General features: G+C 65.0%; 43 protein-coding genes (2 of these 43 running past the window's edge). 24 read left to right on the plus strand and 19 right to left on the minus strand.

The window, feature by feature from the left end; genetic code table 11:
- A protein-coding gene (locus CH292_RS15280; RefSeq protein WP_094655151.1) for a 1-acyl-sn-glycerol-3-phosphate acyltransferase crosses the window boundary here: on the plus strand, positions 1-515 show its 3' portion. It extends 223 nt beyond the left edge of the window; only the last 515 of its 738 coding nucleotides appear in the window; the start codon falls outside the window, past its left edge; it ends in the stop codon at positions 513-515.
- 19 nt (positions 516-534) lie between these two features.
- Here CH292_RS15280 and CH292_RS15285 read toward each other — a convergent pair whose 3' ends face one another.
- Entirely contained in the window at positions 535-1,278 is a 744-nt protein-coding gene (locus CH292_RS15285; protein WP_019667113.1) for a CPBP family intramembrane glutamic endopeptidase, read from the minus strand.
- A 32-nt stretch (positions 1,279-1,310) separates the two neighbouring features.
- Positions 1,311-2,411, minus strand: coding sequence for an RNA polymerase sigma factor (locus tag CH292_RS15290; protein WP_019667114.1), 1,101 nt, complete (start codon positions 2,409-2,411; stop codon positions 1,311-1,313).
- Between the two features lie 76 nt (positions 2,412-2,487).
- Between CH292_RS15290 and CH292_RS15295 the strand changes: the two genes are divergently transcribed.
- Complete coding sequence (locus CH292_RS15295) at positions 2,488-3,321, plus strand: Cof-type HAD-IIB family hydrolase (RefSeq protein WP_019667115.1); 834 nt, start codon at positions 2,488-2,490, stop codon at positions 3,319-3,321.
- 328 nt (positions 3,322-3,649) lie between these two features.
- On the opposite strand, the gene CH292_RS15305 is transcribed toward CH292_RS15295, so the two are convergent.
- Complete coding sequence (locus tag CH292_RS15305; protein WP_033189346.1) at positions 3,650-4,138, minus strand: nuclear transport factor 2 family protein; 489 nt, start codon at positions 4,136-4,138, stop codon at positions 3,650-3,652.
- 141 nt (positions 4,139-4,279) lie between these two features.
- On the opposite strand from CH292_RS15305, the gene CH292_RS15310 reads away from it, so the two are divergent.
- Positions 4,280-4,873, plus strand: coding sequence for a TetR/AcrR family transcriptional regulator (locus tag CH292_RS15310; RefSeq protein ID WP_020111796.1), 594 nt, complete (start codon positions 4,280-4,282; stop codon positions 4,871-4,873).
- 275 nt (positions 4,874-5,148) lie between these two features.
- On the opposite strand, the gene CH292_RS15315 is transcribed toward CH292_RS15310, so the two are convergent.
- Positions 5,149-7,215 carry an N-acetylmuramoyl-L-alanine amidase gene (locus tag CH292_RS15315; protein ID WP_094655153.1) on the minus strand — a complete coding sequence of 689 codons (2,067 nt, stop codon included), beginning with the start codon at positions 7,213-7,215 and terminating at the stop codon, positions 5,149-5,151.
- Between the two features lie 193 nt (positions 7,216-7,408).
- Here CH292_RS15315 and CH292_RS15320 point away from each other — a divergent pair, with 193 nt between their 5' ends.
- The 17 genes from CH292_RS15320 (at position 7,409) to CH292_RS15400 (ending at position 32,386) form a co-directional block, all read left to right on the plus strand.
- Entirely contained in the window at positions 7,409-8,176 is a 768-nt protein-coding gene (locus tag CH292_RS15320) for a cobalt-precorrin-4/precorrin-4 C(11)-methyltransferase (protein ID WP_094655154.1), read from the plus strand.
- The gene (gene cobF / locus CH292_RS15325) at positions 8,173-8,907 is read left to right on the plus strand and encodes a precorrin-6A synthase (deacetylating) (RefSeq protein WP_094655155.1); all 735 of its coding nucleotides are present in this window, start codon (positions 8,173-8,175) and stop codon (positions 8,905-8,907) included. The genes CH292_RS15320 and cobF overlap by 4 nt, the downstream gene beginning before the upstream one ends.
- A gap of 111 nt (positions 8,908-9,018) precedes the next feature.
- Positions 9,019-10,278, plus strand: coding sequence for a UDP-galactopyranose mutase (gene glf / locus CH292_RS15330; RefSeq protein WP_373454687.1), 1,260 nt, complete (start codon positions 9,019-9,021; stop codon positions 10,276-10,278).
- Positions 10,275-12,182, plus strand: coding sequence for a glycosyltransferase (locus CH292_RS15335; protein ID WP_037140687.1), 1,908 nt, complete (start codon positions 10,275-10,277; stop codon positions 12,180-12,182). The genes glf and CH292_RS15335 overlap by 4 nt, the downstream gene beginning before the upstream one ends.
- Positions 12,160-12,696: a phosphatase PAP2 family protein gene (locus CH292_RS15340; protein ID WP_170949282.1), complete on the plus strand. Its 537-nt coding sequence runs from the start codon at positions 12,160-12,162 to the stop codon at positions 12,694-12,696. Before CH292_RS15335 ends, CH292_RS15340 begins: the two co-directional genes overlap by 23 nt.
- A complete protein-coding gene (locus CH292_RS15345) occupies positions 12,693-13,601 on the plus strand; it encodes a decaprenyl-phosphate phosphoribosyltransferase (RefSeq protein WP_094655156.1) in 909 nt (302 codons plus the stop codon). The genes CH292_RS15340 and CH292_RS15345 overlap by 4 nt, the downstream gene beginning before the upstream one ends.
- Positions 13,576-15,438 (plus strand): flagellar motor control protein ZomB, encoded by a 1,863-nt coding sequence (zomB, locus tag CH292_RS15350; protein ID WP_094655157.1) that lies wholly within the window; start codon positions 13,576-13,578, stop codon positions 15,436-15,438. Before CH292_RS15345 ends, zomB begins: the two co-directional genes overlap by 26 nt.
- A gap of 225 nt (positions 15,439-15,663) precedes the next feature.
- Complete coding sequence (locus CH292_RS15355) at positions 15,664-16,656, plus strand: alpha/beta hydrolase family protein (RefSeq protein WP_026348133.1); 993 nt, start codon at positions 15,664-15,666, stop codon at positions 16,654-16,656.
- A gap of 315 nt (positions 16,657-16,971) precedes the next feature.
- A complete protein-coding gene (locus CH292_RS15360; RefSeq protein WP_026348134.1) occupies positions 16,972-17,985 on the plus strand; it encodes an alpha/beta hydrolase family protein in 1,014 nt (337 codons plus the stop codon).
- A gap of 328 nt (positions 17,986-18,313) precedes the next feature.
- Positions 18,314-20,140 (plus strand): alpha/beta hydrolase-fold protein, encoded by a 1,827-nt coding sequence (locus CH292_RS15365; RefSeq protein ID WP_019667129.1) that lies wholly within the window; start codon positions 18,314-18,316, stop codon positions 20,138-20,140.
- Positions 20,141-20,293: 153 nt separating this feature from the next.
- The gene (locus tag CH292_RS15370) at positions 20,294-20,839 is read left to right on the plus strand and encodes a DUF732 domain-containing protein (protein ID WP_094655158.1); all 546 of its coding nucleotides are present in this window, start codon (positions 20,294-20,296) and stop codon (positions 20,837-20,839) included.
- A gap of 11 nt (positions 20,840-20,850) precedes the next feature.
- Complete coding sequence (locus CH292_RS15375) at positions 20,851-21,819, plus strand: cutinase family protein (protein WP_037160472.1); 969 nt, start codon at positions 20,851-20,853, stop codon at positions 21,817-21,819.
- A gap of 176 nt (positions 21,820-21,995) precedes the next feature.
- Positions 21,996-23,015: an LLM class F420-dependent oxidoreductase gene (locus CH292_RS15380; protein ID WP_019667132.1), complete on the plus strand. Its 1,020-nt coding sequence runs from the start codon at positions 21,996-21,998 to the stop codon at positions 23,013-23,015.
- Positions 23,016-23,235: 220 nt separating this feature from the next.
- Positions 23,236-25,134, plus strand: coding sequence for a long-chain-fatty-acid--AMP ligase FadD32 (gene fadD32, locus CH292_RS15385; RefSeq protein WP_019667133.1), 1,899 nt, complete (start codon positions 23,236-23,238; stop codon positions 25,132-25,134).
- Between the two features lie 48 nt (positions 25,135-25,182).
- A complete protein-coding gene (gene pks13 / locus CH292_RS15390; RefSeq protein ID WP_094655159.1) occupies positions 25,183-30,243 on the plus strand; it encodes a polyketide synthase Pks13 in 5,061 nt (1,686 codons plus the stop codon).
- Between the two features lie 3 nt (positions 30,244-30,246).
- Positions 30,247-31,791 carry an acyl-CoA carboxylase subunit beta gene (locus tag CH292_RS15395; RefSeq protein WP_027498815.1) on the plus strand — a complete coding sequence of 515 codons (1,545 nt, stop codon included), beginning with the start codon at positions 30,247-30,249 and terminating at the stop codon, positions 31,789-31,791.
- Between the two features lie 115 nt (positions 31,792-31,906).
- Complete coding sequence (locus CH292_RS15400) at positions 31,907-32,386, plus strand: DUF4265 domain-containing protein (protein WP_033189336.1); 480 nt, start codon at positions 31,907-31,909, stop codon at positions 32,384-32,386.
- A gap of 25 nt (positions 32,387-32,411) precedes the next feature.
- On the opposite strand, the gene CH292_RS15405 is transcribed toward CH292_RS15400, so the two are convergent.
- The 9 genes from CH292_RS15405 to CH292_RS15445 all read right to left on the minus strand — a co-directional run bounded on the left by CH292_RS15405 (position 32,412) and on the right by CH292_RS15445 (position 47,498).
- On the minus strand, positions 32,412-33,164 hold the full coding sequence (locus CH292_RS15405) for an ABC transporter permease (protein ID WP_037183361.1): 753 nt from the start codon (positions 33,162-33,164) through the stop codon (positions 32,412-32,414).
- Positions 33,161-33,877: an ABC transporter permease gene (locus tag CH292_RS15410; RefSeq protein WP_037183359.1), complete on the minus strand. Its 717-nt coding sequence runs from the start codon at positions 33,875-33,877 to the stop codon at positions 33,161-33,163. The genes CH292_RS15405 and CH292_RS15410 overlap by 4 nt, the downstream gene beginning before the upstream one ends.
- Complete coding sequence (locus tag CH292_RS15415; RefSeq protein WP_094655160.1) at positions 33,874-34,767, minus strand: ABC transporter ATP-binding protein; 894 nt, start codon at positions 34,765-34,767, stop codon at positions 33,874-33,876. Before CH292_RS15415 ends, CH292_RS15410 begins: the two co-directional genes overlap by 4 nt.
- Before the next feature lie 95 nt (positions 34,768-34,862).
- Positions 34,863-38,189, minus strand: coding sequence for an arabinosyltransferase domain-containing protein (locus tag CH292_RS15420; protein WP_094655161.1), 3,327 nt, complete (start codon positions 38,187-38,189; stop codon positions 34,863-34,865).
- Between the two features lie 72 nt (positions 38,190-38,261).
- Positions 38,262-41,462, minus strand: a complete 3,201-nt coding sequence (locus CH292_RS15425) for an arabinosyltransferase domain-containing protein (protein ID WP_179277982.1) — start codon at positions 41,460-41,462, stop codon at positions 38,262-38,264.
- Positions 41,463-41,567: 105 nt separating this feature from the next.
- Entirely contained in the window at positions 41,568-43,358 is a 1,791-nt protein-coding gene (locus CH292_RS15430) for a hypothetical protein (protein ID WP_019667142.1), read from the minus strand.
- Positions 43,359-43,392: 34 nt separating this feature from the next.
- A complete protein-coding gene (locus tag CH292_RS15435; protein WP_094655163.1) occupies positions 43,393-45,285 on the minus strand; it encodes a galactan 5-O-arabinofuranosyltransferase in 1,893 nt (630 codons plus the stop codon).
- Positions 45,286-46,050, minus strand: coding sequence for a decaprenylphospho-beta-D-erythro-pentofuranosid-2-ulose 2-reductase (locus tag CH292_RS15440; protein ID WP_019667144.1), 765 nt, complete (start codon positions 46,048-46,050; stop codon positions 45,286-45,288).
- Positions 46,047-47,498 carry an FAD-binding oxidoreductase gene (locus CH292_RS15445; protein WP_094655164.1) on the minus strand — a complete coding sequence of 484 codons (1,452 nt, stop codon included), beginning with the start codon at positions 47,496-47,498 and terminating at the stop codon, positions 46,047-46,049. The genes CH292_RS15440 and CH292_RS15445 overlap by 4 nt, the downstream gene beginning before the upstream one ends.
- Before the next feature lie 74 nt (positions 47,499-47,572).
- Here CH292_RS15445 and CH292_RS15450 point away from each other — a divergent pair, with 74 nt between their 5' ends.
- Positions 47,573-48,073, plus strand: coding sequence for a GtrA family protein (locus tag CH292_RS15450; protein WP_094626821.1), 501 nt, complete (start codon positions 47,573-47,575; stop codon positions 48,071-48,073).
- Between the two features lie 122 nt (positions 48,074-48,195).
- Here CH292_RS15450 and CH292_RS15455 read toward each other — a convergent pair whose 3' ends face one another.
- The 5 genes from CH292_RS15455 to CH292_RS15475 form a co-directional block, all read right to left on the minus strand.
- On the minus strand, positions 48,196-48,783 hold the full coding sequence (locus tag CH292_RS15455; RefSeq protein WP_094626822.1) for a dTDP-4-dehydrorhamnose 3,5-epimerase family protein: 588 nt from the start codon (positions 48,781-48,783) through the stop codon (positions 48,196-48,198).
- A complete protein-coding gene (gene rfbA / locus CH292_RS15460) occupies positions 48,783-49,652 on the minus strand; it encodes a glucose-1-phosphate thymidylyltransferase RfbA (RefSeq protein WP_094655165.1) in 870 nt (289 codons plus the stop codon). Before rfbA ends, CH292_RS15455 begins: the two co-directional genes overlap by 1 nt.
- Before the next feature lie 38 nt (positions 49,653-49,690).
- Complete coding sequence (locus CH292_RS15465; RefSeq protein ID WP_094655166.1) at positions 49,691-50,041, minus strand: hypothetical protein; 351 nt, start codon at positions 50,039-50,041, stop codon at positions 49,691-49,693.
- Positions 50,038-50,892: a hypothetical protein gene (locus CH292_RS15470; RefSeq protein ID WP_256978152.1), complete on the minus strand. Its 855-nt coding sequence runs from the start codon at positions 50,890-50,892 to the stop codon at positions 50,038-50,040. The genes CH292_RS15465 and CH292_RS15470 overlap by 4 nt, the downstream gene beginning before the upstream one ends.
- Before the next feature lie 228 nt (positions 50,893-51,120).
- On the minus strand, positions 51,121-51,906 hold the full coding sequence (locus tag CH292_RS15475) for a hypothetical protein (RefSeq protein ID WP_143545765.1): 786 nt from the start codon (positions 51,904-51,906) through the stop codon (positions 51,121-51,123).
- Positions 51,907-51,993: 87 nt separating this feature from the next.
- Here CH292_RS15475 and rfbB point away from each other — a divergent pair, with 87 nt between their 5' ends.
- Both rfbB and CH292_RS15485 read left to right on the plus strand, forming a co-directional pair.
- Complete coding sequence (gene rfbB, locus CH292_RS15480) at positions 51,994-53,031, plus strand: dTDP-glucose 4,6-dehydratase (protein WP_094655168.1); 1,038 nt, start codon at positions 51,994-51,996, stop codon at positions 53,029-53,031.
- Positions 53,015-54,490, plus strand: a complete 1,476-nt coding sequence (locus CH292_RS15485) for a hypothetical protein (protein ID WP_094655169.1) — start codon at positions 53,015-53,017, stop codon at positions 54,488-54,490. Before rfbB ends, CH292_RS15485 begins: the two co-directional genes overlap by 17 nt.
- Here the strand turns inward: CH292_RS15485 and CH292_RS15490 are convergent.
- Positions 54,476-55,996: a hypothetical protein gene (locus CH292_RS15490; protein ID WP_037143709.1), complete on the minus strand. Its 1,521-nt coding sequence runs from the start codon at positions 55,994-55,996 to the stop codon at positions 54,476-54,478. The two genes, CH292_RS15485 and CH292_RS15490, sit on opposite strands and share 15 nt — an antisense overlap.
- A 113-nt stretch (positions 55,997-56,109) precedes the next feature.
- On the opposite strand from CH292_RS15490, the gene CH292_RS15495 reads away from it, so the two are divergent.
- Positions 56,110-57,671, plus strand: the 5' portion of a protein-coding gene (locus CH292_RS15495) for a glycosyltransferase (RefSeq protein WP_094655170.1). Its footprint extends 310 nt past the window's final position; only the first 1,562 of its 1,872 coding nucleotides appear in the window; its start codon is at positions 56,110-56,112; its stop codon lies off the right edge, out of view.

Raw genomic sequence — 57,671 nt, forward strand, 5'->3', positions numbered from 1 at the left:
GCAATCCCGTCGTCGGGTTCCTGATGCGACACTGCAAGGCCATCGGCGTGGACCGCGCAGCCGGAGCCGAGTCGTATGCCGCTGCTGTGCAAGCGCTTCGGGACGGTGAACTGGTCTGTGTGTATCCGGAGGCCACCATCAGCAGAAGCTTCGAGCTGAAGGCGTTCAAATCCGGTGCCGCACGGATGGCACTGGAAGCGGGCGTTCCGATCGTTCCGGTCGCCATCTGGGGGTCGCAGCGAATCATGACCAAGGACATGCCGAAAGCATTGGGTAGACACAACTTTCCCGTGCACATCGCCGTCGGACAAACAGTTCCGCCGCACGGAACCCCCGACGAACTCACCACAGCCCTACGTAGTGGATTGGAAAGCGCCCTCGGCGTGGCGCAGCAAGGTTACGAACACCCGGCAGGCGCCCGGTGGGTACCGGCACGACTGGGCGGCAGCGCACCCACCCTCGACGAAGCAGCAGTCATCGAAGCGGACGAGAAAGCGCGGAGGGCAAAGGGATAGTCGGCTGTCCCTCGACTGCTCAGCTGGTCGAGGCGTGCCAGACCAACGCGGCGGCGAGAGCGCCTAAGCCGTTGAGGGACCAGTGCAAAGCGATGGGGGCGATGAGGCTGCCGCTTCGGTTGCGAAGCCAGGTGAACACGAATCCCGCCGCGGCCGTCGCGATGACTGCGCCGACGATGCCCACGACCTGGCCGAACAGTCCGCCGCCCAGGAAGTTGCTGAATCCGGTGTTGTTGGCGGTGAGGCCGAGCGACGAAGCGATGTGCCAGAGGCCGAACAGCAGGGAGCCGGCCGCGAACACTCCGCGCGCCCCGTAGATCCGACCCAGGGTGCCGTGCAGGACGCCGCGGAACGCGAGTTCCTCCGGGATGACGGTCTGCAGCGGAATGACGATCATCGACGCGACCAGGGCCGCCGAGATGGTTGCGTATCGATCGGCCATGAAGAACGGCCGAGTGATCGGCAGCAGTGCGCCGATCGCGATGACCGCGAGGACCAGCCCCACGGCTGCGAGAGCATAGATCGAACCGGTCTTCCACTGCTTGGGTGACAAACCGAGCTCGGACCAGCCCAGACCCCGGCGTCGGGTCAAGGCGACGAGAACGACGGCAGCGATGGGGACCGTCGCGATGCTGGCCCACACCGTCGTGAAATGCGCGATGAGGTTCGTTGCGATCAACACGAGCACGACGACGGCCACGTCGAGGTAGGCGTGGAAGCCGCGCCAGCGAGCGGCCCGCGCAGCATCTTGCGTCATGAGCATCCCGCCGAGTGTACGGATCGATGCTGAGAAACTCAGCCGTTCTCGGGCTGGGACTGGGTCGTCGTGGTCGCGGGAGCGTTCGGCGTGGTCGTGGTGGGTTCGGTCGTCGTGACGGGTGGATCGGTGGTCGTCACCGGTGGGGCAGTCGTCGTCGGCACGACGGCGGCGGTGGTGGTGACGGGTGCCGGTGCGGGAGGTACGACGGCGGGAGCAGGCGATTCCGGGACCACCGTGGCGACCTCGGCGGTGGAGGTCGTCGGGGCCGCGGGCGACGGGGACGGCGGTTCGGTCGTCGTGGTGGGCATGGTCCTCGGGACGGGGCCGGGTGCGACGTCGACCTGCGCCGGCGCCGTCGGGCGGCTCGCGGGCTCTGCCACCAGGAATCCGATACCCGCGGCGATCAGCAGAGCAACGCCGGCGACTGCCGCCCACACGACCTTCCCGGAGGCCGGACCGTGCGTCGGGAAGCCGAGTCGGTCGGTCCGATCGAGAGTGGTGGTGTTCACGACGACCCCCATCTCGGAGTCGGTCAGAATTTTCTCCCGCAGCCCGAACGGCGCGGTTGCCAGCGGAAACAGCCGGAGAATCGCGGCAGCTCCGACGACACGCTCCTGCCCGGCTCCGGCCGAACGCTCGAGCTCCTCTCGCGCCCGGGAGATCAGCGTCGACGCCCGACGTGTTCCGATCCCCAGCACCGCGGCGACGTCGGCGTCGGCGAGTCCGTGACGAATACGCAGGTCGAGGACCTCACGGTGCTCGGCGCTCGAGGCAGTTGCCGCCGTCGCGACGAACTCCTGAACGGACCGTTCCTCGTCGCTGGCATCGGGAGCGATCGTCGATGTGAAGTCGCACCGGTCGCGGCGTGGGCGGGGCAGGCACTCGGCCCGAGCGATCGCGTACAGCCAGGCCCGGAATCGTTCCGGATCGCGAAGCACAGCACTCCGCCGTGCGGCGATGAGCATCGTGTCGTGGACGACGTCGGCAGCGGCGTCCTCGTCGGCCAGCATTGCCTTCGCGTAGCTGAACAGGTGGCCGGAATGCCTGTCGTACGCGTCGCCGAGGCCCGAAAGTTGGCCTGCGACCAGCGCGGCAACGATCCGGGCGTCGGGCGAATCCTCGGACACCCCGGGCATCGTCGGCTCCCTCCCTCGTCGGTTCGCAAGTCTAAGGGACCCAGCGGCGGGCACTGCCGGAGCCACCTCAGGCACAATGACCTCGATGCCTACCACCAGCCGCGCACCCCGCCTCGTCGCCAGTGATGTCGACGGAACGCTCCTCGACCACCGCGAGAAGGTCACCGAGCGCACCCGACGCGCTGTACTGGCGATGGTCGGCGCCGGCACACCGTTCGTCCTGTCGACGGGTCGTCCGCCACGCTGGATTTCCCCTGTCGTCGACCAGCTGGGCTTCGCGCCCATGTGCGTCTGCGCCAACGGCGCCGTCATCTACGACGCCGGCACCGACCGGATCCTCGACGCCGAGGTTCTGACCGGGGAGACGCTGCACTGGCTCGCAGACCTCGCATACCAAGCCCTGCCGGGCTGCGGGCTGGCCGCGGAACGCGTCGGCGAAACAGCGCACGACGCCGCCACACCGCAGTTCGTCAGCTCGCCCGGCTACGAACACGCATGGCTCAACCCCGACAACACCGAAGTGTCGTTGGCCGAGGTCATCGACGTCCCCGCCGTAAAACTGTTGATCCGGCTCTCCAGCGCGTCCAGCGGAGACATGGTGGCCGCCCTGGCACCCCTCGTCGACGGCCGAGCCGACATCACCTTCTCCACCGACAACGGACTGATCGAACTCTCCGCACCCGGCGTGACCAAAGCATCGGGCCTCGCCCTCGTCGCCGAACGCCTCAACGTCCAGGCCGCCGACATCGCAGCATTCGGCGACATGCCCAACGACGTCCCCATGCTGCACATGGCCGGCCTCGGCGTCGCAATGGGCAACGCACACCCCGCAGCAGTCGCCGCAGCCGACGAAATCACCACAACCAACGCCGACGACGGCGTGGCCAGAGTCCTCGAACGCTGGTGGTGAGCTCCGTCTCCGGACCGAACGTGACGTTCAGTCACTTGAAGTGACCGAACGGCACTTTCGCTCACTCACCCGGGCCGCGTTGGCGGCGCCGGCCGGTGCGAGTGGGTGGGACGGAGTGCCCGATACTTTCGAAATCAGCGGACTTCCGCGGTTCGTCGAAGTATCGGGCAATCCATTGCATCGGGCGTGCACGAATGCGGGTTTCGCCCCCCTGACGGGAGCGAACGTGACGTTCGGTCACTCCAAGTGACCGAACGGTTCATTCGGTCGCCCTCGCCTCGACGGTTGGCTGGTGCGCGGACGGAGCGGAACGCGGCGCATCAGGTGGTCACAAGCCGAGGTCGGACAGGCTCGGATGCTCCGCCGGTCGCGGTGCATTCCGGTCCCAGAAGAACTTGCGCTCGCTTTCGTCGATCGGCACGTCGTTGATGCTTGCGTGGCGGTGCGTCATCAGGCCGTCCTTGTCGAAGAGCCAATTCTCGTTGCCGTAGGCTCGAAACCATTGACGCGAATCATCCTGATACTCATAGGCGAAGCGGACGGCAATACGGTCGTCACTGTGCGCCCACAGTTCCTTGATGAGGCGGTACTCGTGCTCGTGGTTCCATTTACCGCTAAGGAATTCGACGATCTGCGCACGGCCGGTCACGAAAACGGACCGATTCCGCCAGACGCTGTCGATCGAGTAGGCCAGCGCAACCACCTCGGGATCACGGCTGTTCCAGGCATTTTCGGCCAGCCTGACTTTCTGTACCGCTGATTCGTCGGTGAACGGCGGAACCGGTGGCTTCGTGGTGGTTTCCACATTTGCAGTCATTGATCGTCCTTCGCTTCGAGGGTTGGTCGAGGCGCTCTGCCATGTAGACAATGCTGTCTACATGGCAAGAACGTACGCCATGTAGACAGGCTTGTCCACATGCATGTGGCGCCGGTGGACAGATTTGTCTACTCTTGCGACGTGAGCATCTCCCAGACTCTTGATCCGCAGGTCGACGTGTCGGCCCTCCCCGCTCGGGAGCGGATACTGGCCACCGCGTATCGGCTGTTCTACCGCGAAGGAATTCGAGCAACCGGTGTGGACAAAGTGATCGCGGAGGCAGGCGTCACAAAGGTGACCTTCTATCGCCACTTCCCAAGCAAAGACACGCTGATCCTGGCGTTCCTGGACCTACGGCATCGGCGTTGGATGGAGTGGTTCGTCGACGCGTTGGACCGCTACGCTGCAGGCAACCGTCGCAGGCCCGTGGTGGTCTCGGCAGTCGAGGAGTGGCTGACCTCGGATACCTTCCGAGGATGCGCCTTCATCAACAGTGTCAACGAGATCGGGGCTGAACTGCCGGAGGTGTACGAGATCGCCACTCGCCACAAGGCCGATATGGTCGGGGCTATCAAAGCGACACTTCCGCCGGGCCCCAACCGAACCCGCGCGGCACAAGCGCTCGCAGTGGCGATCGATGGCGCTGTTGTACAAGCTCAGTGCCAGCTCGACGCCACATCGGCAGTCAAGGCTCTGACGACGATCGCGTCGACGCTGCTGCCGGAAGGCAGGTAGCTGAGCGGCGCCGGTACATGCGCAGTGAGATGAATTGCCCGATACTTTCGAAATCGGCGGACTTCCGCTGATCGTCGAAGTATCGGGCAATCCATTGCATCGGGCGCGTACGCATGCGGGTTTCGCCCCCCCGACGGGAGCGAACGTGGCGTTCGGTCACTCCAAGTGACCGAACGGTTCATTCGGTCATCGGTGCGGTCGGTGGGGGAGGGGGCGGAGATGGGTCGAGCGGCGATTCGGTGGATTCGAATCGCCGCTCGACTGAGGGTGGTGATTTACGGTGCCGGTGCGGGCTCCGGGGCCGGGGCCGGCTCGATCGGGGCTGCGACGGGGTTCTGCATCTGCTGCTCGTAGGTGTCGTTGTAGGTTTTGATGACCGTGGTGACGATGCCGGTGAGCTCGTTGAAGATCAGTGAACCGTTTTCGAAGTCGGTGCGCAGACCCTCGGGGACGCGGTATTCGTCGGTGGTCGGCAAGCCGAGTTCGCCGTTCTCTCCGCCGAGTGCCATGAACTGTTCGAAGATTTTTCCTATCACGGCAACGGCTTGGCCGGCAAGGGAAGTGAAGATGGAGCCGTTGGCGAACTGTGCGGCTTCGCCTCCGCCCTTGACCTGGACGAGGCCGCTGACGGGGGTGCCGAGGGTACCGGTTTCGCCGCCGGATGCCAGCCACTTCTGGGCGATGGGGTTGGAACTGGCGAGGCGAACCAACTCGTCGACAAGTCCTGGAATGTTTTCTCCCAGAGTGCTGCTCGCGTCGGAGGTCGGCAGGGACGAATCCGTGGTGGTGTCGGATTCCGTGTCGGACGGTGCCGGAGCGGTGTCGACGCTTCCTCCGCCGCCGAGGTTCGCGGCGGCGATGTCGCGGATTTCGTCCATCTTGGCGTAGGCGCCGTCACCGGGGCATGCGGTGTTGCCGACGTCGCGGTGCGCGAAGATGACCGGCAGGTCGACGCTCTGGCCCTTGCCGACGAAGGTGAAGTTGGTGCCTTCGCTCGTCATCGTCGTCTCACCGTGTGGGTCGAGACCTGCTTTGCCCAAACGCCATCCGAGGAACTTGCCCACCGAGTCGAGGGTTTCGGTCGACGGTGCTTCGCTGGAGTAGTCGCCCATCATTGCGATGCCCATGGTGTTCTCGTTGAAGCCACCGGCGTGTGCGCCCTGGACGGGACGGTCGAGTCCGCCTGCGCGGCCTTCGAAGATCTGACCGTACTTGTCGACGAGCACGTTGTAGCCGATGTCGCACCAGCCGAGCGTCTGTGCGTGGTAGGCGTAGATCGCCCGCACGATCTCGGCCGATTCGTTCTTGGAGTACTCGTTGCTGCCGGCGGTGTGGTGCACCGTCGCACCGCCGAGGAAGTCGTCGTACGTCGGTGTGGCGCAACGGATCGACTCGTCGGCGCCCCACTGTGATCGCGAGATGACCTTCGGTCCTGCGTTGCCCGCGACCGGAGTCGCGATGTCGGCGAGCGCTGAATCGGCGGGGGAGCTGCCTGGCTGGATCAACACTGCGCTGATGTCGGCCAGCGCATCCGCTACGGGAGTGTCCTGCTGACGCAGCGGCTTCGAAACCGATGCCGGGGTGTATCCCAGCTCCTGTTCCGGTGCGGGTGCCGCCGCGGGGGCGGGGGCGGGTTCGGGTGCCGGCGCAGCGGGAGTGGCAGGCGGTGTCAGAAGAAGCTGAACGGCTTTCGTGGCTCCGACGAAGATGGGCTCGGTGCCCTTCTTGTCCGGCTCGGCCGCGACGTCGCTGGCTGCGGTGTCGATCGGCTCGGTTGCGATCCACGGACCCCAGGACCCGTCGTCGAGCTGGCGACGAACCTGCGCGACGGCACCGTCCACGGCGGTCGACGTCAACGCGACCATGCTGAACGGATCGTCCTGACGCAGTTCCTTCACGACCGCTCCGAGCGGGGCGCCCGGGTCGTCGCCGGCCGGGAGTTCAGCAGGCGGGGCGATCGGGGCCGCGACGTCGTTACGGCCCGGCACCGGCGCCTGGGCCGACGGGCTCGTCGGGGACGGCACGGTGATGCCGGGGATTTCGGGAATCTGGATCGGCGGGATGGTGATGTTGTCCGGAAGCGGCAGGTACTTCAGATCGGACAGGCGCAGGTCGGGCAACGGCAGACCCGTCAGTTCCTGCAGAGGAACGACGATGTCCGGTGCCGCAGTCAGTGCTGTTTCGACGATCTTGGTCGGCACGGTCACAGGGGTGGTCTCGTTTGCCGATCGAACATCGGTGGACGCGGAGTCGCCGGAAATGCTGTAGACCGCCACGGGACTCGCGACGGCCAGCAAGGCGACAGCGCCGAGAACGATCGACGGCTTCGTTCGACGGTGCAAGGCGGTACTCCCTGGTTGTTGGTGCCTGCCTGTCCGACACGATTCGAACAGGCTTGCGAATTGCTTCGAGGTTGACTACTCTTCTGTCACAGGAGTCACATCAACCTCATCCGACACAAGGCTAAACCTTAGCTTGAGAGTTAGCCACCTCATGGATTGACCGGCCCACGGCGCGTCGGCATAGGTTTGTTCCGTGACTGTTCACTTCATCGGCGCGGGACCGGGCGCAGCAGATCTGCTGACGCTGCGAGCCGTCGAGCATCTACGCACCAGCCCGGTATGCGTTTATGCAGGTACCTACATAGACGACGCGATTCTGGACCACTGCCCTCCGGGCGCGCGGAAAGTCGATACCGCGAAGCTCGACCTAAATCGGATCACCGCGGAACTCGTCGGCGCGCACGAGCGCGGGGAAGACGTCGCACGGCTGTGCTCGGGTGATCCATCTCTCTACTCGGCGCTCGCCGAGCAGTCCGCGCGTCTCGACGAAGCGGGTGTTCCGTGGGACGTCACGCCTGGCGTGCCCGCGTACGCGGCTGCTGCGGCCGAGTTGCGCGTCGAGCTCACGGTCCCGGAAGTAGCCCAGTCGGTGGTGTTGACGCGAGCTCATGCCCGTTCGACGGCGATGCCCGACGGCGAGAAGCTGGCCGCGTTCGCCGCGACCGGGTCGACGCTCGTGCTGCATCTGGGGATCACTCGCACGAGACAGCTCGCCGACGAGTTGACGGGGTACTACGGTGCCGACTGCCCGGCCGCCGTCGTCTTCCACGCCAGCAAGCCGGACCAGCTGACATTGACGGGCACCCTCGCGGACATCGCGGATCAGGTCGACGCCGCCGGATTGAGACAAGCAGCGGTGATTCTGGTCGGCCCGGCCCTCGGCCGCGCGCCCGGACGGGAACGACCCGAAAGGCTTGCTGTGGAGTCTCATTTGTACGACGTGAACCGAGCCAGGACATGAAGGTCCATCTCGTCGGTGTCGGTGGAGGGCATCCGGATCAGGTGACGGTGCAGGCGATCGAGAAGCTCCAGCAGGTGGATGTCTTTCTCGTTGCCGACAAGGGCGACGGCGTCGGCGATCTGGCCGAGGCGCGGACGGAGATTCTTCGGCGCCATGTGACGGGGGACTACCGCGTCGTTCAGGTGCCGGACCCGGCGCGGGATCGGAAGCCGAGTGACTACGGCACGGCGGTGACCGACTGGCACGAGGCCCGGGCGCGCGCGTACCGGGAGGTCCTGGACGGCCTGCCGTCGGACACTGTCGTGGGTTTTCTGGTGTGGGGTGACCCGTCGCTCTACGACAGCACCATTCGTGTCGCCGAGCAGTTGGGCGTGGAGTTCGACGTCACGCCGGGTGTGAGCAGTGTGTCGATGCTGGCGGCGTCGCATCGGATCGTGCTGAACCGCATCGGTGGACCGATCGTGATCACCACGGGCCGGGCTTTGCAGAAGGACGTCGCGGCGGGTGCGGACAATCTCGTCGTGATGCTCGACGGCGGCTTGGCCTGCCGGGAGTTGGTCGGATCGCGGCCATGGGACATCTACTGGGGTGCCAACCTGGGAACGGAAGATGAAAAGTTGGTGGCGGGCGATCTCGACGACGTCATCGACGAGATCGCGTCGATCCGGGCCGAGCTGAAGGCTAGACACGGCTGGGTGATGGATATCTACGTACTGCGTGCTCGGCGCTGACGAGTACCTGCGGAGCCTGCAGGAGTGACCATGGGAGGCCGGGAGCGGAGCCTGCAGGAGTGACCATGGGAGGCCGGGAGCGGAGCCTGCAGGAGTGACCATGGGAAGTGAATGCTCCGCTGTCGGATACCCTGGTTGCCCGTGACTGCTGTAAGCCCTGAGCCCACCTCATCCGATGCATCCGTGACCGGCCGATTCGACCTGATCGTCGTCGGATCGGGGTTCTTCGGCCTGACCGTGGCGGAGCGTGCAGCGTCCCAGTTGGGCAAGCGCGTGCTCGTGTTGGATCGTCGCCACCACCTGGGCGGTAATGCCTATTCGGAGGCGGAGCCGGAGACGGGTATCGAGATCCACAAGTACGGTGCCCACTTGTTCCACACGTCGAACAAGCGTGTGTGGGAGTACGTGAACGAATTCACGGAGTTCACGAGCTATCAGCACCGTGTGTTCGCGATGCACAAGGGCCAGTCGTACCAGTTCCCGATGGGGCTGGGCCTTATTTCTCAGTTCTTCGGCAAGTACTACTCGCCGGCGGAGGCTCGCGCTCTCATCGAGGAGCAGTCCAGCGAGTTCGACGCGAAGGATGCGCAGAACCTCGAGGAGAAGGCGATCTCGCTGATCGGTCGCCCCCTGTACGAGGCGTTCATCCGCGATTACACGGCCAAGCAGTGGCAGACCGACCCGAAGAATCTGCCCGCAGGCAACATCACGCGTTTGCCGGTGCGCTACAACTTCGACAATCGCTACTTCAACGACACCTACGAGGGTCTTCCCGTCGACGGTTACACCGCGTGGCTCGAGAACATGGCGGCCAGTGACCTCATCGAGGTTCGCTTGAACACCGATTGGTTCGATGTCCGCGAGGAACTGACGAAGGAAAGCCCGGACGCGCCGATCGTCTACACCGGCCCGCTGGATGCGTACTTCGACTACTCCGAAGGTGAACTCGGCTGGCGCACACTCGATTTCGAGACCGAGGTGCTGCCGACGGGTGACTTCCAGGGAACGCCGGTGATGAACTACAACGACGGCGACGTCGGCTACACCCGTATCCACGAGTTCCGTCACTTCCACCCCGAGCGGGAGTACCCGGCCGACAAGACGGTCATCATGCGCGAGTTCTCTCGGTTCGCCGAGAGCGGCGACGAGCCGTACTACCCCATCAACACCCCCGACGACCGGCAGAAGCTCGAGGCGTACCGGAACCGCGCCAAGGCGGAAACCGCGTCGAACAAGGTGCTGTTCGGTGGCCGGCTCGGCACCTACCAGTACCTGGACATGCACATGGCCATCGCCAGCGCGCTGAACCTGTACGACAACACGCTCGCACCGCATTTCGAGACCGGTGCGTCGCTGGCGGGGGACAAATGACTGCCAAACATCTGCTCGACGACGGAATCGCCGACGTAGCACCTGTTCTCGGCAAATCACTGCTGCAGCGGATTCTGCTGCCGCGGTCCGGGGAGCCGCTCGACGTACGCACCCTGTACCTCGAAGAAGCCAAAACCAATGCCCGACGGGCACACTCGGTCTCGCGTACGTCCGTCGCCATCGGTGCGGAGTCCGAGGTGTCCTTCGCGACGTACTTCAACGCGTTCCCGGCGAGCTACTGGCGTCGCTACAGCATTCTGAAGTCCGTCGTGCTGCGTGTCGAGGTTTCCGGGCACTGCCGAGTCGACGTCTACCGGTCCAAGGCCGATGCGTCGCGCATTCACGTCGAAGGTCGCGAAGTGACCCCGAGTGATGCGGCGCAGGAATTCGAGATCGACCTCGGTCCGTTCGAGGACGGTGGCTGGATCTGGTTCGACATCACCTCCGACTCCGAGGTCGTTCTCGAGAGCGCCGGCTGGTACGCGCCGATCGACGCACCGGGTGAGGCGAGCGTCGCCGTCGGCATCCCGACGTTCAACCGTCCCACCGACGCCGTGAAAGCCCTTGTCGCGCTTGGCTCGGACCCGCTGGTTCTCGACGTCGTCGAGGCCGTCATCATGCCGGATCAGGGCACCCGCAAGGCCAAGGACGAGCCCGGGTTCGACGAGGCCGCAGCCGGTCTCGGCGGCAAGTTGGCGGTCCACGATCAAGCGAACCTCGGTGGCTCCGGCGGATACAGCCGCATCATGTACGAGGCGTTGAAGAACACGTCGGCGCAGCACATCCTGTTCATGGACGACGACATCGAGATCGAGCCGGACTCGATTCTGCGTGCGCTCGCGATGTCGCGGTTCGCCAAGGTCCCCACCCTGGTCGGCGGTCAGATGCTGAACCTGCAGGCGCGCAGTCACCTGCACGTCATGGGTGAAGTGATCAACCGCGGCAACTTCATGTGGACCGGCGCTCAGAACGTGGAGTACGACCACGATTTCTCCGAGGACCCGCTGCGCTCGTCGAAGCTGCTGCATCGCCGCATCGACGTCGACTACAACGGCTGGTGGATGTGCATGATCCCCCGCGTCGTCGCCGAGGAGATCGGCCAGCCGCTGCCGCTGTTCATCAAGTGGGACGACGCCGAATACGGTTTGCGCGCACGGGAAGCCGGATATCCGACGGTCACCTTGCCGGGTGCCGCGATCTGGCACATGGCGTGGAGCGACAAGGACGACGCCATCGACTGGCAGGCGTACTTCCACCTCCGCAACCGCCTGGTGGTCGCCGCGCTGCACGCTCCGGGCAACGGACGCGGCATCGTGGTCGACACCGTCAAGGCGACCGTCAAGCACCTGCTGTGCCTGGAGTACTCCACCGTCGCGATCCAGAACAAGGCGATCCGCGACTTCCTCGCCGGACCCGAGCACATCCTCGACATCCTCCCCACGTCGCTCGGCGAGGTGCACGCACTGCGCAAGACCTATCCCGACGCCGTCGTCGTCGGATCCTCGACGGAACTGCCGCACGCATCCGGTGAGGAAGTCGGAGCCGTCGGCGAGCCGAAGAACCCGCTCGCGAAGGTCAAGCGCCTCGCGTCGGGACTGCTGCACAATGTCCGGCCCGCACACGAGCGGCACCACGAGCGCCCGCAGCTCAATGTCCCGACACTCGACGCTCGCTGGTTCCTGCTGTCGCAGGTGGACGGCGTCACCGTCACCACCGCCGACGGGCGAGGGGTCGTCTACCGCCAGCGCGACCGAGACAAGGCAGCAGCGCTGCTGAAGGAAGCGATGTCGCTGCGAGCCGAACTGTCGCGCCGGTTCCCCGAACTGAAGGGTCGCTACCGCGACGCCGTCCCTCACCTCACCAGTAAGGAAACCTGGGAACGTGTCTTTCGTTACGAGGCGTAAGAACCAGACCGAATCCGCCGCCGAGGTGCGCGTCCTGTCGGCGATCCAGTCGACGATCGGTGCACAGCCCGGCGTGGTGTCGGTCGCGAGGGGCATGTCCCACTTCGGCGAGCACGCACTCGGTTGGGTGGCTGTGGCAGGCATCGGCGCCGTCGCCGATCCCGGGCGGCGCAGGCAGTGGGCGGGAGTGGCCGTCGGAGCAGTCGGCGCGCACGCCGCGTCGATAGTCGTCAAGCGCATCATCAGGCGCCCTCGTCCCAACGATCCGTCGGTGAAGATCAACGTGTCGACACCGAGCAAGCTCAGCTTCCCGTCCTCGCACGCCACGTCGACCACAGCAGCCGCCGTGTTGCTCGGTCGGTTGACGGGGCTACCCTTGCCTGCGGTCCTGGTACCGCCGATGTTGCTGTCGCGGCTGGTGCTCGGCGTGCATTACCCCACAGATGTTCTTGCAGGATCTGCGCTCGGCGCTTTGTCTGCAGCCGCAGTGTGCAAGTTCGAAGGAGACAAATGAGCGAGGAAGCCACCGCCGTCGGAGCGCCACCGAAGAATCTGATCGACGGTGTGATCAAGGCGCTTCGTCCACGTCAGTGGGTCAAGAACGTTCTCGTTCTCGCGGCGCCGCTCGCCGCTGGTTCGGTGACGCAGGCCGATGTGCTGGCGCCGGTCGCGCTGGCGTTCGTCGTGTTCTGCCTCGCGGCGTCGGGTGTCTACCTCGTCAACGACGCGATGGACGTCGAAGCCGACCGAGCCCACCCCACCAAGCGTTTCCGTCCGATCGCCGCGGGTGTCCTTCCGGTCAACCTCGCGTACGCGATGGCTGTGGTGTGTCTGGGTGGTGCGATCGGCCTGTCGTTCATCGCCAACTGGAAGCTTGCCCTGGTCATCGGCGTCTACATCGCGATCCAGCTGGCGTACTGCTTCGGCCTCAAGCATCAGGCCGTGCTGGACATCTGCATCGTGTCGTCCGGCTTCCTGCTGCGCGCAATCGCCGGTGGCGTCGCCGCGTCGATTCCGCTGTCGCAGTGGTTCCTGTTGATCATGGCGTTCGGTTCGCTGTTCATGGCCGCAGGTAAGCGCTACGCCGAGCTTCAGCTCGCGGAGAGCACCGGCGCGAAGATCCGCAAGTCTCTCGAGAACTACACCACCACCTACCTTCGCTTCGTCTGGACGCTCTCCGCCACGGCAGTCGTGATTTGCTATGGACTGTGGGCCTTCGAACAAGACGCCGAGACGAACACGAACTGGTTCGCCATCTCGATGATTCCGTTCACGATCGCGATCCTGCGCTACGCGGTGGATGTCGACGGTGGGCAGGCCGGTGAGCCCGAAGAGATCGCGCTCGGCGACAGGGTGCTGCAGGTGCTGGCTCTTGCGTGGATCGGAGTAGTCGGTGTCGCTGTATACGTCGCCGGCTGAGGTAGATCAGCAGGCTTCGCGCGGGGGCCTGACGAGCAAGGCGATCTTCGCCGTCGGCGTCATCGTGACGTCGGTGCTCTTTTTCATCGGGGCCTGGGAACGGCGCTGGATCGCCGACGACGGGCTGATCGTCCTCCGCACGGTGCGCAACCTGTTGGCGGGCAACGGGCCGGTGTTCAACGCAGGCGAACGCGTCGAGACGAACACGAGCACCATCTGGACCTACCTGGTGTACGCGGGCAGTTGGCTCAGCGAGGTGCGCCTCGAGTACGTGGTGCTCACGATCGCGCTCGTCCTGTCGACTGCAGCCGTCGCAGTGGCCATGATCGGAACGTTCACGCTGCATCGCGCCGGTCGCTGGACCGGCGGCATCACCGCGTTCCTTCCGGCCGGGGTGCTCGTCTACATCGCGGTTCCTCCGGCACGTGATTTCGCGACGTCCGGGCTCGAGACCTGCCTGGTGATCTTCTGGATCGCCGTGCTGTGGCTGCTGATGGTGCGCTGGGCGACTCGGGACACCAGCACCGTGGGCGTGCTGTTCCTGGCGTTCTGGGCCGGCCTCGGCCCGCTGGTGCGTCCGGAGCTGGTGATCCTGTCCGGTCTGTCGCTCGTCATGATCTTCGTGGCCCGGCAGAGCTGGCCGAGTCGCGTCCTCGTCTTCGCTGTCGCGGGTGCGACGCCGGTGCTGTACCAGATCTGGCGGATGGGCTACTACGGTCTGCCGTATCCCAACACCGCGGTGTCCAAGGATGCAGGCGGAGCCAAGTGGGCGCAGGGGTTCGACTACCTGTGGAACCTGCTCGGCCCGTACATGCTGTGGCTCCCACTGATCCTTCTCCTGCTCGCGGGTGTGGTGTCCTCGTCGCGCCCGACGGTTCCGCGCACCATCCGTGACGCGCAGGGTTGGCTCCGCAGCCCGACGGCCGTCGTCGTGTTCGTTCTGGTGGGTGGCGTGCTGTCGCTGGTCTACGCGGTGCGCGTCGGCGGCGACTTCATGCACGGACGGACCCTGTTGCCCGCCCTCTTCACCCTTCTGCTGCCGGTGGCGGTCGTACCGCTCCGAGTCCCGACGAGCATGTCCGACGTCCGTCAGGTGGTCGTCTTCGCCGTCGGAGGTCTCGTGTGGGTCACGACGGTCGTGTGGGCGTTCTTCGCGGCGAACACGACGGGTATGCCCGAGGGCTCGATCGTCGGAAGATCCGGCATCGTCGACGAGCGTGCGTTCTACGCGCTCAACACCGGTCATGCGCATCCGATCCTGGCGTCGGACTACCTGGACTACCCACGCATGCGCGCCATGGTCGAAGCCATCGACAACACCCCGGACGGCGGTCTGCTGCTGCCGAGCGCACAGTTCACCTACTGGGATGTCGTACCGCCACCGTTGCCGATTCCTCCCGGCGGCGCCGGCCACACGGTGTTCTTTCTCAACTTGGGCATGACCAGCATGAACGTCGGCCTCGACGTTCGGGTGATCGACCAGATGGGTCTGGCGTACCCGCTGGCGTCGCACACCGAGAGGTTGGAGAACGGCCGCATCGGTCACGACAAGAACCTGTACCCGGACTGGGTCGTCGCGGATCTCGGAATGGTCGGAGAGCACCCGTATCTGCCGTGGTACATGGACGAGGACTGGGTGACGCAGGCTCGCGTCGCGTTGTCCTGCGCGGACACGCAGGAGCTCATCGCGTCGTACCGGGCGCCGTTGACGAAGGAATTGTTCGTTCGCAACATCAAGCGGTCGCTGTTCTACGCCGGATATCGATTCGATCGCGTTCCGGAATACGAAATACAACGATGTGGTTTGGAGCCTCCGATTCTGGAAGGTCACAATTAGTCGATCGGGTCGCGTCGCAATCCGTTCGTCGCCAAGATGGGATATCTCATTTCGGTAACGGACAGCGCCTCACGGACGATGTATGCGAAAGATATGTGTGACTGCCCCTGGTCTGTCGGCCGGGTCAGCGCTCTCGATGAGCGTCGATGGAGGGGCATGACCGCCGAAACGGGTGTTACGTGCAGTGACTGCGCGGTTCACCGACACTGCTGAGAGGTCGAATGCATGCTGGGTAGAACGAAGAAGGGTGCCGGGGGGCGCCTCCGCCGGATAGCTACATCTCTGGTGATGGCTGTTGCACTGCCGCTCGGTCTGGCCGTGGTCGGAACAGGTGCGACCGCCAGCGCCGCGTTCGATCCCGGTGCCCAGGATTTCTGGACCGATTCGAGCATGGGCCCGATCAAGAGCAGGATCTGGCGTGCGGCCGACGGCAACACCGACCGCGTCGTCTACTTGCTGGACGGACTCCGCGCCACCAACGACATCTCCGGTTGGGAGCACGAGACCGACGCAGGTGCCTACCTTGCGTCGTGGAACATCAACGTCGTTCAGCCTGTCGGTGGACAGTCCAGCTTCTACTCGGACTGGTACGCGCCGTCGAACTTCAACGGTCAGAAGTCCACGTACAAGTGGGAGACCTTCCTGACGCAGAACCTGCGCAACAACCTGCGGGACCGTCTCGGGTTCAATCCCAACCGCAACGGCGTCGTCGGCATCTCCATGGGCGGAAGCGCGGCGTTGACGCTGGCGGCGTACCACCCGGATCAGTTCTCCTACGCGGGTTCGCTGTCCGGTTACCTGAACATCTCGGCACCCGGAATGCGCGAGGCCATGCGAGTGGCGCTGCTGGATTCCGGTCGCTACAACATCGACGCCATGTGGGGACCTCCGTGGGATCCGGCGTGGCTGCGCAACGACCCGTTCGTCTTCGCTCCGCGTCTGCGTGACAACGGCACCCGAGTGTGGGTCTTCGCAGGTAGTGGTCTGCCCGGTGGTCTCGACCGCCCGCGCAGCTTCATCGACTACTACAACACCGGCAATGCAATGGGCCTCGAGGCGATCGCACTGGCGAACAGCCGCGCGTTCCAGATTCGCATGGCGAGCATCGGTGCGAACAATGTCACATATGCGTTCCCTGCCGTCGGCACCCACCAGTGGGGCTACTGGCAGGAGCAGGCGCACATCATGGCACCGGATCTCAGCGCGAACATCGGCTGATTCAGCCCGCTCGACACCCGCAGGCCACCTTGTTTTGTGAGAAATCACTGGTTTGACAGGGTGGCCTGCGGCGGTCGCGCGGGATAGTGTCACAGTCTGATATCGCCCTCGAAGCAAGCACGAGATGCAGATCACAGTTTTGCTTCGGGGCGAAGGAGTGGAATAACCTCCCTTCGGTGCGTATGTCCACTGGACGTGTGCGCTTCACAACTTCATACCCAGTACTACGGCCCGACGGGGCCGAAGACAGCCCTGTTGGAATGCCGGGGGCCGCAGATCGCGGAGACCGCAGCAGAACGAGAGAGAGCACGATCCATGCGATTTTCCGGCCCCTCGAACAAACCGAGTGTGACCAAACGATGGCGGCAGCGACTGCTCGGACTCGGCGCAGCAGCGCTGGTCCTTCCCCTCGCAGCCGGTGTCGTCGGTGGAGCAGCAGCAGTTGCAGCGCCCACCGCGGTCGTGCACAAGGCTCCTGCCGGTGGACGTGAAGATCTCTGGGTACCGTCCGAAATGGGCCCGATCAAGGTCCAGGTCCAGTGGGCCGCTCGCGGTGGCAACGCCGCCCTCTACTTGCTCGACGGCCTCCGCGCCCGCGACGATCGCAACGCGTGGACCTTCGAGACCAACGCCCAGGATCAGTTCGCAGGCGACGACGTCACCCTCGTCATGCCGGTCGGTGGCCAGGCCAGCTTCTACAGCGACTGGTACGCGGCGTCGAACCTCAACGGCCAGGAAGTCACCTACAAGTGGGAGACGTTCCTGACGCAGGATCTGCCTGCCTTCCTCGAGGGCTACGGAGTTTCGCGCTCCAACAACGCCGTTCTGGGAATCTCCATGGGCGGCTCGGCTGCATTGACGCTGGCCGCGTACCACCGCGATCAGTTCAAGTTCGCCGGCTCGTTCTCCGGTTACCTCAACATCTCCGCTCCCGGCATGCGTGAAGCCATTCGTGTCGCGATGCTGAGCCAGTCCTGGTTCAACGTCGACTCCATGTGGGGACCGCCGTGGAGCCCGGCATGGCTACGCAACGATCCGTTCGTGTTCGCTCCCGAGCTTCGTGGACTGTCGCTGTACGTCTCCGCCGCATCGGGTCTGCCCGGTGAGTTCGACAAGCCGCGCGCCCCGATCGACTTCTACAACACCGCGAACGGCATGGCACTGGAAGCTCTCGCACTGGCCAACAGCCGCGCATTCCAGGTCCGCCTGGCAACGCTCGGAATCCCGGCTACCTTCAGCTTCCCGAGCAACGGCATTCACAGCTGGCCCTACTGGTCCGCCGAGCTGTTCAAGGCTCGTGGCCAGATCCTCGAGGCTCTGAACGCCTGACCTGTGCTTCTCTCGCCGATGCCGTCCTGCCGTGCGCAGGGCGGCATCGGTGCGTTTCTGGCCTCGATCAGCAGTGTCGCGGGATCTCGACGATTCCTGATTCACAATTGCACCATCAGTCACAGCGAGCCTCGGCCTGACCGACGCACTTCGCGTGTAGAAAGACTTGAGAACTACAAGTCTGCGACTCATGCGTTCGGTGCGGACTTGATCAGGTAAGAGAAAGAGAGTCACCACCATGCGTACTGGGTCCAACAGGTTCGGCCGGGGTCGAACGGCCGGAACGGCGGCCTGGCAAGCAAAATCCACGAAAGCAGGAGCTCGCCGGATGGCGACGGCTGCAGTCGTCGCTGCTGCGCTGATCTCCCCGTTCGGAGCCGCAGGCATCGCTCAGGCCGCGCCGACGGCCCTGACCGCGCCGTCGCAGACTCAGGCCCCGTCCGGTGCGAGCGTCACGGCCGTCGACTGGCTGTCCGACCGCCGCGTGGCCCTCTGGATCGACTCCCCGTCGATGGGAACGCCCATCCAGGTTCAGCTCCTGCTCGCTCGTGACTGGAACATCAACCCCCAGGCGACGTTCCCGTCGGTGTGGATGCTCGACGGTCTGCGTGCCACCGACATGGAGAACGGCTGGACCGCCGAGACCGACGCGGAGTCCTACTTCGCGGACAAGAACGTCAACGTCGTCCTGCCGGTCGGTGGGCAGTCGAGTTTCTACTCGGACTGGGTGGACCAGGACAACGGCAAGAACTACCAGTGGGAGACGTTCCTGACCAAGGAACTCCCGCCGATTCTCGAAAGCAGCTGGCGCACCAACCAGACCCGCGGCGTCGTGGGCCTGTCGATGGGCGGCACCGCTGCGATGTTCCTCGCTGCTCGTAACGAAGGCTTCTTCAAGTTCGCCGGGTCGCTCTCCGGAATGCTGACGACCACGACCCTCGGAATGCCGCAGGCAATCCAGTACGCGATGGCGGACGCCGGTGGTTTCGACTCCAAGGCGATGTGGGGCGCACCGTCGAACGACTTGTGGGCACAACATGATCCGTACCTTCTCGCGGAGAAGCTGAAGGGCGTGAGCCTGTACGTCTCGAGCGGCAACGGCGTTGCCGGACCGTACGATCCGCCGTCGGGCATCCCCGGCGTCAGCTCCAACTACGCCGGCATGGGCCTCGAGATCCTGTCCCGCCTGACGTCGCAGACGTTCGCGACCAAGCTCAACAAACTCGGCATCCCCGCTCAGGTGGTCTACCGCCCGTCGGGACTGCACACCTGGGAGTACTGGGAGTTCGAGCTCAAGCAACTGTGGCCGCAGCTCGCGAGCGCGCTCGACGTCGAGGCGGACAAGCCGTCGTGCAGCGTCGCCGGAGCAATCGGAAACGCCGCGGGAGCGAACTCCTGGCTGGGCGACTGCCTGACGGCGGAGTACAACGTCGCGGGTGGCCGTGCACAGGACTTCCGGTTCGGTCGCGTGTTCTTCAGCCAGGACACCGGCGCTCAGGTCGTTGCCGGAGCCATCGGCGGTAACTACCAGGGTTCGGGTGGGCCTGCGGGTCCCCTCGGCTTCCCGAAGACCGGTGAGTTCGGAACCCCTGACGGCCGCGGACGAGCCAATGCTTTCCAGAACGGCATGGTCTACTTCACGCCGCAGACCGGCGCGCACGCCGTACGAGGAGCCATCCTCGACGAATGGGCACGCCAGGGCTACGAGGCCGGGCCGCTCGGCTACCCGGTGCTCGACGAGGTCGCCACACCGTCGAAGCCCGGCGCGGTCCAGGGATTCGAGATCGGTGCGATGTACTGGAACCCTGATCTCGGTACGCATTCCGTGCAGGGCATGATCCTCGGAAAGTACGGCCAGATCGGGTGGGAGAACGGGCCACTCGGCTTCCCGAAGACCAGCGAGCTCGGCCCGATCAGGGACGGCGGCAGGTTCAACGAGTTCGAGGGCGGCAACATCTACTGGAGCCCCCTGACCGGTGCCTGGGCGATCCGCAACGGCGAGATCTTCGACGCGTGGAAGAGCGTCGGCTACGAAGCCGGCCGGCTGGGCTACGTCACGAGCGATCAGTTCGAGATGGACGGCGGCGGAATCCAGCAGAACTTCCAGTTCGGCATCATCACCGTCAAGGACGGCAAGGTGACCATCGCGCCGTGACGTCGCGGCACGTCGGCTCCTGCAGGGTCCCTCAGAGTTCTCTCAGTGGCCGTCGGTAGCGTCTCGGTTTGTCGTCGTCCGTCCGGCCGCCCGGTCGTGAACCCATCGACCTCCGGGTCATGGTCCCAACGAAACGTCGAAGGACTCTCCATCATGCGCACTTCTCTTTCCCGGACACTGTCCCTGGCGGTACTGAGCGTCGCCGCGGGCGGCCTGCTCGTCGCCTGCGGTAGCGACGACTCCACCGCGACCGGGTCACCGTCCACGTCGTCGTCGACCACCACGGCGGCGGAGACGACCAGCGCGGAGGCAACCTCGTCGCAGGAGACGTCGAGTGCGGCTCCGACGACCAGCCCCGGCGATGCGGCGACCGCACCGCCGGAGCAGCCGCAGCCGGTGCCCGAGGGATTTCCCGGGCCGACGGAGGCACCCGTCGACGCGCGGGGCCAGGCGTTCCTCGACGAGCTCGAGAAGCAGGGCGTCACAGTTGCGGGCAACGGTGAGATCGCGATCTCGACGGCGTCGTACATCTGCTCCGCCCAGTCCCAGGGCGTGCCCGCCGACGAGATCGCGACGTTCGTGACCGCCAACGTCGGTGTGGAGGCGAGTGCCGCCGGCACCCAGGTGTCCGCGGAGCAGGCAGGTGAGACCGCGCAGGTCTACATCGCGTCCGCTCAGAACACCATCTGCAAGGCCTGACGGACACGTCGATGGCCAATCGAACGAAGCGCAAGAGAAGGCTGCTGCCGAAGCTGCTCGCAGGGGTGGTCGTTCTCGGGCTGATCGTCGTAGCCCTGTGGTACCTGCTGGCCGGACGTCTCCCGAAGGAGATCCCGTCGCCTCTGCCGGGGCCAGGGCCCGATCAGCCGCAGTCGCAGCCCGCCGATTGCGCCGACGTCGCGGTCATCGCGATTCCGGGAACGTGGGAGTCGGCCGTCGGCGACGATCCGTACAACCCGACGGCCAACCCGGCGTCGCTGATGCTGAACGTGACCCGCCCGCTGCAGGAACAGTTCGATCCGTCGCGGGCGAGCGTGTACACGGTTCCGTACGTCGCTCAGTTCTCCAACCCGATCGCGTTCCCACCGGACGGGCAACAGTCCTACAACAACAGCAGGACCGAAGGCACCGCCGCGGCCAGAGCCGAACTGGCTCGCGTCAGCGATCGCTGCCCGTTGACGAGCTACGTTCTCGCCGGCTTCTCCCAGGGTGCGGTCATCGCCGGGGACATCGCCGCCGACATCGGTGCGGGCAACGGCCCCGTCGCCGCGGACAAGGTCCTCGGTGTCACGTTGATCGCCGACGGTAGGCGCGACGGCACGTCGGGAACAGATATCGGACCGCCCGTCGACGGCGTCGGTGCCGAGGTCGCGCTCGGTGGTCTCGACCTTCCGGGAATCACGATGACGGGTGCGCGTCCGGACGGTTTCGGAGCGTTGAACGACCGCGTGAATCAGATCTGCGCGGCGGGCGACCTCATCTGTGCGGCACCCTCGGAAGGGTTGTCGCTGCGCAACATTCCGCAGAGCATCGGCATCCTCGCGGGTGCGGCAGGCAACCCGGTCCACGCGTCGTACAACTCGTTCGTCGTCGACGATGCAGGCACGACGTCGACGCAGTGGACGGCGGGCTGGGCGGCCGGGTTGATCTCGTCGGCGCCGGAGATTCCGCACTCCTGATGCACCCCGTGTAGTTCTCACAAGGTCGCCTCGGGGCACCTGAGGAATACGCACAAAGGTGGTCCCGGCGTACCCCGCGAAGTGTATTCCCATGTCGTGAGCAGATAGAGTGGCGCCTTGGACCAGCTGGCGATTGGCGCTGGGCACCGAAGATGACCGCACGAGGAGACCTATACATGTGTTCTGCCCAGGCCCCCGATCTGCCCGCAGAAGGGCACGTCACGGCACTGCGCAAGTTCCGATTCGCGGCAGGCGGAGAAGGCAACGCGGAGGAGGGCGGGGCGCGTAAGTTCGTCAAGCTGGCTCAGCAGGCGGAGGAGCTCGGGTACGACAGCTTCATGATCCCCGATCACCTGGGCAACCAGGTCGGGCCGATCGCTGCGCTGGGCGCCCTGGCCGTCGCGACCGACAAGATCAGGCTCGGTACGGCTGTCCTCGCCAACGGCTTCCGGCATCCGGCGATTCTCGCCAAGGACGCCGCCACCATCGACGTGCTGTCCGGCGGTCGCCTCGAGCTCGGTCTCGGCGCGGGCTGGATGCGCGACGAGTACGACAAGGCGGGCATCCAGTACGACAAGCCCGGTATCCGCATCGAGAAGCTGGAGGAGAGCCTCGAGATCCTCGACACCTTGCTGCGCGGCAAGGAGTGCAACTTCGAGGGCAAGCACTTCCAGATCTCCGGACTCAAGGGCAGCCCTCGTCCGCGGCAGGGACCTCGTCCTCCCATCTGTGTCGGTGGCGGCGGCCCTCGCATGCTCGCGCTCGCGGCCAAGTACGCGGACATCATCTCGGTGGTTCCGGCCAGCACGAAGGAAGGCAAGCTCAAGCTCTCCGGTATGACGCTCGAGCAGACCCTCGAACGCGTCGAGCTCATTCGCGCAGCAGCCGGGGATCGCTTCGACGAGATCGAACTGAACTGGGCCATCACGACCATCGTCGTCACCGACGATCGCGAGCAGATGGCGGAGATGGCGCTCGCCGCATTGGACAACGGATATCCGCCCAACGTCGACGTGGACGTGAAGCTGAGCGTCGAGGACATCCTGACGTCGCCGTACCTCGCATTCGGGACATACGAGGAGATCGCAGATCAAATCCGTAACGTTCGCGCGAAAACGACGATGTCCTATGTCGGGGTTTTCCCCACTCAGATGGAAGCGTTCGCTCCGGTCATCGACCTGTTGAAAGGCGAGTGACCGAAGGACGTGTCTTCCGGGCATGCGCCGCCGTTTCGGAGGAGCATGACGAAGACAGCAAGTATTTGCCGTGAGGCAAGCTACCAGCTAGTAATATTCACGCAGTTCGGGTGCGAGTCGTGAGTGAAAAGGAAGTCGGGGCGCGGGCCGAAAGAGCTCCGGGGCGCCAGCTTCGGGAAGCGCAATCGCAGCGGACACCGTCGGAGGAGAAACGAACACCATGAGCCACACATTCGATGACTACATCGATGAGAACGGCCACATCACCATCGCCGAAGGCAAGACGCTCGTCCGCCACGTCGAGGTGAACGTCGCCGAGAACGCCGACACTCTTGCCTATCGGTTCATGGATTACTCCCGCGAACGTGACGGTGAAGCACACGAGCTCACCTGGGTCGAGTTCGGCAAGCGTCTTCGCGCGGTGGCAGCACGGCTGCAGCAGGTCACCCAGCCCGGTGATCGCGTCGCAATTCTTGCTCCGCAGGGCCTCGACTACGTCGTCGCGTTCTTCGGCGCCATCTACGCAGGCACCATCGCCGTGCCGCTGTTCGACCCCGACGAGCCCGGTCACACCGACCGTCTGCACGCGGTCCTCGGCGACTGCAGCCCTACCGCGATCCTGACGGCCACCAACTCCGCGGCCGGTGTCCGCGCCTTCTTCCGTGCACTCCCCGCCAAGGAGCGCCCCCGCGTCATCGCTGTCGACGCCATCCCGGACAGCGTCGGCGAGACCTGGGTCGAGCCCGCCGCCAAGCTCGACGACATCGCGTACCTGCAGTACACCTCCGGCTCCACCCGCGTCCCCGCAGGCGTGGAGATCACGCACCGCGCGGTCGGCGTCAATGCGCTGCAGATGGTCGACAGCATGGAGATCAACGAGGACTCGCGCGGCGTCACGTGGCTGCCGATGTTCCACGACATGGGCCTGCTGACGGTCATCCTGCCCGCGCTGGGCGGCAAGTACATCACCATCATGAGCCCCCGCGCGTTCGTGCAGCGGCCGTGGCGCTGGATCAAGGAACTCGCCGCGGTCTCCGACGGTGCAGGCACCTTCGCTGCCGCCCCGAACTTCGCGTTCGAGCACGCTGCGCAGCGCGGACTGCCGAAGAACGGCGAGAAGCTCGACCTCTCCAACGTCATCGGCCTCATCAACGGCAGCGAGCCGGTCACCACCACGTCGATGAAGAAGTTCAACGACGCGTTCGGCCCGTACGGCCTGCCGAAGTCGGCCATCAAGCCGTCCTACGGCATGGCCGAGGCGACGTTGTTCGTCTCCACCAGCAAGCATGCCGACGAGGCCAAGGTCGTCTACGTCGACCGCACCGAGCTCAACGCAGGCAACTTCGTCGTCGTCGACGCCGACGCCCCGGGCGCGATCCCGCAGGTCTCGACCGGCACCGTCGCTCGTAGTCAGTGGGCAGCGATCGTCGACTCGGACTCCGCGACCGAACAGGCCGACGACCACGTCGGCGAGATCTGGCTTCACGGCGAGAACATCGGTCAGGGCTACTGGGGTCGCGACACCGAGACCACGGAGACGTTCCACAACAAGCTCGTCAGCCGCATCGCGACCGGCTCGCACGCCGACGGTGCCCCGGACGGCGCCAACTGGATGCGCACCGGAGACTTCGGCGTCTACCACGACGGCGAGCTGTACATCACCGGCCGCGTCAAGGACCTCGTCATCGTCGACGGCCGCAATCACTACCCGCAGGACCTCGAGTTCTCGGCGCAGGAATCCAGCAAGGCACTGCGCCCCGGTTTCGTCGCCGCCTTCTCGGTCCCGCTCAACCAGCTCCCGGACATCGTCTTCGACTTCAGCGGCTCTGCGCTGACGAAGGATCCCGAGGACGGCGCCGAGCAACTCGTCATCGTCGCCGAGCGCGCCCCGGGCGCGGGCAAGGCAGATCCGCAGCCCATCGCCGACGAGGTCCGCGCCGCCATCTCGGCACGGCACGGCGTCACCGTCCGCGACGTCCTGCTCGTCCCGGCCGGATCCATCCCCCGCACCTCCAGCGGCAAGATCGCCCGCCGCGCCTGCAAGGCCGCCTACATCGAGGGCACCCTGCGCGGCGGCTACCAGCAGCAGGCCTTCCCCGACGCGGAACTGCCGGACTGACGTCTTCGGATCGGGTCCCGTTTCCTTCTACACGTAACTTGGTGAGTGATGGCTGAACAAGAAACCGACAAGATCCAGCGTGCGGAGGGCGACGGCGACTTGACTGTCGCTCAGCTTCGCGAGTGGCTACGGAACTGGGTCGCCGAGGCAACCAACCAGTCACCGGACCAGATCTCCGACGACCGGCCGATGGAAGAGTTCGGCCTGTCCTCGCGTGACGCGGTCGCACTGAGCGGTGAGATCGAGGAGCTCGTCGGAGTCACGCTGACCGCGACGGTGGTCTACCAGCACCCGACGATCGCGTCGCTCGCGAAGATCATCATCGAGGGCGAACCCGAGGTACCCGCGGGCGATGTCGACGACTCCTTCTACACCCGTGGCATCGTCGCCGGAAACTCGCACGACATCGCCATCGTCGGCGTCTCCACCCGTTTCCCCGGAGCAGGCACCACCCCCGAGGAGATGTGGGCCCTGCTCAGCGAGGGCCGCGACGGCATCACCGATCTGCCCGACGGCCGCTGGGAGGAGTTCACCTCCGACCCGGCCATCAAGGCAGCCGTCGACGCCACCGTCACCAAGGGCGGCTACCTGGACGACGTCAAGACGTTCGACGCCGAGTTCTTCGCGATGTCGCCCAACGAAGTCGTCAACGTCGACCCGCAGCAGCGGCTGGCTCTGGAGCTCACCTGGGAGGCGCTCGAGCACGCGCGCATCCCCGCCAGCTCGGTCAAGGGCTCGCAGGTCGGTGTCTTCATCGGCAGCTCGTCCAACGACTATCAGCTCCTCGCCGTCAGCGACCCGAAGGCGCACCCGTACGCCCTGACCGGAACGTCGACGGCCATCGTCGCCAACCGCGTCTCGTACTTCTACGACTTCCGTGGCCCGTCCATCGCAGTCGACACCGCGTGCTCGTCCTCGCTCGTCGCCGTCCACCAGGCCGTGCGCAGCCTGCGTACCGGTGAGTCGGACCTCGCCGTCGCCGGTGGCGTCAACATGTTGCTCGCACCGCCCATCACCGTCGGCTTCGGTCAGACCGGTGTGCTCGCGCCCGACGGCAAGATCAAGGCGTTCTCCTCCGACGCCAACGGTATGATTCGCTCCGAGGGTGGTGGCCTCGTCGTACTCAAGCGGCTCGAGGACGCCAAGCGCGACGGCGACAACATTCTCGCAGTGGTCGCAGGCTCGGCCGTCAATCAGGACGGACGCTCCAACGGGCTGCTCGCACCGAGCCCGGATGCTCAGGCCGACGCGCTGCGCTTCGCCTATCGCGATGCAGGTATCGCACCGTCCGGCGTCGACTACATCGAGGCGCACGGCACGGGAACCATCCTCGGTGACCCCATCGAGGCCGACGCTCTCGGACGTGTCGTCGGACGTGGCCGCGACGCAGACAAGCCGGCACTGCTCGGATCGGCCAAGACCAACTTCGGTCACCTCGAATCTGCCGCCGGTGCAGCAGGTTTGATCAAGGTCGTGCTGGCCATGCAGCAGAATCGTCTGCCTGCCTCGCTCAACTACGCGGGACCGAACCCGTACATCGACTTCGACAAGGCACACCTGAAGGTCATTCCCGAGGGTTCCGAATGGCCGCGCTACACCGGCAAGGCCGTCGCGGGTATCTCCGGCTTCGGCTTCGGCGGCACCAACGCCCACGTCGTGGTGAAGGAGTATGTCGCCGACGAAGTTTTTGAGGGTTTCGATCCGGAGGCGGTTGATCCGGAAGCTGTCTTGGTAGAGGGTGTTTCGCCGGTCTCGGAGATCGAGACCACCGATCCCGTCGCCGAGGCCGAAGAAATTCTGGAGCAGTCCGTTTCGGTCGACGAGACGGTCGTCCTCGCGGTGTCCGCTGCTCTGCCATCGCGCCGTAAGCGCGCCGCATCGGATCTCGCCGACTGGCTCGAGACCGAAGAAGGCAGCACGACGCCTCTTGCGGACGTCGGCCGTGCGTTGGCCAAGCGTAACCACGGGCGTTCGCGTGCAGTGGTTCTCGCGAAGACCCGAGCGGAAGCGATCACGGGGCTTCGTGCCATCGCGGCCGGTAAGCCCGGGCAGGGTGTTTTTTCCGCTGATTCGCCGGCCTCCAACGGTGCTGTGTGGGTGTTCTCCGGCTTCGGCTCGCAGCATCGCAAGATGGCATCGACGCTGTACCGCACCAACCCGATCTTCGCGGCGGCACTCGACGAGGTCGACGAACTGCTGATCGACGAGGCCGGCTACTCCATCAAGGAGATCATCCTCGACGACTCGCAGACGTACGAGTTCGAGAACTCGCAGGTCGGTATCTTCGTCATCCAGATCGCTTTGGCTGCAACGCTTCGTGCGCACGGCGCCGAGCCCGCCGCCGTCATCGGCCACTCGATGGGTGAGGTCGCCGCCGCATACGTCGCAGGCGGGCTCAACCTGGAAGACGCCGTGCGGATCATCTACGCCCGCTCGCGACTGCTCGCCGAGGGCCAGGACGGTCTGGGAGCCGCGTCGCAGGGCGCAATGGCATTGGTGGAGTACACCGCCGACGAGGTCACTGCCCTGACCGATCAGTTCCCGGACGTGGAGCCCTGCGTGTACGCAGCGCCGACGCATACCACCGTCGGTGGGCCTCGTGCGCAGGTGGAAGAACTTGTCACCGTCGCCGAAGCAGCCGGAAAGATGGCTCGCCTTCTCGACGTCAAGGGCGCGGGCCACACGTCCGCCGTCGATCCGCTGCTCGGCGAACTCGCCGCCGAACTTGCAGGCATCGAGCCCAGCACGCTGACGGCCGGGGTCTACTCGTCCGTCGATCTCGAGGCGCACTGCCGCGTCGGACACGAGGCCATCCACGGCGTCGACTACTGGGTCAAGGGCATGCGGCACCCGGTGAACTTCACCCAGGCCGTCAATGTTGCTGTCGGAGACGGCCACACGACGTTCGTCGAACTGGCTCCCAATCCTGTCGCGCTGATGTCCGTGGCGGCGACGGCATGGGCTGCCGGTGTTGCGGACTCGACGCTGGTTCCCACCTTGAAGCGCAAGGAAGACGAGTCCGAGACGTTCCTCGCTGCCCTGGCGCAGCTGTACGTCCACGGCCATGCCCTGGATCTGCCGACTCTCTTCGCCGAAGGTGGCTACGCTCCCATCCCGCGTACGGCCTACCTCCGCAAGGAGTTCTGGCTGAACACTCGCGTCAATTCCAGTGGTAGCGGCCGTATTCCGGGATCGCACGTCGCCCTCCCGGACGGCAGGCACGTGTGGGAGGTCGAGGCGCCGAGCGTCGAGTCTCTGGGAACTCTGGTCGAAGCCGCGGCAGCGCAGGTCTTCTCGGGCGTTGCGCTCGGTGCATCGGTGTCGCACGCCGCCATCCCGACCGCAGGAACCTTGGTGACCACGCTGACCCCGCACCTCGGGGGAGCGTCCGTCCAGGTGCACGCGCACGCGGGCTCGTCGTTCACGTTGCTGCACGACGCCGTCGTGACGTCGGGCGAGGCGCTGCCGGAACCTGTTGTCGCCGAGCCATCCACGGGTGTCGTGGACCGTGGCCGGCCCGGAGTGGAGGAGTTGCCGGAGGTTGTCGAGGACTTCGGTGATCGTTGGGATCCCAACGGCAACCAGAAGCTCGAAGACCGCCTGGCCATCATCGTCGCCGAGTCCATGGGGTACGCACCCGAGGACCTGCCTCCCGAGATCCCGCTCATCGAGCTCGGTCTCGATTCCCTGAGCGCCGTCCGCATCAAGAACCGCGTGGAGTACGAGTTCGACATCCCCACTGTTCAATTGCAGGCCGTCCGGGACGCAAACCTCCTCGAGGTGGAGAAGTACCTGCGGTACGCGATCGAGAACCGTGAGGAAGTTCAGGCTCTCGCAGACAAGCAGGCGGCCGAGAAGGAAGCGGAAAAGGAAGCCGAGAAGGCTGCCGAGGCCGGAGCGGGGGCACGGGACGCCGCAGTCGACACCGCGGTCGCGTCGGACGAGGTTGCGACGCCGAGTGCGGAGTACCAGCCGGCGCCGTCCGCGCAGACCGATCTCGGTGGCAAGGAAGCTTTCGCGGAAGCAGCGGGATCCGATGTTCCGCCACGTGACAACGCCGAGCGCATGACGTTCGCGACGTGGGCCGTGGTGACGAAGGAATCCGCCAAGGGCATCTTCAACACGCTCCCGATTCTCGACGACGAGACCGCGGAGAAGTTGGCGGCGCGCCTCACCGAGCGGGCCGGCGGCGAGATCACCTTCGACGACGTGCTGGATTCGGAGACGATCGAGCAGCTCGCGGACAAGGTGCGTCCGCACCTCGAGGGCGGAGAGATCGACGGTCTCGTCCGCAATCTGCGTCCACGTCCGGAAGGATCCACCGCGACACCGGTGTTCGCGTTCCACTCGGCCGGCAGCTCGACGGTCGCGTACGAACCACTGCTGCGCAAGCTCCCTGCGGGTACTCCGATGTACGGGTTGGAGCGCGTCGAGGGGCCGATTTCGGTCCGTGCGGCGGAGTACGTTCCGCTGATCAAGGCGATCCAGCCGGAGGGCCCGTACGTCTTCGTCGGATGGTCCCTCGGCGGCATCCTGGCCTACGAGGTCGCCCGTCAGATGGAGGAAGAGGGCATCGAGGTCGCGTACGTCGGACTCCTCGACACCGTCATGCCGGGTGCGAAGATTCCCGACACCAAGGACGAGGTTCGTCGCCGGTGGGAGCGGTACGCGAAGTTCGCGAAGAAGACGTACGACGTCGACTACCCGATTCCGTACGACAAGCTCGTCGAAGCCGACGACGAAGGCCAGATCCGGATCATCACCGATCTGGTCAAGCTCAGCGGCGCCAAGATCCCGGGCGGAATCATCGAGCACCAACGCACGTCGTGGCTGGACAACCGCGCGATCGAAACAGCGGAGCTCAAGCCGTACGGCGGCCCGGTGACGCTGTACATGGCGGACAAGTACCACGACGACGCCATCGCGCTCGAGCCTGCCTACGCCACTCGTGAGGATCACGGCGGCTGGGGACCGGTCGTGAAGGATCTCGAGATCGTGCAAATCGGAGGCGACCATCTCGCCGTCGTCGATGAGCCGTACATTGGACGAATTGCGGCACACATGACGAAGAAGCTCGATGAGATCGAGTCGCTGAGAACCGGAGACTAAATCTTGACTGGTACTACCGCCGAAAAGTTGGCCGACCTGCGGGCCAACCTCGAACTTGCCAAGGAACCGGCAGGTGAGATCGGTATCGCCAAGCGCGCGAAGAAGGGCATCCCCAGTGCCCGGCAACGCATCGACATGCTGCTCGATCCCGGCAGCTTCGTCGAGATCGGCGCCTTGGTGAAAGCGCCCAACGACCCGTCGGCTCTCTACAGCGACGGTGTCGTCACCGGTCACGGAACAGTCGACGGTCGCCCCGTCGCCGTCTTCTCGCACGACCAGACGGTGTTCGGCGGAACCGTCGGCGAGATGTTCGGCCGCAAGGTCGCCGGCGTGATGGACTTCGCCATCAGGGTCGGATGCCCGGTCATCGGCATCAACGACTCCGGTGGCGCTCGCGTGCAGGACGCCGTGACGTCCCTGGCCTGGTACGCCGAACTGGGGCGTCGCCACGAGCCGCTGTCCGGAATGTGCCCGCAGATCTCGGTCATCCTCGGCAAGTGCGCAGGCGGTGCCGTCTACGCGCCCATCAACACCGACGTCGTGGTCGCCACCGAAGAGGCGTACATGTTCGTCACCGGACCGGACATCATCAAGTCCGTGACCGGCGAGGACGTCAGCCTCGACGACCTCGGAAGTGCGCGCAAGCAGGCGCAGTACGGCAACGTGCACCACGTCGCGCCCGACGAGAAGGCCGCGTTCGACTGGGTTCGCAACTACCTCAGCTACATGCCGTCGAGCTGCCAGGAAGACCCACCCGTCGTCAACCCGGGTCTCGAACCCGAGGTGACGGATTCCGACCTGTCGCTCGACAAGATCATGCCCGACGCCGACAACGCCGGTTACGACATGCACGACATCATCCTTCGGCTGTTCGACGACGGTGAATTCCTGGAGATGTCGTCGGAGATCGCACCCAACGTCATCACCGGTTTGACCCGTGTCGACGGCCGGTCCGTCGGTGTCGTCGCCAACCAGCCGATGTACCTCTCCGGTGCGCTCGACGCCGACAGTGCCGACAAGGCAGCACGTTTCGTGCGCATCTGCGACGCCTACAACATTCCACTGGTCTTCCTCGTCGACACACCCGGCTTCCTTCCCGGCGTCGACCAGGAGAAGGTCGGCGTCATCAAACGCGGTGGCCGATTCCTGTTCTCCTACATCGAAGCATCGGTACCCAAGGTCACCGTCGTCGTCCGCAAGGCCTACGGCGGCGGTTACGCCGTCATGGGCTGCAAGCAGCTCGGTGCCGACATCAACTTCGCCTGGCCCACAGCGCGTATCGCCGTCATGGGTGCCGAAGGTGCAGTCAACATCATCGGCCGCAAGCAGATGGCCGCCGCGGGAGAGAACGCTCCCGCCGTGCGTCAGCAGCTCATCAACTTCTACAACGAGCACGTGGCCACTCCCTGGGTCGCCGCCGAGCGTGGCTACATCGACGCCGTCATCGAGCCCTCGAGCACCCGCCTCGAACTCCGCAAGGCGCTGAAATTGCTGAAGGACAAGGAAGTCTTCAAGAACCCACGGAAGCACCACCTGTTCCCGATCTGACTGTTGCTGGGTGGCTGCCTCATGCTGAGCAGGGACCGCCGTCGCCCCCTCGGTCCACGTTTCCGGTGCCCGATGTGTCGGTGAAGAGTTCGAGGTGGTCTGGCATGCTGTCCGAATGACTGCGGGGCGAGAAACGACGGCATTGGTGAAGGTGGTTTTCGAGCTGCCCAGGACCGAGGACAACTGGCCACCCGTGGGTTCCGAGCGTATGTGGGCGATACCCCGTGGTGACGATCTCGTCGAGCTCAACAACACGCCGTTCTTCGTTCGGGGCGCTGCCGAAGGCGACATCGTCCGTGTCGAGGAGAACGCGGACGGCGAACTCGTCGTCCAGGACACCGTCGAACCGTCGGACAACTGCACGGTCAGAGTCATCCCGTTGCGGGACGGCGGGGAGACCCTTCAGTCGGTGATGGACGTGTTCGGGGAACTGGGTGCCGAAGGCGAAGGCGCCGAACAGTTCAACTTGCTCGCTTTGAATCTTCCGTCGTCGGTCGACCATGGTGCCATCAAGCAACTGCTGATGGCAGGCGCGGCCGACGGCCGATGGGACTGGGAAGGTGGCGCGCTCACCCAGGAATTTCGCGACGCCTGATCGCGTGCCTGGGCCCGTCACGTGATCAGGAACGACCATCCCGACGGTCGAGGATTCTGCTCGAGCCGACAATTGCCACCGCAGAAAGAAATATGGTCGCGCCGACTACGGACAGGGTGGATCCCGCGGTGAGCGAGCCACCGTCTCCGAAGGTGCCGGTGGCGAGTTGTGTTGCGCGCGAGACCAAGGCATGCGGCAGTACGACGATGGCGGCACCGACGTCGGCGGTGAGCAGGAATGCCGAGACGCCTGCGCCGACGAGCGCAAGGGCAATCGGTACGGCGAAGGATCCGACGAGCATCGACAGTGCGGACTGCACTGCGGCCAGTGGAACCGCCGCGAAGATGGTCAACCCGGCGGCGATCCACAACGGCGCGGGCAGTGGTCCGTCCAGTCCGAACACCAGTTTGCCGACGACGAGGACTGTCGCGACCATCGACACCTGCATGGCAGCGGTGAGGAGTGCCACGACCGAGGTCTTGGCGACGACGATTCGTAGCGAGGGGGCCCGGCCGCTCATCAGGAAATTCCAGTTCCCTCTGTCGTGCTCGGGTTTCCAGATCAGCGATGCCAGGAGGGCGACTCCCAGTGCGAGCGGGAAGAGGCCGTGGAACACCACCGTTCGCAACCAGAGTGTGTGCCAACCGTTCTGCAGTTGTTCTCCGGACAGAACTGTATTGAATGTTCCGACTCCGACTATCAGGATGGGCAGCAGGATCACGACGGTCAGGCTCTGGGATCGTTTGAGTTTGATCAGTTCGGCGGCAACGGTGTTCATGCCAGAAACTCCTGTCGATCGAGCCGAGCCGTGACGAACAGAAACAGTGCGACGCCGACGACGGCGAGCCCGGCCACACTGGTGTAGGACGGGGACAGTGTCATGACGTGGTCGCCTCGGTAGTCCGCGGCGGACGCGAGTGCGTAGTATCCCCACGGGGTGAGATGTGCCAGCCACGAGGGAAATCCGGATGCGCAGATCGCGACGACGGTGCCCAGAACGCCGATTCCCAGCGAGATCAGCTGGTTGACCGCGAGTGTCGAAACCGTCAGGTGCAGCGTCAGGACCGCGAGATTGACGACGACCATCGCGCCTGCGTAACCGAGCCATGTCCACAGCGGCTTCGTTCCGCCGAGTAGCGCCCCGAGGGAGACGGCCGCGACGGTCGCTGTGGTGACGACGAGTCCAGCGGATACCACCTTGGCACGTAGGAGTTCACCGAGGGCCACTCCGGTGGCGCGACTGAGAAGCCATCCGTTGCCGTGGTGTTCGATGTCGATGGTTCGGCTTGCGACTACGGCGATCATGAGCGGCGAGACGAGGGGAAACGCGAGGGACAGTCCGGCGAGGGACAGTACCGAGGCGTGCTGTGCGGCATCCCCTGTCATCGTTCCGACGACGGTCAGCGCGACGATGCCGGCGGTCATCGACGCAGCAAGGGCCACGAGGTGCAGATGCCGCAGTTTGGCGAACTCGTTGCGCAGTATGTTCACAGTCTTCCGCCGCTCGTGAGGTTCATGAAGACGTCGTCGAGTGACTGCTCGTCTCGCCGGACTCCGTAGACCCCGGCTCCGGATGCGACGAGTTCGCCGACGACGTGGGCGGTGTGAAGGTCGTCGACGGATGGGATACGCAGCGTCTCTCGATCCCGAAGCTGTTGTTCAGCAGTGGAATTGGGGTTATCTGAACCGAGGATGTCGATGACGACGTCGGGAGTGGAGGCGGCAAGAAGTTGGTCGCGGCTGCCTTGCAAGATCAGTCGCCCCTCGCTGAGAATTCCAAGTACGTTCGCCGTCTTGTCGATCTCGCCGAGGAGGTGCGACGACACCATGACGGTCACTCCGTGCTCGGCGAGATGCTTCAGCAGGGCTCGAATTTCCTCGATTCCCGCGGGATCCAGTCCGTTGGTGGGCTCGTCGAGCACGAGAAGTCGGGGTTCGCGGGCCAGTGCCATGGCGATTCCGAGTCTCTGCTTCATTCCGAGTGAGTAGTTCTTCACCTTCTTGTTCAGTTGGTCCTGCAGTCGAACGGTGGCGACGGCGCGAGTGATCTGGTCGTCGGTCGAGCCCAGGTATCGTTGCACGATCTTCATGTTCTCTGCGCCCGTGAGGTGACCGTAGCCGGGTGGTGATTCGATCAACGAACCTATCCCGGTGAGCAATTCGCGTCGGGTGTCAGAGTTCATCGGTCGACCGAACACTTCCACTTCACCGGAAGTCGGCCGGATCAGAGACAGCAGCAGTTTCATCGTCGTCGACTTGCCCGATCCGTTGGGACCGAGGAAACCGTAGACGCAGCCCTCGGGAATGGCGAGGTTCACGTCGTCGACGACGGTGCGGTTGTCGTATCGCTTGACGAGGCTGTGAGTTCTGACGATGTCCATGCCTCGACCCTGCCGCGGATCGAGGATGGAATCATCCGTCCAGAGGATCAATCACGAGTACTACCGCGGTATGACCCGGTGAAGGGCAACGAGCTCTACCGATCGAACACCCTCAAGTTCCCTGGCGTCCAGAAGCCGGACCTGGTGACTTCGTTGGTGTCGAGTGTTGCCGGTACGGCGCCGGGGTAGTACTGCTCGTACCGTTCGAGCGAGCCCCAGTCGCGAGCCCAGTCGCGGTCGAGGTACGTCGGGACGGTGACGGGACGGGCGAGGAGTTCGCTCCAGCCGAGGGGGCCGCCGTTGTCGCCGGACTGCCAGGTGTCGGTGGAGCTGACGGCCAGTGGGCGGTCCGGGAGGATGCGGTATCCGGGTACTTCGGCGACGCCGTATTCGTGGTCGAACGGGCGCTGGCAGGGGAACTGCAGTCCTACGGCCCAGTCGAGCAGTACGGGCTGTTCGCTACCGATGAGGTCGTTCAGCTTCTCCAGCTGAGGTACTCGCGGTGGCGTGAATGCGAACCACTGGTCGCCGGTGAGGTTGGGGTCGTTGGCGACGATGCGCACGGCGTCGGCGTCGGCGGGCAGGTCCGCGATGGGGATGCGGAGGTTGCGCCACGACGGTGCGGGTCCGATGTCGCGGGGCATGTAGGTGCCCTTGACGTCGACGGTTCCGTTGGGCTGACGCGTGCCGTACTCGACGAGGAGCGACTGGCCGTATGTCATGGCGCCCGTGTCGTCGTAGGACAGGATGCGGCCTGCGGCGGACACGACGATCAGCGGTGCGCTGTCGGAGCGCTCGGGCAGCGAGTACCAGCTCGAGGTCGCCGACGCGGGTTCCTGGATGCCTGGCTGGTAGGAGCCGAGGACGGGGGTGGTGGCCGGGTCCAGTCCGAAGGGCAGGGCTGCGGTGGAGCCGTTGACGCCGAGGGCGCCGATGCCGCCGCCGGTGCCCGAGCTCTGGCCTTCTTCGAATGCGGGTCCGACGCTCTGCTGGTCGGTGTTGCCCTGTCCGGGTTTCACCTCGACGGCGTCGGCGCTGAGGTCGGTGGGAATTCCGTTGGGGGTGAAGCCCGACGGGGTTTCGCCTCCGAGTGGGCCGGTCTGTGGGTCGAACGCCGACGGGATGGGGTTCAGGATGCCGGCGTTGGGGTTCGATTCCACCAGCACGTCGTTCGCGAGGCCGCACGAGTTGCCGGTGAGGGCCTGGACGTTCGAGCGTGCGAGCGAGTAGGCGGGGTACTGGGACACTGCTCCCTTGACGAGGGAGAGGACTTCGAACAGCACCATGAGCCCGGCGATCACCGTCAGCGGTGCGGCGGCGAATTTCTTGATGCGCCTGCCTCGTTCGCTACCGGCACGGGGTTGTGGCGGTGCGTAACCCTCACGGAGGTACTGCCATCCCGCCAACGCGAGTGCGGCGGCGAAAAGCACGAGGAACAGGGTGTTGGATTCGTTTCCGCCGAGCGAGACGGTCTTGTCGAACCACGGCACGCCGTAGCTCGACACGTACCAGTACCCGTTGATTCCCGAGAACGCCAGTGCCAGCACGAACATCAGGCCGGCGAGGAATATCGTTCGGTTTCGGCGAGACCTCAACGCGCTGGCGGAGATCGCGACGGCGGTCAGCGCGGCGAGGCTGCCCGCTATGCCTGCGTACGACCCGAAGTGGTGGGTCCACTTGGTCGGGTTGAACATCATGAAGAAGATCGTTCCGAACACGACGCCGATGAGACGCCAGGCCGGTCCGTTGGAGATTCCGGGAACTCGCCTGCGTCGCAGCAGGATGAACAGCGTCGAGAACAGGCACAGCAGCATCACGAGGAATGCGAAGCGGCGAGCGACGGAACCGTCGACCGTTTGGACGAACAGATAGTAGTAGCGCAGGAAGTCCTGGTACCACTGCTCGTTGGGGCCGATTGCCGTGCGCACACGCGTCGACTCCATGACCGTCGCGTAGGTCTGATCGGCGAAGACGACGACGAGGACCAGGAAGCCGGCGGCAGCGAGCGGTGCGAGAAGCGGCAGGGTGCCGACCAGGCGGTGGCGTCGAACGACGATGCGCGCCATGGGCCGCGCTCCGGCCAACAGGGCAGCGACACACATCAGGCCCGTCGGCGCCGAGGCGAGGGTGAACGCGCCGATCAGGAACGCCGTCGCAGCAGGAAGCAGTCGGCCGGTGGCGATGGCCCGTTCGATGGAGCACCACGTCAGGAGGGCGCCGAGCGCGACGATGGGCTCGGGGCGGAGGCCGTTGTTGTAGGGCAGCCAGAACGCGAGGAACACGAGTCCGCCGGTCCACAGCGCCACGTTGGACTTGCGTACTGCACGGCCGAGACGCGGGACGACCTCGCGGCTGATGACCATCCAGCAGAGAACGCCGGCGATCAGGGCTGGCAGGCGCATCCAGGGGCTGGCGGTGGAGATCTTCGCGAAGACGGCGAGGACGTCGTAGTACCACCCGAACGGGGCCTCGGGGACTCCGAACCAACGGAAGTAGTTGGCCATGTAGCCCGACTGGTCCGCGGCCCGAGCCATGGTCAGCAGGTAGCCGTCGTCCGAGGTGTTGGCGCCGACGAAGTGCCAGCCGACGAGGACTCCGACGACGGTGACGTCGACTCCGGTGAACTTCCACCAATGCGACGGGAAGAACCGTCGGTGACCGCGTCCGTCGATGCCGTCGAGGCGACCGAGGGCGGTGACGGCGATGATCGTGCAGACCACCGCGAGAATCATCGCCAGCAGCTTCAGGATCGTCGGGCTGGAGGAGAAGCGCGAGTCGACGTCGATGGTGACGTTCAGTCCGGCGGGTGCGGCGCCGTCGAGGTCGGTGAAGACGCCGACGACCTGGGGCCGCAGGTCACCGTCGAGACGTCCGGTGCGTTCGAGGCCTTCGTCGTCGACGAGGCCGGTGAACGATGCCGAGGTGTAGTCGATGTTCGAGGTGATCTCGATGGAGCTGCAGGCTGCGCCCTGTACGTCCTCGCGCGGTGCCGACGCGACGACGACGTTGCGGTCCAGTACGTCGACCGAACCTTCGTTCACTCGCACGAACAGGCTGTTGAGCGCGGCACCCTCGCCCTGAGGCGGCGCGGTGGCGAGCAGCAGCCCGCCCTGCGGGGGTAGTGCGGCCACCGCGGAACACGGGATGGTCGCGGTCAGGGAGATCGGCGCCTGCGAGACGAGCGGGGCGTCGATGTCCTGGATCGAGCCCGATTCCGGCCACGAGATGGTCGACGTCGTCTGCACGACGGGCAGGAACGGCGTCAGGAGAGCCAGGACGGCACCGAGAAGACCCGTGACGATCGCGACCAGACGCGTCGTACGCACCGTGGATCGCAGATCGGTCCCGGTGCCCTTCGACACCGAACCCTTCGGCTGGGGGGCGTCGGGCACGGCGGGAGAATCATTCACGGCGTCGGGCACGGTTGTCGATGTTATTCGAACGTGATCGGTTCACCGCACCCGCATCGCGATGAAACCGGCTGCATGCCGGTTTCATCCGACCCTTATCGGACCTTCGGTCTCCCACCCGCTGCGGGTGACGGTTCCGACCGTCAATTCTGCCGGCGTCGCCGACGTGTCCAGTGGGATGAATCTCTCGAGCGAGCCCCAGTCGCGATCGAGATCATTGTTCAGATAGGTCGGGACAACCTGGGCGGACAGCACGAGTTGTTGCCAGCCGAGCGGCCCACCGCCGAAGGCGTCCATCACCGGACTGTGTGCGGCGGCACCGCTGCGGTCCGGCAGGATGCGGTACTCCGGCAGTTCCGCGACGCCGTCCTTGTGGTCGAACGGGCGCTGGCACGGGAAGCCCAGCGCGACGGTCCAGTCCAGCATGACGGGCACGTCGGGTCCGATGACGTCGACGAGTGGGGTCGTGCGGGGGATCCGCGGCGGCGTCACGGCGAGCCATTGATCCGGTGAGATGTCGCCGTCGGTTGCGACGAGGCGGATGCGGTCGGCTTCACGTGGGATGTCCGACAGGGGCACGCGCAGGTTGCGCCACGACGGCTGGGGCCCGATGTCGATCGGGGTGACGCGGCCGAGGACCTGATCGCCCGCGGCGTACTCCACCTCGAGCGGCTGGCCGGAGGCCACGATGCCGTCGGAGTCGACGGATCGGATGCGCCCGGCGGCGCTGATAGCGATGAAGTCGTTGCCAGGAGTGGAGCCCGTGGATCGACCCGATCGGTCCGCATCCGACGGTAGGGCGAACCATTCGGTTTCGAGGGTTGCGGGTTCCGCGGTGTCGGCGCCGTAGCTACCGAGGACGGGCGTGCGCGACGGGTCGAGTCCGAACGGCAGTGCGACGGAGCTTCCGTTGATGCCGGTGGCTTCCGTGGTGCCGCCTTGGGTGCCGGAGGAACCTGCGGAGGTGGGTCCCTGAGTGTCGGAGTCGGTGCCGCTGTCGGGGTCGTTGCTGAATCCGCGGGTGCTCTCCTGGGAGACGTCTTCTTCGTCGGCGGTGAGATCGTTGGGGATTCCGTCGGGGGTGAAGCCGACGGTGTTCGGTCCGGCCAGTGCATTCTGGACGGTGGATTCGATCGGTGTCAGCATCGAGCTGTTCGGATCTTGTTCGACGAGAACGTCGTTCGCGAGGGAGCAGGAGTTGCCTGCGAGCGCGTTCAGGTTGGAGCGGGCCACCGAGTACGCCGGGTACTGGGCGACGATGCCTTTGGCGAAGGACGCGAGCTCGAACAGTACGACGAATGCGGCCATCACCGTCAGCGCGGAGACTCCGAAGCGTGCGGAACGGGTGCTGGTTCGGTACGGCGCGCGGAGGTGTTGCCAGCCTGCGTACAGCAACGCGAGCACGGTCAGTCCGAGGAAAATAGTGGAGAAGCCTTTGCCGAGGATCATCGGAGGCTTGTCGAACCAGGGGATTCCGTAGCTCGAGACGTACCACCAGCCGTTGGAGCCGGTGAACGCGAGCGCGGCCAGGAACAGCACGGCAGCGGTGAACAGAGTGCGGTTGCGTGCGTTGTCCCGGGTGGCCGACGCGACGGCGACCGCCGCGACGGCAGCGAGCGATGCGGCCAGGCCCGCGTAGACACCGAAGTGGTGGGTCCACTTGGTGGGAGTGAACATCATCAGGGCGAGGGCGCCGATCACGATGCCGACGATGCGCCTGGACGGTCCGATCGCGACGCCGGGGATGTGGCCGCCTCGTCGGAGCATGACGACGATGGTGACGATCACGCACAGGATCATCGCGAAGACGGCGAAGCGCCGTGCGAGGGAGCCGTCGGGGGTGATCTCCATGAGGGAGTCCCAGCGTGCGCGCTCGTTGAACCAGGCGACGTTCGGTCCGACGGCGGCGCGGGCGCGGGTGGCTTCGAGGACTGTCGAGACGGTCTGGTCGGCGAACACGGCGGCGACGATGACGACTCCCGACGCCAGGATCGGGGCCAGGACGGGTGCGTAGCCGACGATGCGGGCGCGGGCGATGACGATGCGTACGAGGGGGCGTCCGCCGGCGAGGAGCGCGGCAACGCAGATCAGACCCGTCGGGCCTGCGGCGAGCGAGAACGCGGCGATGAGGACTGCGACGGCCGCGGGCAACAGTCGGCCGGTCGCGACGGCGCGTTCGATGGAGCACCACGTCAGCAGGGCGCCGAGAGCGATGATCGGCTCGGGTCGCAGGCCGTTGTTGTAGGGCAGCCAGAAGGCGAGGAACACCAGGCCAGCGGTCCAGATCGCGACCTTGTTGGAGCGGACGGCGCGACCGAGACGCGGGATGACCTCGCGGCTGATCACGGCCCAGCACACAAGCGCGGCGATCAGCGCCGGCAACCGCATCCACGGGCTGGCTGTGGAGATCTTCGCGAACGCGGCGAGCATGTCGTAGTACGGCATCCCGAACGGTGCTTCGGGGACGCCGAACCAGCGGTAGTAGTTGGCCATGTACCCGGCGTGCTCGGATACACGTGCCATGGTCAGCAGGTAGCCGTCGTCGGAGGTGTTGGCGCCGATGAAGTGCCACACGGCCAGTACCGCGATGACGACCCCGTCGACGACGGTGATGCGAAGCCACCGTGCCGGGAAGAACCGGCGGCTGCTGCGTCCGTCGAGCAGATCGAGTCGGTGCAACGCGACGAGCGAGATGATCGTGAAGATCACCGCGGCGGCCATGGCGAGTTTCTTCAGAACGGTGGGGGTCGAGGAGAAGCGGGAGTCGATCTGGACGTCGACGTTCAGGTCCGCCGGTGCGGCACCCTGCAGTTCGGTGAAGATTCCCACGGTCTGGGGACGTGCGTCGCCGTCGATCGTTCCGGCGACGTCGGTGCCCGTCGCCGACGCGGTCGTCGACGTATCGGTCGAACTGATGGTCACCGACGAGCACGACGCGAGTTCGGCGTCGGTCAGCGACAGCAGAACCTTCTCGCGCAGGACGGCCTGCAGGCCGGAATCGGTGCGGGAGACGACGAGACCGACGCCTTGGGCGTCCGGTGCGCCGGGGGCGGTGGTCGAGAGTACGAGCGTGCCGGGCGCTGCCGAAGCGATGGTGTTGCACGGAATCGTGGCATCGAGCGACAACGGCGAGTACGAGACGAGCGGAGCCTCGACCGAGTTCAGCGTTCCGTTCTGCGGCCAGCTGATCGACGCCGAGTCCTGGGTCACCGGCAGCAGCGGCGTCAGAATCGCGGCGAGGACTGCGATGACACCGGAGACGACGGCAACGACTCCCGCCGACATACGCGTCGACGACGATGCTTCAGGGGGCTTCGGTGCGGTGGCTGCAGCGGTGGACACGATTGTCGATGCTAGGGCACAGCCCCGACCCACCCCTTTTCCTGCAGGTCAGCGGGCGAAGTCCCGCACGTCCCAGATCCACACACCGTCGTGGTACTCGGCATCGAAGCCGAGGAGTTCGTCGACGGTGTCGCGTAGCTGGGTGCTGTTGCGGCCGGGTTGGAGGACGACGACGTCGGCGCCCCAGAATCGAAGATCGGCCCGAGCGTCGGCCTGCTGCTGTGGTGTGACGTCCGGGACGGTGCCGGAGTTCCGCACGGACCCGAGCAGCAGGGCCGTCGGCCGATCCACGGCGCCGTACTTGGCTTTGCGTTCGACGTTGTCACCCGGCCCGACGAAGTATCCACCCGCGAGCGGGAAGCCCATGTCGGCTTCGATCTGCCAGTGCAGGGGACGAGCGTCCTCGGGACGGGGGAGGGGCACGGTGACGACGGATCCGTCGTCGACGTAGTTCTTCCATTCACCGCTGGCGAAGAAGGACGGCGTCGACGCGCGTTCGACGGTGTCGAGTGGCGTCGGAAGCAGTGGCACCAGCGCGAGTGCGAGAGCGATCGACCACAGTGCCGGAATCGGCCGCAGTCCGGCCTTGAAGGCCTTGTCGGTGGCCAGTACCAGCAGAAGCGCCAGTGCCGGAACGGCGGCGAGCGCGAAGCGCGTTTCCAGGATCGACTCGACCAGTGGGGTGTCGGCGAGCCATTCCCACGGCAGTGCGATCTCGGTGTTGTTCTTGCCGATGATCAGCTCGGACCCGAGGGACAGCACGGCGACAGCGACGGCGGTGGCCGCGGCCGCTCGGGCGCAGGCGACCCGCCACAGCCAGACCGCGGCGACCCCCGCGAGCACCAGGAGGGGCCACCCGAAGTAGGCGTTCTCTTCCGTCGCGTTGATCCGGACGTTCTGACCGGGGGTCGCGACGCCGCCGATGGATTGCGTCGGGAACTGGGTGAGGGCTTTGGCGTCGTTGCCCATCGCGCCGTGTTCGAGGAACGAGTAGCTCTGCGGGCCGAAGAACTGCCAGTACAGAGGGAACGCGACGAGGGCGATCGCGAGCGCAGCCGCCAACGGCAGGCTTGTCGCCGAGTTCTTCACGGCCGGCCACAGGCTGCGCGGCTTACCGACGTAGTAGACGACGGCGAACAGTCCGAACGCGATCGCGAAGATCAGCAGGGGTTCTTCGCCGAGCATGATCTGCAGCGCGACGACGAGTCCGAGCGCGATGGTTCGTTTCGCCGTCGGGCCGTCCTGGGCGGTGCGGACGACGAGAGCCGCGATGACCGGCAGCAGGAAGAGTACGACGAAGTTGGGGTGGCCGTTGGCGTGGGAGATCATGCCAGGCGCGAAGCCGCACAGTGCTCCACCGAGCGCCGACGACGGTCGCGACGCCCCGAGCGTGCGTGAGAACAGCCAGTACCAGGCGTATGCAGTGCCTGCGAGACCGATGGTCAACGCGATGGCCCAGGTGACAGTCGGGCCGAACAGCAACGTCACGGGTGCGAGCGGGATCGACAACCCGAACATGGCCGTGTTGGCCATCAGGTTCACCCCGAGCGGGAAGTTCTGCAGATCGCTCGACATCGGGTTCTCGAGGTGCGCGACGGAATGCGCAGCTACCGCGAAGAACCATTCCCACATGGCCTGGTCCTGGCCACTGTTGTAGAGATAGCCACTACCGAGGTTCCGCCACTGTCCCTGCAGCACGAAGAGAGCGACGACGGTGAAGGCCGACGCAGCCGCGACATCGGCTCGATCGGCACGCCGAAGACGGGTGGAGAGCGCCCCGATTCGCCGTGCCGGGGCGGTCCGCGGCTGCTCGAGAACAGTCTGGTCCGAGGTAGGCATCGGTTGAACGTTACGTGAACGTTATGTCATTTGCCTATGTAGCGCGGGTGACCAGCGCGAACGGCCCGATATCGGTGACCTGGAACCGCGGATCCTCGAACAACGACTCGTCGAACGTGACCGTGTAGCGACGAACGTTCGGATCGTTCGGATAGACGTCCTCCGCCAACCGCAAGGTGTAACCGTCGGCGCCGCGGCGGAACAGGAAGGCGTCGGGCGCCTGCCACCGGCTCTCGTCGAGCTTGGTGACCAACTCGTCCGGGGTCTCGGCCGTCGTCCAGTCCTCGATGGCCGCGGCGCGCTGGTCGAACTGAGCGAGCGGGTTGGCGTAGTGCGACGTCAGCCCCTGGAAGCCGAAGTACGGGTAGTAGCTGAGGAACGAGGTGTCGGCCGTCAGGACGATCGTCTCGTCTCGGGGCCTGCCGACCTGCTCGGTGATCGCTCGGTCGACCTCGGAGTAGTAGGACACCGCACTCGGTGGGCGCTTGTCGGCGCGGTTGCCGTCGCCGTCGGTGTCCGAATACGCGACGGTGATCTCCGACTGCAGAACCTGAGGGATGTTCTGTGCGAACGCAAGTGCACCGATCGTCGCCACCGTCACCGCGGCGACCTTGAACCGCGACGGTTCGCCGACTGCCTGGTAGATGGCCTTCGCGCCTTCGACGAAGCCGAAAACGCCTGCCGCTCCCAGCAATACGATCAGTACGGCTTCCAGGCGGAAGCTGAGCAGTGTCGTGCCGGCAACGGTCGCCGCCATGGACAGCAGCGTCCACAGATACACGGAGACGACGCCGATGCTCAACGCCTGTGCTCGACGCGACGTTGCCGTCCTGACGGCGAGCCACAGGGTCCCGGCCATGGTCAGCGCACCGAGCAGGGAGAACTCGAACACCGGGAACGGCAGCTCGGCACCGGCCTCCGGGAGGTAGTGCAGCGCAGTACCCGACGTCGCAGGTGCTCCGGTCAGTGCATCGACAAGATAGGGAGCCCAGACCGTCAGTGCGACAAGTCCTGAAATCGCGGCGATCACAACGAGGCGAACAGCAACCGGAATTGCTGCACGCCAAGTTTTGTGAGCGCGAACATTCAGAAACGCCGACACAACGGCCATGAGCGTCACCGCAAACGCCGCCACACCCAGATACAAGGTGTAGAACGTTGCCGCGAGGCCGAGAAACAGACCCGTCCCGACGACAGCTCCCCAGCCCCAGTTACTCGATCGCTCGGGCTCGTCGGGAACCGGCCGATTCAGCGCGCCCCACGCGAGTAGGAGTGCAGGCGCGACAAGCAGCGCGATGACGGCACTGTAGGCCTCCGGGGAGGCGTAGGCGACGACGAGTGCGGTGGTGACGGCCGAGACGGCTACCGCGAGGTCGGCGCGGACCAGTTGGCGCCAGAGCGTGTAGGCGACGACGGCTGTGACGGCGAGAAATCCGATTGCGAACGGCTTGAACACTTCCCAGCCGTCCATGCCGAGCAGGTTCCCGACGCGTCCGCCGATCCAGAACCATCCGGCCGGGTAGAACGGTGGGATGTCCGGGTACGTCATGTCGCGCAGCGCAGGCGAATCGGTGAGGCGCGTCAGGTACTCGGTTCGAAACTCCTGGTCGACGGATATGCCGAACAGATAGAGCTTGGTCGCCGCCAGAGGCATGCCGAGCGTGACCGTCACGAACCCCGAAAGCCCGCCCCACGTCAACACTTTCGCGAGCCACGCAAGGGTGCCGCGTCGGTACAGCACGATCGCCGTGGCCAACAGGGCGACGCAGAGCACCTGCCCGAGCGTCGTCAGCGCACGGGTGACGTTGGACGAGTTGAACGCAGGCCACTCGACGAGTGATAACGCGAACAACCCGACCGCCGCCACCACAGCTGCGACTAGAGCGGCCAGTACACCGTCGACGGCTGTGCCGAGCGCTCGTTTCATCTAGATGGGGAGTTTGCGGAAGATCGGACGCGGCACGTGCCGCAGAGCGATCATGACGAAGCGGAAGGGACCCGGTGCCCAGACCAGATCCTTGCCCTTCTGCGACGCTGCGACGGCGAGCTTCGCGATGTCTTCCTTGTCCACCGTCAGAGGTGCTTCCTTGACGTGGGCGCTGAACTTGGTGCGCACCATGCCCGGGCGGATGACGGTGACGCGAGGGCCGAACTCGCGCAACGCTTCTCCGAGCCCGAGGTAGAACCCGTCGAGACCCGCCTTGGTGGAACCGTAGACGAAGTTGGATCGGCGCACGCGCTCGCCCGCCACCGAGGACATGACGATGATGCGTCCGTATGCCTGGGCCTTGAACTTCTCGGCCAGCAGAACACCGACCGACACCGACGCGGTGTAGTTGATGTTCGCCGTCAGGACGGCCTTGCGCTGGTTCTGCCACAGCTCTTCGGCGTCGAAGTCCACCGCGAACGCGACGATCGCCACGTCGACGTCACCTTTGGACCACGCCTCCTCGATGACCTTGGGGTGCGACTCGGTGTCGAGTGCGTCGAAATCGATGACGTCGACATCCTTGGCGCCCTTGGCTTTCAACTGAGCAACCGACGCATCCCGGAGCGGGTCGTTCGGCAAGGCCGCGAGGATCACGCGCGCCGGCGACTTGGACAGGTACTCCTCGGTGATGGCGAGACCGATCTCGCTCGTTCCACCGAGTACGAGAATGGTCTGCGGATTGCCCACAGCGTCGATCGTCACAGCAGTTCCAACCTTCTGGCCATATCGGAGGCGAAAACGCCCGTGGGGTCAACGGATCGGCGGACCTTGATCCACTCGTCGATCCGCGGGTACATCGAATGGAACGTCTCCGCATCGGTGCGCGAGTCCTTGGCGGTGTACAGCCGGCCGCCGAACTCGAGCACGCGCTTGTCGAGTTCGCGCACGAACTCGTTCAGGCCCGGCTTGATGGGGAAGTCGACGCAGATGTTCCAGCCGGGAATCGGGAAGCTCAGTGGCGCTTTGTTTCCGGGGCCGAACAGCTTGAAGACATTGAGGAAGGAGTAGTGCCCCGACTTCTGGATGTCGACGATGATCTTCTTGAACTCACCGACGGCCTCGGGCGGCACCACGAACTGGTACTGCAGGAAGCCGTTCGAGCCGTAGGCACGGTTCCACTCACCGAACATGTCGAGCGGATGGTAGAACGCGGTGAGGTTCTGCACCTTGTTCCGGTAGTTGCCTGCCTTGAGGTACCAGGCCTGACCCACTGCACTCAGCGTGAACTTGTTGGCGAGTCCGTTCGGGAACACGTCCGGGAACGTGACGAGTGGCTTTGCGTTGAACCGCAGCGGATCCTTCTGCAGCTTCGTCGGCAGCTGATCGAGCTTCGCCAACGATCCACGTGAAACAGCGGCGCGACCGAGCTTGGGCGGCGCGGCGATGGCGTCGAACCAGGCGCTCGAGTAGTCGTAGTTGTTCTCGCTGCCGTCGCTGTGCAGGGCGATGGTCTCGTCGAGCGTCTGCGTGACGTCACCGTCGGCGATGAAGTAAGCCGTCTCGGTCGGCGTCATCTCGATGGTTGCCCGCAGGATGATGCCGGTCAGACCGTTACCGCCGACCGTCGCCCAGAAGAGCTTCGAGTTCTTTCCCGACGGCGTGAGGTGACGAATCTGGCCGTCCGCGGTCAGCAGCTCCATCGAACGCACGTGGTTGCCGAAGCTGCCGGCACTGTGATGGTTCTTACCGTGGATGTCCGTGCCGATTGCGCCGCCGATGGTGACCTGACGCGTGCCCGGCAGCACCGGAACCCACAGCCCGAACGGCAGAGCGGCGCGCATCAACTGATCGAGGTTGACGCCGCCGTCGACGTCGACGATCCGCGTCGTCGCATCGATGCTGTGAATACCGTTCAGCGCATTCATGTCGACGACGAGGCCGCCGGAGTTCTGCGCGTTGTCGCCGTACGACCGACCGAGGCCGCGAGCGATGACGCCGCGACGCAGGTGGGCGGGCTTGCTGTCGTTCTTCTCCGCGACCTGCTTCACAGCGCTCGCGATGAGCTCTGGATCGGAGGTCGAGAGCACCTCACTCGTCGAGGGCGCGGTGCGTCCCCAACCTGTGAGTGTGCGGGTCTGCGTGGGTAGCGGCGCAGTGTTCCCGGCCGGTGGTTCCAGGGGGAAGAGTGCGTCGTCGGCTGTCGTGGACATCGTCGTTGAGGGTACCTGTTCGATCGGGTCGCTCCGCAGGCTGCGCTCCCTGCTCGTCATGACAGCTAGTCTCAGTGATCGTGTCCACCCCGCAGAACGACGACTGGCCCGCCGAAGCGTCGGAGCCGCAGCATCACGTGCCGCTGCCCGTCGAACTCCCACTGACGGAGAACATCGCCGACGAGGCCCTCGACCTCAAGACCCAGATCGTCCGGTTCCTGGCAACGGGTGTGCTCTCTGCCATCGTCGACCAGGGCGTCAACCTGCTGCTTCACTTCGTGTTCGGTGTCGGTGTGACGCTGGCGAAGGCAATCGGCTTCGTCCTGGGCACCACGACGGCCTACCTCATCAACCGGCGCTGGACATTCAACGCAGCACCGTCGCGCGCCCGCTTCTTCGCGGTCGTGGTGCTGTACGCCGTCACCTTCGCCGTCCAGGTCGGTATCTACACCTGGCTCTACCAGGCATTTCCCGACGGTTTCTGGTTCGCGAACCTCGCCTTCGTCATTGCCCAGGGCACGGCAACGGTCATCAACTTCATCGTCCAGCGGGCCGTGATCTTCAAAATCCGCTGACGCTCCCGGTGACCGAACGGCACATTCGCTCCGCGTGTCCGCGGGGGGATGAAAGGCGCGCGTGCGGCACCTCCCGGTGACCGAATGAGCCGTTCGGTCCCGACGCCCCTGGATCGAGGAGGTCAGCCTTGGTAGGTGGGGAGGTAGCCGTCGGCGATGGCTTGGGCGAGGGAGGGTGCGGCGCGGTCTTTGTCGGAGAGTTGGTACTCGAGTACCGATCCGTCGCGGGCGTGGGTGGGCCAGTCGATACCCAGGTCCGGATCGAGTGGGTTCAGATCGCGGTCCAGCGACGGGGTGTACTCGATCGAGCACAGGTACATCACGGTCGAGCCGTCTTCGAGGGACAGGATGGCGTGCCCGAGACCTGCCGGCAGGAACACTGCGCGGCGGTCGACGTCGTCGATGAGCACGCTGTCCCACTGCCCGAAGGTCGGCGAACCCACCCGCAGGTCGACGATCACATCCAAGAATGCGCCCTTGACGCAGGTGACGTACTTCGCCTGCCCGGGCGGGGTGTCGGTGAAGTGGATGCCGCGCAGCACCCCGGCCGCGGAGACCGAGCAGTTCGCCTGCTGCAGTTCCAACGGCCCGCCCACTGCGTTCTCGAAGGCGGAGGATTTGAACCATTCGAAGAACACGCCGCGATCGTCGCCGAACTGTCGTGGGGTGAACTCGTAGGCGCCGGGGATGGTCAGTTCACGAAAGCTCATCACTTGCCTCGCGCCAGTAGATCGAGCAGGTACTGCCCGTATCCGGATTTGACGAGTTTCTCGGCTCGTACTCGTAGTTCGTCATCGGTGATGAAGCCGCGTCGCCAGGACACTTCCTCGGGTGCCCCGATCTTCATGCCCTGACGTTGTTCGATGGTGCGGACGTAGTTGGAGGCATCGAGCAACGAGTCGAAGGTGCCGGTGTCGAGCCAGGCGGTACCACGCGGAAGCACTTCGACAGCCAACTTGCCTGCCTCGAGGTAGTGGCGGTTGACGTCGGTGATCTCGTATTCCCCGCGTGCGGACGGCGCGAGATCGCGGGCGATCGCCAGGACGTCGTTGTCGTAGAAGTACAGGCCGGGGACGGAGAAGTTCGATTTCGGTGCGGCGGGTTTTTCCTCGAGGGAGATGGCCTGGCCGTCGGCGTCGAATTCGATGACGCCGTAGGCGCTGGGGTCCTTGACTTCGTAGGCGAAGACAGCGCCGCCGTCGATGCCTTCGAATCGCGAGAGCTGGGAGCCCAGTCCGGTGCCGTAGAAGATGTTGTCGCCCAATACGAGTGCGGCGCTGTCGGTGCCGATGTGGTCGGCGCCGAGGACGAAGGCCTGGGCGAGGCCGTTGGGCTCGTGCTGGACCTGGTAGGTGAGGTTGATTCCGAATTGTGAGCCGTCGCCGAGGAGCCGTTGGAACTGATCGGCGTCCTGTGGGGTGGTGATGACGAGGATGTCGCGGATGTTGGCGAGCATCAGGGTCGAGAGGGGGTAGTAGATCATCGGTTTGTCGTAGACGGGGACAAGCTGCTTGCTGATGCCGACCGTGATCGGATGAAGACGCGAGCCCGTGCCGCCCGCCAGAATGATTCCCCGCATACCGGGAAGTCTCCCAGATGGCACCTGGTCGTGCGCGCTCACTGCCAGGGGATGCTGTACGGCTGGTCCTCCTGTGGCAACGGCCAGTGGCGGGGCCAAACAATTCTGGGGTCGGCCTTCATCTGTTCGACTTCCGGTGGGATCGGTACGGCATCGAACTCGATCCGGTCCCATGTGGAGCTGCCCGACGCCACCCTCACGCCGTACGTCCGGAGTTCCGGGCTCGCTGTTCGTGCCTGTGAAATGCGTTCGAGCAATGCCTCATCGACGACGACAGGGCCCTGGTCCACATGGATCGGTGTGGCATCGGCGCGGAGTCGAGCTGCGCGCAGGCGGTCGACGGCGTCGAGCGCTCTCCTGTACTCGGGAGTGTTCCTGGGATCGGTCATACCGCGTCCTGCCACGGTTGGTCGCCTTCGCCGACGGAGAATTGTTGGTCAGGCGCGTCGAGGACTGGGGTTATGTCGGCGGTTTTGCCTGCGTCGACGGCAGTGTTGCCCTTGTCCAGAGCGTCGTTGAACGGCAGGAGGTACTTGTCGATCGTGCGGCTGACCTGACCTTCCGGGTCGATGATCGCGTCGAGGAACAGTCCGAACTGGTCGACAAGTTCTTCGATTCTGCGCACGAGATCCATCGTCAGGTCCAGCGTCTTTCTCAGGATGTCGACGATCGCTCCCAGCTGCCAGGCTGTCCCGAGGACGGGAACTTTCTCGAGCGCCACTTTCATTGCTGCGGAGCCGGACCCGAGATCTACCTCGGCCTCCAACATCTCGGCGAACTTCCTCACGACGGTCTGGACGCCCTCGCGAATTTCCTCGGCGATGGCTTCGGAGATGGCGTGGATCGTGCGACCGCACGAACCTTCCCAGTACATGGCTGCAATCTGTCGACCGGAATACTCGGTGAATCCTTGGGCGGCCTGGCCATCCCAGTAGTCGTCGACGCGCCGGACGCCACGCTCGAGTGATGCGGCGGCAGCTTCCATTGCGCTGCCCGCGATGTCGAATGCTTCTCCAGCTCGTCTGATCTCGTTCCAGTTCCCACTCAGCGGTGTGGTGACTTCAGTCAGGGGGCTCCAAGTGGTGAGTTCGAAGATCGTCTCGTCCACGTCGCCCAGCCAGCCTGCAGCCGCTCGAATGACCTCACGGGTGTCGTCCACGGCGGGATTTGCTGGCGGATAGTCGATTCCGTCGGGGTGGCCGTAGTCGGCGGCATTGACGTAATCGTCGACATTTCCCACCGCGGCGGTCTTCGAATTACCTGAGGTGGACGTGCCTGCTGCGCGTATTCTCTTGGTAAAGAGCAATGAACGGTGCAAGCCGCTGCAGAATCTGACCGGGGATTGTATCGCTCGAGCCCGCGTGATCTCCGATATAGCGATGGCATGCCATCGTTTGTAGACCTATCTCGGACGCCATTTTCCCCATCCCAGCTATTTCACTTGCCTCTGCACGGAATAGTTCATCGGTCATCTCCAGCCCCCTGAATTGAAGTCGCTGCGCCTTATGGTCGATATCATGGCGTCGGCGATGGAATGGTTAAGCGCGTCAGGTAGGCCTTGATGGAGCTCGATCATGAAAACCGCGATGGGGGCCGTTGCAAACCCCGTGGTTGCGACGACGTCGAAGGTCGCCTGGTGCGGATCGCAGTTCTCTTGCCGATGGATATTCTCCGCGCGAACGGTGTACCGGACTGCGGGCTCACCTTGGATCTTGAAGTAATACGGTTGCGAATACTGCAGCCTGGGTGGGGCAGCGTCGGAGTTACCGAACACAACTTCGGCGTCGCGAGCGGCGGACAGTGCCGCATCGTCGATCGTCGTTCCGGTCCGTCCGGTCATGCCCGACAGAGCAAGGGCCGATCCGTCCGACTCCGGACAGTACTTGTAGCCGTAGTCGCCGATTGCGCCGTAGACGACCGACTCGCCACCTGTGGTCCAACCGGCGACGCCCCCGGAGACGTTTCTCCAGTCCGCTGGAATGTCGTAGGTCAAACCGAATTTCGTTGCGATGGGCTGGGGCTCCCCGTCAGGAACGATGATTTTGGGAGGCGGATACTCCGTCGTCGGAAACCCCGACGGCAGAGGAGCTGGTGTTGTCGTCGGAGCTTGTGGGCTCGTCTTGGACGGTTCGGCGACCGAGACCCCCTCGTATCGGCCGGGCGCTTCAGGTGCCAGTTTGGGTATTCCCCACAGCACTAGGTTGAAGACAACCAAGCTCCCTACCAGTAGCAGTAGCCGTTTACGTAATCCCACGAACGCTCCCCCCGAAGTCTGCGAAAAGGTAACACGGGGGTCGGACAAGTTCGGCCCGAAACCGGGCACACCGGTATGGTCACGGTTATGAAACTGCTCGTGACCGGGGGTGCCGGGTTCATCGGCGCGAACTTCGTCCATCTGACCGTCGCGCAGCGGCCCGATGTGGAGATCACTGTCCTGGACAAGCTGACCTACGCCGGCAACCGAGCATCGCTCGACCCGGTTGCGGACCGGATCGAGTTCGTCGAAGGCGACGTCGCAGACTCGGACCTGGTGTCGAGCCTGATCAAGGACACCGATCTGGTGGTCCATTTCGCCGCGGAATCCCACAACGACAATTCCCTCGCGAACCCCTGGCCGTTCGTACACACCAATGTCATCGGCACCACCACCTTGCTGCAGGCAGTCCGCGAACACGACGTGCGCTATCACCACATCTCCACCGACGAGGTCTACGGCGACCTCGAACTCGACGACGCAGGCGAATCGGGTCGCTCCGCAGGCTCCGCTCCTACCCGTTTCACCGAGAACACCCCGTACAACCCGTCGAGCCCGTACTCGTCGACGAAGGCCTCCAGCGACCTGCTGGTCCGAGCGTGGGCGCGGAGCTTCGGGGTCCGAGCCACGATTTCCAACTGCTCCAACAACTACGGCCCTTACCAGCACGTGGAGAAGTTCATTCCGCGTCAGATCACCAACATCCTGTCCGGTCTGCGCCCCAAGCTGTACGGCGAAGGCAGGAACGTCCGCGACTGGATCCATGTCGACGACCACAACAGCGCTGTCTGGACGATCATCGACGCCGGTGTGCTCGGCGAGACCTATCTCATCGGCGCCGACGGGGAGAAGAACAACCGCGACGTGCTCGAGACGATTCTCGAGGAAACAGGACAAGCCGCCGACGCCTTCGATTTCGTCACCGACCGTCCCGGCCATGATCTGCGCTACGCAATCGACTCGACCAAACTGCGCACCGAACTGGGTTGGACCCCCCAGTACGTCGATTTTCGCAGCGGTCTGAAAGCAACCGTCGACTGGTACCGAGACAACGAGGACTGGTGGCGTCCACAGAAGGACACCACCGAGGCCGCCTACGCAACCGCGGGTGAACGCACTGTCTGAACGCGTCCGGCCCTATCTTCTTCCCGCGACGACGGCGGTTGTCGCCGCTGTGGTGTTCGCGGTTGCGTCGCGGTTTCTGATCGACGACACCTTCATCACACTGTCGTATGCGAGAAACCTGGCATTCCATGGCGAGTGGGCGCTTGTCGGTGGTCATCCGTCGAACACCGCGACGTCGCCGCTGAACGTTCTGGCGCTTGCTGCCGGAACGTTCGTGGTGCGCGACGCCGTGCTGGCATGTGGGATCGTGTTCGTCCTGTCCTGCGTGGCAACGGTGGTCGCATTCCGAAGAATTGCTCTCCACCAAGGATTTTCGACGGCTTTCGCTCCGGTTACGCTAGCGCTCATCGTCGTGAATCCGGTGGTCTCGTCGTCTCTGGGATTGGAAGTGATTCTGGGAACGGCGATTCTGGCTTGGGTAGCAGTGTTCGCCATGGAGCACTCGCCGATTGCTCTCGGTGTGGCCTCGGGCCTCGCCGTGGTCGCTCGTGTGGACCTGGTCGTCGTCGCGGCCGCGTTGGTGCTGATCAGGAGCGCGCCGCTGCATCGACTATGGCTGTCTGCGCTAGCCGCTGCAGCAACAGCGTTGCCATGGTTCTTCGTCAGTTGGGTGTTTCTCGGTTCGGTGGTCCCGGATACCGTCGTCATCAAGACCGGCCAAGGGGCCTGGGGGGAATGGGGTTTCGGCAACGGTTTGCTGATGTACCTCGACATCTATCCCGCCGCGACTGTCCTGACAGCTGTCGTGCCGATTCTCGGAGCGCTGTGCCTGCTGGCAGTGCCGGCGGTGCGGCGATGGCGTCGAGCAACGGTCTTGTGGGCATGGGCGATCGGCGGCGTCGCCTACTACGCCGCGTACACCCTGCTCGAGGTCCCTCCCTACCACTGGTACTACGGGGTTCCCGCGGTGGCGGGGACGGTGATGTTCGTCGGCGCGATGTTCGCGGCTCCCACCGTCGTGAAGTCTGTCGGTCTTGCCGCCGCGGCAGCCGCAGGGCTGGCGGGCGCGGCCCTGTGGAGTTGGACGGCGGCCACCGATCGGGTCGTTCCCATCACGACCAATCATGCGACGGCGAATCAGTACGAGGACATCGGCGCCCAGCTACCTGCCTACGCAGGCGACAAGGCTGTCCGGTCGGGCGGTGAGATCGGCGCGCTGTCCTATTACTGCGAGTGCCTCGTCGTCGACAAGTTCTCGGATCGAGGCGCACTCGAAGCGGATCTGCGGAAAAAGACTGCTGAACCAGGAGTCGCAGGCTGGTTGTGGCGCAAGAACTTTCATTTCTTGGATTTCGACGCCCTCGAACAGACAGGCCCGATTCCGCTGGACTACCGCCTCCTGCGGGTGAACTGGATGCAGGAGAGTCCTCCGTCGTTCGTGGACTGGCCGATCACCTCGCCCTGGACCGGAGCAGGCGAGCTGCACCTGACGAAACCGGATGCGTCAATTCCGAACTAGCGCAAAGTGTGCGACGCCTCGGGCTGCGGAATCCACTGTCCATGTCCAGGGTGAGCCGTCGCTCGGGCCAGGACGGTACTCGATGCGGTAGACCGGTACGACCGGCTTACGGGAGTAGTCGAGGTTGGCGTAATTTGCGCGAAGTAACAGGTCGCCGACAGGCCCGGATTCCTCCAAGCGCGGGATGATCCGCTCGTTGATGATGACGCCTCGGTCGGAGAACTCGTCGACGATTCTGCACTCGCATGCGTAGGCCAGCGTTCCGATCTCGCCGGGCGACTTGACGGCGTCGTCGCCGACGATCTTTCCGATCTCCTCGCCGACGCGCTGATAGTCCGCGGCCGAAGCGAAGTTGCCGAAGATGGGCGGTGACGCCCACGGCATGGGCCTGGCTGTGTCGAACGCGATGGAGCCCGCGATTCCGATGACGACAAACAGAAGTGAGACGGCGGCCACCGGGCGCGGTGATATGCCGGCAAGGAATATTGCTGCCGATCCACCCGCGATCATCGGGGTGACGTAGTACCAGTGGTAGGGGACGGTGTCGAGAGCTGTGTACGCGAGGTAGTAGGCACCTCCGCCGAGTCCGAGACCGATCAGAGGCCATGAGGCCCGGTCGCGCGCGCGTCTGGATACGCATGCGGCGAGCCAGCCGACGGTGACGACGAGGCCGACGACGGCAGGGCCGAAACTCGCGAGCGTGCCCCACCAGTCGCCGTCGTAGTAGAGGGACGGCCCGTCGAAGTAGTTGAAACCCTCGATTGCCTGGCCTTCTTTGAGGACGAGCGTGTCCGGCACCAGTGATCCGAGCACGATCCAGCTGAAGACGTACCAGGGCAGGGACACCGCAGCCGCGGCTAGAAGAGCCCGGGGCCAGCGGCGGTACAGCGTCGGCGCGAAAGCAGCGAGAAGTAGTACGAAGAGGACAAGGTCCAGTCGTACCAGGACGGCCAGTCCGCTCGCGACGCCGAACAGTACGGGGCTGCCGCGCAGAGCCGCAGCGGTCAGCGTGAGCACCGCTGCGGGAATGAGGAGAACTTCGAGTCCGATGGACGACAGCAGGAACGGGTTGCTCATCACCAGAACGACCGCGATCCCACCGAGCCACAGGCCTCTGCCGATCGACCGTGAGATCGACGCGCATGCTGCACCGACGATTCCCCCGGCCAGAACGTTGGCGACGAACAGAGCGAACAACGGCGCCGGCGCGCCGAAGAACGACGTGATCCACACGATGAAGCCGAGGAGCAGAACGTTGAGGGGCGAGGTCGACGTATTCGCGGTCAGGTCGGTGACGATCGCCCACTGACCGTGTTCGGCGAGATTTCGGGCCGCGGAGAGGCTGATGTACGCGTCGTCGGTGAGGCTGGGTGCAGCAACCCAGTACCCGACGGCGCCCAGGGCCGCGCCGAGCGCGATGAGTATCCATGACGAGTGTCCTGCGCGCGACAACCGGGTTCCAGGCGAGTACGCCTCCGCGTCGGCGGCAGCGGACTGTGCAACCATGGTCACCAGAATGGCAGACAACAGGGCTCGTACGCTGCACCGCGAGCCCTCGCCCGGCGTTGTGTCTCGCAATACGGGCAGCACAAGAGCCAAGGAGAAAAGGGACCGTTGCTGTGAGTCACGCTGATTCCACCACCACGACCGAGGCAGAATCCGTCGACCTGCCGTCGTCGACGGAGTTGCGCGCGCAGCGTCTCCTCTTCGACGGGCCGTCGCCGCTGGTGAGTGCGGATATGTACACGACTGTGGCCAAGGGCAATGTCGAGCGCTCTCGGTATGCGGCGAAGCTGGCCAAGCGCACGGTTCTCGAGACGAACAGTTACTTCGGGCGGTTCCCGGCGAGTTATTGGCAGCGCTGGACCGATGTGACCGAGGTGCGTTTCTCGGCTTCCGTTGCCGGTTCGGGGCGCATCGACATCGTCGCCACCGATTACAAGGGTCGTAAGCGAACGATGGCCAGCGAGACTCTGACCACCGACGGGCGGGCCAGGCGGCTGGGCTTCGCTGTTCCCGTCAAGCAGTTCCTCGACGGCGGAGCCTTGTTCGCCCGGTTCACCACCACGTCCGGTGAGCTGACGGTGGAGGACGCCGAGTGGACCGTCGACGCGCCGGAGAAGCTGCGTCCGACGTCCGTGGTCATCTGCACGTTCAACCGGGCCGACGACTGCGCCAATACCGTGGCAGCCATGGCCGACGATCCGATTGCACTGCTCGGCGTCGACAACGTGTACGTCGTGGACCAGGGAACCGACCAGGTGCAGACGCGGCCCTTGTTCCAGCGTGTCGCGGCCGAACTCGGCGACAAGCTGGTCTACATCACTCAGCCCAACCTCGGCGGTGCGGGTGGTTTCACCCGCGGGCTGTACGAGGTGCAGGGCAAGGGTGGCGACCCGGCCAACGTCGTGTTCATGGACGACGACGTGCTGTGCGAGCCCGAGGCGATCGTGCGCATGAACGCGTTCGCGAACAAGACCATCGAGCCTGCGATCATCGGTGCGCAGATGCTCTACCTTCTGCATCCCGATCGGGTGCATGTCGGTGCCGAGGTCGCGAACCTTCAGAAGCTCGAAGCCGGTTTGCACGTGAAGAACGCGATCTCGGACAAGAGTGCGCTGAAGAAGAAGCAGGAGATCCGCGTCGACGCCGGCTACAACGGCTGGTGGTCGTGTCTGATCCCGTCGGAGATCGTCTCGCAGATCGGTTACCCACTTCCGCTGTTCTTCCAGTGGGACGACATCGAGTACGGCTACCGGGCCCGTGCCAATGGATTCGCGACGGTCACGCTTCCGGGTGCGGCCGTGTGGCACGCCGATTTCGCGTGGAAGGACTGGGACGAGTGGCACCGCTACTTCAACCTGCGCAACGGCATGATCACGGCGTCGCTGCACGCGGGGCTCGACGGTAAGAAGCTCGCGCGTCAGTTGACGACCGATCTGTTCCGCTATCTCGTTTCCATGCAGTACGGCATGGCGTTCACGTTGATCAAGGCCATCGAGGACTTCCTCGTCGGACCGAGCAAGCTCACCGACGGCGGCATGGATGCCGCGGCGGCGATCCGTCGTGATCGAGCCGCGTACAACGAGACGAAGCGCTACAACGCGAACTCGGTTCCTGACGTCCGCCCTGCGGACATGTTCATCACCCCGGCTGGGCCTCACCCCAAGAAGAGCCTGGA

The organism is Rhodococcus sp. 14-2470-1a (genome assembly GCF_002259425.1).
Classification (GTDB): domain Bacteria; phylum Actinomycetota; class Actinomycetes; order Mycobacteriales; family Mycobacteriaceae; genus Rhodococcoides; species Rhodococcoides fascians_E.

What these genes read in the sequence shown, in the direction of transcription:
- CH292_RS15285 (WP_019667113.1), bottom strand. Translation starts at nt 1,278, where the DNA reads ATGCTCATGACGCAAGATGCTGCGCGGGCCGCTCGCTGGCGCGGCTTC.
- CH292_RS15290 (WP_019667114.1), bottom strand. Translation starts at nt 2,411, where the DNA reads ATGCCCGGGGTGTCCGAGGATTCGCCCGACGCCCGGATCGTTGCCGCG.
- CH292_RS15295 (WP_019667115.1), top strand. Translation starts at nt 2,488, where the DNA reads ATGACCTCGATGCCTACCACCAGCCGCGCACCCCGCCTCGTCGCCAGT.
- CH292_RS15305 (WP_033189346.1), bottom strand. Translation starts at nt 4,138, where the DNA reads ATGACTGCAAATGTGGAAACCACCACGAAGCCACCGGTTCCGCCGTTC.
- cobF (WP_094655155.1), top strand. Translation starts at nt 8,173, where the DNA reads ATGAAGGTCCATCTCGTCGGTGTCGGTGGAGGGCATCCGGATCAGGTG.
- glf (WP_373454687.1), top strand. Translation starts at nt 9,019, where the DNA reads ATGCTCCGCTGTCGGATACCCTGGTTGCCCGTGACTGCTGTAAGCCCT.
- CH292_RS15335 (WP_037140687.1), top strand. Translation starts at nt 10,275, where the DNA reads ATGACTGCCAAACATCTGCTCGACGACGGAATCGCCGACGTAGCACCT.
- CH292_RS15345 (WP_094655156.1), top strand. Translation starts at nt 12,693, where the DNA reads ATGAGCGAGGAAGCCACCGCCGTCGGAGCGCCACCGAAGAATCTGATC.
- CH292_RS15355 (WP_026348133.1), top strand. Translation starts at nt 15,664, where the DNA reads ATGCTGGGTAGAACGAAGAAGGGTGCCGGGGGGCGCCTCCGCCGGATA.
- CH292_RS15360 (WP_026348134.1), top strand. Translation starts at nt 16,972, where the DNA reads ATGCGATTTTCCGGCCCCTCGAACAAACCGAGTGTGACCAAACGATGG.
- CH292_RS15365 (WP_019667129.1), top strand. Translation starts at nt 18,314, where the DNA reads ATGGCGACGGCTGCAGTCGTCGCTGCTGCGCTGATCTCCCCGTTCGGA.
- CH292_RS15370 (WP_094655158.1), top strand. Translation starts at nt 20,294, where the DNA reads ATGCGCACTTCTCTTTCCCGGACACTGTCCCTGGCGGTACTGAGCGTC.
- CH292_RS15375 (WP_037160472.1), top strand. Translation starts at nt 20,851, where the DNA reads ATGGCCAATCGAACGAAGCGCAAGAGAAGGCTGCTGCCGAAGCTGCTC.
- CH292_RS15380 (WP_019667132.1), top strand. Translation starts at nt 21,996, where the DNA reads ATGTGTTCTGCCCAGGCCCCCGATCTGCCCGCAGAAGGGCACGTCACG.
- fadD32 (WP_019667133.1), top strand. Translation starts at nt 23,236, where the DNA reads ATGAGCCACACATTCGATGACTACATCGATGAGAACGGCCACATCACC.
- pks13 (WP_094655159.1), top strand. Translation starts at nt 25,183, where the DNA reads ATGGCTGAACAAGAAACCGACAAGATCCAGCGTGCGGAGGGCGACGGC.
- CH292_RS15400 (WP_033189336.1), top strand. Translation starts at nt 31,907, where the DNA reads ATGACTGCGGGGCGAGAAACGACGGCATTGGTGAAGGTGGTTTTCGAG.
- CH292_RS15405 (WP_037183361.1), bottom strand. Translation starts at nt 33,164, where the DNA reads ATGAACACCGTTGCCGCCGAACTGATCAAACTCAAACGATCCCAGAGC.
- CH292_RS15415 (WP_094655160.1), bottom strand. Translation starts at nt 34,767, where the DNA reads ATGGACATCGTCAGAACTCACAGCCTCGTCAAGCGATACGACAACCGC.
- CH292_RS15425 (WP_179277982.1), bottom strand. Translation starts at nt 41,462, where the DNA reads ATGTCGGCGGGAGTCGTTGCCGTCGTCTCCGGTGTCATCGCAGTCCTC.
- CH292_RS15430 (WP_019667142.1), bottom strand. Translation starts at nt 43,358, where the DNA reads ATGCCTACCTCGGACCAGACTGTTCTCGAGCAGCCGCGGACCGCCCCG.
- CH292_RS15435 (WP_094655163.1), bottom strand. Translation starts at nt 45,285, where the DNA reads ATGAAACGAGCGCTCGGCACAGCCGTCGACGGTGTACTGGCCGCTCTA.
- CH292_RS15445 (WP_094655164.1), bottom strand. Translation starts at nt 47,498, where the DNA reads ATGTCCACGACAGCCGACGACGCACTCTTCCCCCTGGAACCACCGGCC.
- CH292_RS15455 (WP_094626822.1), bottom strand. Translation starts at nt 48,783, where the DNA reads ATGAGCTTTCGTGAACTGACCATCCCCGGCGCCTACGAGTTCACCCCA.
- rfbA (WP_094655165.1), bottom strand. Translation starts at nt 49,652, where the DNA reads ATGCGGGGAATCATTCTGGCGGGCGGCACGGGCTCGCGTCTTCATCCG.
- CH292_RS15465 (WP_094655166.1), bottom strand. Translation starts at nt 50,041, where the DNA reads ATGACCGATCCCAGGAACACTCCCGAGTACAGGAGAGCGCTCGACGCC.
- rfbB (WP_094655168.1), top strand. Translation starts at nt 51,994, where the DNA reads ATGAAACTGCTCGTGACCGGGGGTGCCGGGTTCATCGGCGCGAACTTC.
- CH292_RS15490 (WP_037143709.1), bottom strand. Translation starts at nt 55,996, where the DNA reads ATGGTTGCACAGTCCGCTGCCGCCGACGCGGAGGCGTACTCGCCTGGA.